This is a genomic window from Carnimonas bestiolae (assembly GCF_051251145.1).
Taxonomy (GTDB): Bacteria; Pseudomonadota; Gammaproteobacteria; order Pseudomonadales; family Halomonadaceae; genus Carnimonas; species Carnimonas bestiolae.
In genome coordinates, this window is sequence record NZ_JBPCZK010000011.1 from 1 (window position 1) to 57,671 (window position 57,671).

The 57,671-nt window shown below is 54.7% G+C and carries 58 protein-coding genes and 1 riboswitch; of the genes, 20 read left to right on the plus strand and 38 right to left on the minus strand.

Annotation, left to right across the window (positions count from 1 at the left end; translation table 11 throughout):
- Positions 1-258: 258 nt before the first annotated feature.
- From R84865_RS11660 to R84865_RS11680, 5 genes are all read left to right on the plus strand, one after another.
- A complete protein-coding gene (locus R84865_RS11660; protein WP_435631889.1) occupies positions 259-645 on the plus strand; it encodes a sirohydrochlorin chelatase in 387 nt (128 codons plus the stop codon).
- A 74-nt stretch (positions 646-719) separates the two neighbouring features.
- On the plus strand, positions 720-2,138 hold the full coding sequence (gene phrB, locus R84865_RS11665; protein ID WP_435639765.1) for a deoxyribodipyrimidine photo-lyase: 1,419 nt from the start codon (positions 720-722) through the stop codon (positions 2,136-2,138).
- A 298-nt stretch (positions 2,139-2,436) separates the two neighbouring features.
- Positions 2,437-2,952, plus strand: coding sequence for a 3-hydroxyacyl-[acyl-carrier-protein] dehydratase FabA (gene fabA, locus R84865_RS11670; RefSeq protein ID WP_025733414.1), 516 nt, complete (start codon positions 2,437-2,439; stop codon positions 2,950-2,952).
- A 14-nt stretch (positions 2,953-2,966) separates the two neighbouring features.
- Positions 2,967-4,184, plus strand: coding sequence for a beta-ketoacyl-ACP synthase I (gene fabB / locus R84865_RS11675; RefSeq protein WP_435637491.1), 1,218 nt, complete (start codon positions 2,967-2,969; stop codon positions 4,182-4,184).
- 148 nt (positions 4,185-4,332) lie between these two features.
- The gene (locus R84865_RS11680) at positions 4,333-4,857 is read left to right on the plus strand and encodes an HdeD family acid-resistance protein (protein ID WP_435637492.1); all 525 of its coding nucleotides are present in this window, start codon (positions 4,333-4,335) and stop codon (positions 4,855-4,857) included.
- A gap of 127 nt (positions 4,858-4,984) precedes the next feature.
- On the opposite strand, the gene R84865_RS11685 is transcribed toward R84865_RS11680, so the two are convergent.
- A complete protein-coding gene (locus tag R84865_RS11685) occupies positions 4,985-5,734 on the minus strand; it encodes a lysophospholipid acyltransferase family protein (RefSeq protein ID WP_435631893.1) in 750 nt (249 codons plus the stop codon).
- Positions 5,735-5,740: 6 nt separating this feature from the next.
- Positions 5,741-6,616, minus strand: a complete 876-nt coding sequence (locus R84865_RS11690; RefSeq protein ID WP_435631894.1) for a sugar nucleotide-binding protein — start codon at positions 6,614-6,616, stop codon at positions 5,741-5,743.
- Positions 6,617-7,001: 385 nt separating this feature from the next.
- On the opposite strand from R84865_RS11690, the gene R84865_RS11695 reads away from it, so the two are divergent.
- The 9 genes from R84865_RS11695 (at position 7,002) to R84865_RS11735 (ending at position 21,339) form a co-directional block, all read left to right on the plus strand.
- On the plus strand, positions 7,002-8,648 hold the full coding sequence (locus R84865_RS11695) for an acetolactate synthase large subunit (protein ID WP_435639766.1): 1,647 nt from the start codon (positions 7,002-7,004) through the stop codon (positions 8,646-8,648).
- A 198-nt stretch (positions 8,649-8,846) separates the two neighbouring features.
- On the plus strand, positions 8,847-9,452 hold the full coding sequence (locus R84865_RS11700; RefSeq protein ID WP_435631896.1) for a LemA family protein: 606 nt from the start codon (positions 8,847-8,849) through the stop codon (positions 9,450-9,452).
- Positions 9,449-10,324 carry a TPM domain-containing protein gene (locus R84865_RS11705; RefSeq protein ID WP_435639767.1) on the plus strand — a complete coding sequence of 292 codons (876 nt, stop codon included), beginning with the start codon at positions 9,449-9,451 and terminating at the stop codon, positions 10,322-10,324. The genes R84865_RS11700 and R84865_RS11705 overlap by 4 nt, the downstream gene beginning before the upstream one ends.
- A 2-nt stretch (positions 10,325-10,326) precedes the next feature.
- Positions 10,327-10,821, plus strand: coding sequence for a TPM domain-containing protein (locus tag R84865_RS11710; RefSeq protein ID WP_435639768.1), 495 nt, complete (start codon positions 10,327-10,329; stop codon positions 10,819-10,821).
- A gap of 281 nt (positions 10,822-11,102) precedes the next feature.
- Positions 11,103-13,175, plus strand: a complete 2,073-nt coding sequence (locus tag R84865_RS11715) for a TonB-dependent receptor family protein (protein WP_435637495.1) — start codon at positions 11,103-11,105, stop codon at positions 13,173-13,175.
- A gap of 491 nt (positions 13,176-13,666) precedes the next feature.
- Complete coding sequence (locus R84865_RS11720; RefSeq protein WP_435639769.1) at positions 13,667-15,988, plus strand: hypothetical protein; 2,322 nt, start codon at positions 13,667-13,669, stop codon at positions 15,986-15,988.
- 294 nt (positions 15,989-16,282) lie between these two features.
- Entirely contained in the window at positions 16,283-16,813 is a 531-nt protein-coding gene (locus R84865_RS11725) for a hypothetical protein (RefSeq protein WP_435639770.1), read from the plus strand.
- Positions 16,744-18,639 carry a hypothetical protein gene (locus tag R84865_RS11730; protein ID WP_435639771.1) on the plus strand — a complete coding sequence of 632 codons (1,896 nt, stop codon included), beginning with the start codon at positions 16,744-16,746 and terminating at the stop codon, positions 18,637-18,639. Before R84865_RS11725 ends, R84865_RS11730 begins: the two co-directional genes overlap by 70 nt.
- A 339-nt stretch (positions 18,640-18,978) precedes the next feature.
- Positions 18,979-21,339 (plus strand): hypothetical protein, encoded by a 2,361-nt coding sequence (locus R84865_RS11735; RefSeq protein ID WP_435637499.1) that lies wholly within the window; start codon positions 18,979-18,981, stop codon positions 21,337-21,339.
- A 251-nt stretch (positions 21,340-21,590) separates the two neighbouring features.
- Here the strand turns inward: R84865_RS11735 and ssb are convergent, their stop codons facing one another.
- The gene (gene ssb, locus R84865_RS11740; RefSeq protein WP_435631903.1) at positions 21,591-22,175 is read right to left on the minus strand and encodes a single-stranded DNA-binding protein; all 585 of its coding nucleotides are present in this window, start codon (positions 22,173-22,175) and stop codon (positions 21,591-21,593) included.
- A 339-nt stretch (positions 22,176-22,514) separates the two neighbouring features.
- On the opposite strand from ssb, the gene uvrA reads away from it, so the two are divergent.
- Positions 22,515-25,367 carry an excinuclease ABC subunit UvrA gene (gene uvrA / locus R84865_RS11745; protein ID WP_435637501.1) on the plus strand — a complete coding sequence of 951 codons (2,853 nt, stop codon included), beginning with the start codon at positions 22,515-22,517 and terminating at the stop codon, positions 25,365-25,367.
- Positions 25,368-25,476: 109 nt separating this feature from the next.
- Here uvrA and R84865_RS11750 read toward each other — a convergent pair whose 3' ends face one another.
- A complete protein-coding gene (locus R84865_RS11750; RefSeq protein WP_435639772.1) occupies positions 25,477-26,367 on the minus strand; it encodes a PhzF family phenazine biosynthesis protein in 891 nt (296 codons plus the stop codon).
- Between the two features lie 195 nt (positions 26,368-26,562).
- Positions 26,563-26,663, plus strand: a riboswitch (TPP riboswitch).
- A gap of 85 nt (positions 26,664-26,748) precedes the next feature.
- Here R84865_RS11750 and tenA point away from each other — a divergent pair.
- The 4 genes from tenA (at position 26,749) to R84865_RS11770 (ending at position 29,883) form a co-directional block, all read left to right on the plus strand.
- Positions 26,749-27,405 carry a thiaminase II gene (gene tenA / locus R84865_RS11755; protein WP_435639773.1) on the plus strand — a complete coding sequence of 219 codons (657 nt, stop codon included), beginning with the start codon at positions 26,749-26,751 and terminating at the stop codon, positions 27,403-27,405.
- The gene (locus R84865_RS11760; protein WP_435639774.1) at positions 27,402-28,130 is read left to right on the plus strand and encodes an ABC transporter ATP-binding protein; all 729 of its coding nucleotides are present in this window, start codon (positions 27,402-27,404) and stop codon (positions 28,128-28,130) included. Before tenA ends, R84865_RS11760 begins: the two co-directional genes overlap by 4 nt.
- The gene (locus R84865_RS11765) at positions 28,127-28,873 is read left to right on the plus strand and encodes an ABC transporter permease (RefSeq protein WP_435639775.1); all 747 of its coding nucleotides are present in this window, start codon (positions 28,127-28,129) and stop codon (positions 28,871-28,873) included. The genes R84865_RS11760 and R84865_RS11765 overlap by 4 nt, the downstream gene beginning before the upstream one ends.
- A 74-nt stretch (positions 28,874-28,947) precedes the next feature.
- Entirely contained in the window at positions 28,948-29,883 is a 936-nt protein-coding gene (locus R84865_RS11770) for an ABC transporter substrate-binding protein (RefSeq protein WP_435639776.1), read from the plus strand.
- A gap of 63 nt (positions 29,884-29,946) precedes the next feature.
- Here the strand turns inward: R84865_RS11770 and R84865_RS11775 are convergent, their stop codons facing one another.
- Complete coding sequence (locus tag R84865_RS11775; protein WP_435639777.1) at positions 29,947-31,125, minus strand: PQQ-dependent sugar dehydrogenase; 1,179 nt, start codon at positions 31,123-31,125, stop codon at positions 29,947-29,949.
- Positions 31,126-31,414: 289 nt separating this feature from the next.
- On the opposite strand from R84865_RS11775, the gene R84865_RS11780 reads away from it, so the two are divergent.
- A complete protein-coding gene (locus R84865_RS11780; RefSeq protein WP_435639778.1) occupies positions 31,415-34,540 on the plus strand; it encodes an autotransporter domain-containing protein in 3,126 nt (1,041 codons plus the stop codon).
- A gap of 373 nt (positions 34,541-34,913) precedes the next feature.
- Here the strand turns inward: R84865_RS11780 and rplQ are convergent, their stop codons facing one another.
- The 33 genes from rplQ to rpoC form a co-directional block, all read right to left on the minus strand.
- A complete protein-coding gene (rplQ, locus tag R84865_RS11785; protein WP_025733401.1) occupies positions 34,914-35,297 on the minus strand; it encodes a 50S ribosomal protein L17 in 384 nt (127 codons plus the stop codon).
- A 39-nt stretch (positions 35,298-35,336) separates the two neighbouring features.
- Positions 35,337-36,335, minus strand: coding sequence for a DNA-directed RNA polymerase subunit alpha (locus R84865_RS11790; RefSeq protein WP_435631911.1), 999 nt, complete (start codon positions 36,333-36,335; stop codon positions 35,337-35,339).
- Positions 36,336-36,402: 67 nt separating this feature from the next.
- Positions 36,403-37,023, minus strand: a complete 621-nt coding sequence (gene rpsD, locus R84865_RS11795; RefSeq protein WP_435631912.1) for a 30S ribosomal protein S4 — start codon at positions 37,021-37,023, stop codon at positions 36,403-36,405.
- Positions 37,024-37,035: 12 nt separating this feature from the next.
- Positions 37,036-37,422, minus strand: a complete 387-nt coding sequence (gene rpsK, locus R84865_RS11800; protein WP_011505752.1) for a 30S ribosomal protein S11 — start codon at positions 37,420-37,422, stop codon at positions 37,036-37,038.
- A 33-nt stretch (positions 37,423-37,455) separates the two neighbouring features.
- The gene (gene rpsM / locus R84865_RS11805; RefSeq protein WP_025733397.1) at positions 37,456-37,812 is read right to left on the minus strand and encodes a 30S ribosomal protein S13; all 357 of its coding nucleotides are present in this window, start codon (positions 37,810-37,812) and stop codon (positions 37,456-37,458) included.
- Between the two features lie 142 nt (positions 37,813-37,954).
- A complete protein-coding gene (rpmJ, locus tag R84865_RS11810; protein ID WP_077373351.1) occupies positions 37,955-38,068 on the minus strand; it encodes a 50S ribosomal protein L36 in 114 nt (37 codons plus the stop codon).
- Positions 38,069-38,099: 31 nt separating this feature from the next.
- Positions 38,100-39,437, minus strand: coding sequence for a preprotein translocase subunit SecY (gene secY, locus R84865_RS11815; RefSeq protein WP_435638149.1), 1,338 nt, complete (start codon positions 39,435-39,437; stop codon positions 38,100-38,102).
- Complete coding sequence (gene rplO, locus R84865_RS11820) at positions 39,438-39,872, minus strand: 50S ribosomal protein L15 (RefSeq protein ID WP_435631914.1); 435 nt, start codon at positions 39,870-39,872, stop codon at positions 39,438-39,440.
- A gap of 3 nt (positions 39,873-39,875) precedes the next feature.
- Positions 39,876-40,058, minus strand: a complete 183-nt coding sequence (gene rpmD / locus R84865_RS11825) for a 50S ribosomal protein L30 (RefSeq protein ID WP_025733394.1) — start codon at positions 40,056-40,058, stop codon at positions 39,876-39,878.
- A gap of 5 nt (positions 40,059-40,063) precedes the next feature.
- Positions 40,064-40,567: a 30S ribosomal protein S5 gene (gene rpsE, locus R84865_RS11830; protein WP_435631915.1), complete on the minus strand. Its 504-nt coding sequence runs from the start codon at positions 40,565-40,567 to the stop codon at positions 40,064-40,066.
- Positions 40,568-40,578: 11 nt separating this feature from the next.
- Positions 40,579-40,929 carry a 50S ribosomal protein L18 gene (gene rplR, locus R84865_RS11835; RefSeq protein ID WP_025733392.1) on the minus strand — a complete coding sequence of 117 codons (351 nt, stop codon included), beginning with the start codon at positions 40,927-40,929 and terminating at the stop codon, positions 40,579-40,581.
- Positions 40,930-40,938: 9 nt separating this feature from the next.
- Positions 40,939-41,469, minus strand: coding sequence for a 50S ribosomal protein L6 (gene rplF / locus R84865_RS11840; RefSeq protein WP_435639779.1), 531 nt, complete (start codon positions 41,467-41,469; stop codon positions 40,939-40,941).
- 9 nt (positions 41,470-41,478) lie between these two features.
- Positions 41,479-41,871 (minus strand): 30S ribosomal protein S8, encoded by a 393-nt coding sequence (gene rpsH, locus R84865_RS11845; RefSeq protein ID WP_025733390.1) that lies wholly within the window; start codon positions 41,869-41,871, stop codon positions 41,479-41,481.
- Positions 41,872-41,886: 15 nt separating this feature from the next.
- Positions 41,887-42,192 (minus strand): 30S ribosomal protein S14, encoded by a 306-nt coding sequence (gene rpsN / locus R84865_RS11850; RefSeq protein WP_435631917.1) that lies wholly within the window; start codon positions 42,190-42,192, stop codon positions 41,887-41,889.
- An 11-nt stretch (positions 42,193-42,203) separates the two neighbouring features.
- Complete coding sequence (rplE, locus tag R84865_RS11855) at positions 42,204-42,743, minus strand: 50S ribosomal protein L5 (RefSeq protein ID WP_435631918.1); 540 nt, start codon at positions 42,741-42,743, stop codon at positions 42,204-42,206.
- An 18-nt stretch (positions 42,744-42,761) separates the two neighbouring features.
- Positions 42,762-43,079, minus strand: a complete 318-nt coding sequence (rplX, locus tag R84865_RS11860) for a 50S ribosomal protein L24 (RefSeq protein ID WP_025733387.1) — start codon at positions 43,077-43,079, stop codon at positions 42,762-42,764.
- A 15-nt stretch (positions 43,080-43,094) separates the two neighbouring features.
- Entirely contained in the window at positions 43,095-43,466 is a 372-nt protein-coding gene (rplN, locus tag R84865_RS11865) for a 50S ribosomal protein L14 (protein WP_025733386.1), read from the minus strand.
- Positions 43,467-43,507: 41 nt separating this feature from the next.
- Positions 43,508-43,768, minus strand: a complete 261-nt coding sequence (rpsQ, locus tag R84865_RS11870) for a 30S ribosomal protein S17 (protein WP_435631919.1) — start codon at positions 43,766-43,768, stop codon at positions 43,508-43,510.
- 1 nt (position 43,769) lies between these two features.
- The gene (rpmC, locus tag R84865_RS11875; protein WP_025733384.1) at positions 43,770-43,961 is read right to left on the minus strand and encodes a 50S ribosomal protein L29; all 192 of its coding nucleotides are present in this window, start codon (positions 43,959-43,961) and stop codon (positions 43,770-43,772) included.
- Positions 43,961-44,374, minus strand: a complete 414-nt coding sequence (gene rplP, locus R84865_RS11880) for a 50S ribosomal protein L16 (RefSeq protein WP_025733383.1) — start codon at positions 44,372-44,374, stop codon at positions 43,961-43,963. The genes rpmC and rplP overlap by 1 nt, the downstream gene beginning before the upstream one ends.
- A 12-nt stretch (positions 44,375-44,386) precedes the next feature.
- Positions 44,387-45,091 carry a 30S ribosomal protein S3 gene (rpsC, locus tag R84865_RS11885; protein WP_025733382.1) on the minus strand — a complete coding sequence of 235 codons (705 nt, stop codon included), beginning with the start codon at positions 45,089-45,091 and terminating at the stop codon, positions 44,387-44,389.
- A 10-nt stretch (positions 45,092-45,101) separates the two neighbouring features.
- Entirely contained in the window at positions 45,102-45,437 is a 336-nt protein-coding gene (gene rplV, locus R84865_RS11890; protein WP_025733381.1) for a 50S ribosomal protein L22, read from the minus strand.
- 14 nt (positions 45,438-45,451) lie between these two features.
- Positions 45,452-45,727, minus strand: coding sequence for a 30S ribosomal protein S19 (gene rpsS / locus R84865_RS11895; RefSeq protein ID WP_009098993.1), 276 nt, complete (start codon positions 45,725-45,727; stop codon positions 45,452-45,454).
- A 22-nt stretch (positions 45,728-45,749) separates the two neighbouring features.
- Positions 45,750-46,577 (minus strand): 50S ribosomal protein L2, encoded by an 828-nt coding sequence (gene rplB / locus R84865_RS11900; protein ID WP_435631920.1) that lies wholly within the window; start codon positions 46,575-46,577, stop codon positions 45,750-45,752.
- Positions 46,578-46,593: 16 nt separating this feature from the next.
- The gene (gene rplW, locus R84865_RS11905; protein ID WP_435631921.1) at positions 46,594-46,890 is read right to left on the minus strand and encodes a 50S ribosomal protein L23; all 297 of its coding nucleotides are present in this window, start codon (positions 46,888-46,890) and stop codon (positions 46,594-46,596) included.
- The gene (rplD, locus tag R84865_RS11910) at positions 46,887-47,495 is read right to left on the minus strand and encodes a 50S ribosomal protein L4 (protein WP_435638150.1); all 609 of its coding nucleotides are present in this window, start codon (positions 47,493-47,495) and stop codon (positions 46,887-46,889) included. Before rplD ends, rplW begins: the two co-directional genes overlap by 4 nt.
- Positions 47,496-47,508: 13 nt before the next feature.
- Positions 47,509-48,147: a 50S ribosomal protein L3 gene (gene rplC, locus R84865_RS11915; protein WP_435631923.1), complete on the minus strand. Its 639-nt coding sequence runs from the start codon at positions 48,145-48,147 to the stop codon at positions 47,509-47,511.
- A 150-nt stretch (positions 48,148-48,297) separates the two neighbouring features.
- On the minus strand, positions 48,298-48,609 hold the full coding sequence (gene rpsJ / locus R84865_RS11920) for a 30S ribosomal protein S10 (protein WP_025733376.1): 312 nt from the start codon (positions 48,607-48,609) through the stop codon (positions 48,298-48,300).
- A gap of 217 nt (positions 48,610-48,826) precedes the next feature.
- A complete protein-coding gene (tuf, locus tag R84865_RS11925; RefSeq protein ID WP_025733375.1) occupies positions 48,827-50,020 on the minus strand; it encodes an elongation factor Tu in 1,194 nt (397 codons plus the stop codon).
- Positions 50,021-50,046: 26 nt separating this feature from the next.
- Positions 50,047-52,161 carry an elongation factor G gene (fusA, locus tag R84865_RS11930; RefSeq protein ID WP_435639780.1) on the minus strand — a complete coding sequence of 705 codons (2,115 nt, stop codon included), beginning with the start codon at positions 52,159-52,161 and terminating at the stop codon, positions 50,047-50,049.
- Between the two features lie 81 nt (positions 52,162-52,242).
- On the minus strand, positions 52,243-52,716 hold the full coding sequence (rpsG, locus tag R84865_RS11935) for a 30S ribosomal protein S7 (protein ID WP_025733373.1): 474 nt from the start codon (positions 52,714-52,716) through the stop codon (positions 52,243-52,245).
- 74 nt (positions 52,717-52,790) lie between these two features.
- Positions 52,791-53,165: a 30S ribosomal protein S12 gene (rpsL, locus tag R84865_RS11940; protein WP_435631925.1), complete on the minus strand. Its 375-nt coding sequence runs from the start codon at positions 53,163-53,165 to the stop codon at positions 52,791-52,793.
- Positions 53,166-53,395: 230 nt separating this feature from the next.
- Positions 53,396-57,604: a DNA-directed RNA polymerase subunit beta' gene (gene rpoC / locus R84865_RS11945; protein ID WP_435631926.1), complete on the minus strand. Its 4,209-nt coding sequence runs from the start codon at positions 57,602-57,604 to the stop codon at positions 53,396-53,398.
- Between the last annotated feature and the right edge of the window lie 67 nt (positions 57,605-57,671).

A 57,671-nucleotide genomic window follows, 5' to 3' on the forward strand; every position in this document is an offset into this window, starting at 1 on the left:
GTTGGCGGTTGGCGGTTGGCGGTTGGCGGTTGGCGGTTGGCGGTTGGCGGTTGGCGGTTGGCGGTTGGCGGTTGGCGGTTGGCGGTTGGCGGTTGGCGGTTGGCGGTTGGCATCTACGCCTGCCGTAAACGCCATATCGCGTCGCCAGTGTTACCGTGAGTCGCTAAGGTTTCCTGTCATGCGCGTTGAAAAGCGCCTGGCCCGTCATCACTATAGCGTTCAACATCCCGCGTTCACCGTTACCCTGCGAGACCTTTTATGCAGAACTATCTGATTATTCTTGCTCACGGCTCTACCGACCCCAAATGGCAAGCCCCCTTCGCCGCCATGGAAGCGCGCCTGCGCGAGCGTTTAGGCGATCACGTCAGGCTCGCCTATATGGAGCTTTGTTCACCACTGATCGAAGAAGTTGTTGAGGAGATCGCCGAGACAACTGCGGGCCAACAGCGCGTTGATATCCTGCCATTGTTCTTCGCTGAGGGCCGCCATTTGCGTCACGACGTGCCGCAGCAGATTGAGGCGCTCACTGCCCAGTTTCCCCAACTGTCGCTAGAGCTGCTACCCCCAGTGGGGCAGCACCCAGCGTTTACTGACGTTGTCGCCGAGATCGTCGCCGAGCGCGATAGCACTACCCGCACGCATTAGTCGACTACACTGCAACTTGATGCCAGCGGGCGCTACGGCGGCCGCTGGTGACATTCTTCGGTTAGGGAGCGCGCATGGGCGATCTTCACTTGGTGTGGCTGCGTAACGATTTGCGCATCGACGATAATCGGGCGCTGGCCGCAGCTGCCCAGCACGGTAAGGTAGCGGCGCTGCTGGCACCTTGCTACGCGCAGATGTCGAATCACGGTCATGGCGGCAACAAGCAGGATTTTTGGTATCGCTGTGCACAAGACGTTAAAGAGCAGCTGGAAGCACTGCACATTCCGGTGCTGGTGCTCGATGCCAAACACTTCGACGACGTACCTAAACAGTTGGTAGCCAAAGCGAAACAGATAGGCGCCACGCACCTTTACTTCAATGACGAATATGCCGTTAACGAACGCGCGCGCGATGTCAGGGTAGTGAAAGCTGCGCGGGATGCCGAGCTCAAGGTCGCCCGTTACACCGACATGATTCAGTTCTCACCGGGCGAGCTGCAAACCGGCAAAGGAGAGTACTACAGCGTCTTCACGCCTTTCTCGCGTGCCTGGCATCGTCAGCTCAGCGCAGAACAGCTCGAGCCCTCTCCAGCCCCCGAGCAACAAACCAAACCCCGCGGAATCAACAGCGATAGCTTGTCAGCTCCCACGCTGTCGCCAAACGACGCCGCGCAACACTGGCCCGCAGGCAGTGAAGCCGCACAATCGAGGCTGTCACGGTTTCTCAACCGTGCGGTCAAGCGCTACACCGAAGCGCGCGACTTCCCGGCGCTCGACGGTACCAGCACCTTATCGCCCTATCTCGCGGTCGGCGCCATCTCCAGCAGGCAATGTCTGAATGCTGCCTTGCATCACAACAGCGGCCACCTCAGCGATGGCGATGCAGGTACCACGGCCTGGGTGAATGAGCTGATCTGGCGTGAGTTCTATCAGCACATCATGGTCGGCTTCCCGCGCGTGTGTCGTCATCAGCCCTTCAAGGAAGAAGGCAAAGCCGTTAAATGGCGCAACGCAGCGAAGGATCTTGAGGCATGGAAGGAAGGACGCACCGGCTATCCCATCGTTGACGCAGCCATGAAGCAGCTGGTGACCAGCGGCTGGATGCACAACCGTCTGCGCATGGTCGTCAGCATGTTTCTGACCAAGCATTTGCTAATTGATTGGCGCGAAGGCGAAGCCTTTTTCCTTGAGCACCTGATCGATGGCGAATTTGGCGCCAACAATGGCGGTTGGCAATGGGGAGCTTCAACAGGCACTGACGCCTCGCCCTATTTCCGACTATTTAACCCCACCACTCAATCGCAGCGTTTTGACGAAAAAGGCGAATTTCTCGCGCAATGGCTCGATGGTTTCGAAACTCTCGACGCAAAATCGCGTCATAACCCTAGTAGCGAACAACGCCAGGCAATCGATTACCCTGCTCCCATCGTCGATCACCGTGCCGCCCGCGAGCGCGCCTTGGAGGCTTTTGCCAAGGCATTCAAACGCGATTAGTAGGCGTCTCACGTACCATCGACCGTCGGCAGAAGGTCGTTTTTATGCAGTCGGTGCCAGCTATGGCATAATGTTGCCGCTGGCACTGATGCCATTTGCTTCTCATCGATAACATCGAAAAGAAGTGAACAAGGCCGCCTGCCGCCGCTAACGGCGCAATTTCTCTGCGCAAAATTTAACTTTAGTGAAGCACCCCGGTGCCAAGCTGATTTCGCGCGTTCCCTTGAAATGAGGAAGTTAGGCGCAAGATAGAGAAATTACGTACACCTATTTACCCAGATCTTCGGAAAGTGTCTTTGTGACCAAGCAACATTCCTTCAGCTATGAAGAGCTGCTGAAATGCAGCCAAGGCGAACTCTTCGGCCCCGGCAATGCCCAGCTACCGGCCCCCAACATGTTGATGCTTGACCGCATCACGCATATCTCTGAAACCGGTGGTCATTACGGCAAGGGCGAAATTATCGCTGAGCTCGACATCAAGCCTGATCTTTGGTTCTTCCAATGCCACTTCCCCGGCGACCCGGTAATGCCCGGCTGTCTGGGGCTTGACGCCATGTGGCAACTGGTTGGTTTTCACCTGGCCTGGCTCGGCAGCCCCGGCCGCGGCCGTGCACTAGGCTGCGGAGAGGTCAAGTTCTCCGATCAGATCATGCCCAGCGCCGAAACCGTTACGTATCATATTCACCTCAAACGTGTGATCACACGCCGGCTGATTCTTGGCATCGCCGACGGTGAACTTCTCGTGGACGGGAAGCCCATTTACCAGGCAAACGACCTGCGTGTTGGTCTTTTCAGCTCCACTGAGAGTGCCTGATTGGGAGAGTTCTCATGCGACGCGTAGTAGTCACAGGTATTGGCATTGTTTCTTGTCTGGGTAACGACCAGCATCAAGTACTCGACGCCCTGCGCGAAGGGCGCTCGGGAATCCGCTATCGCGAGGAATACGCCGCACGAGGCATGCGTAGCCATGTTGCTGGCGCAGTGGACATCGACTTTGCAGAACACATCGATCGCAAGCAGATGCGATTCATGGGGGATGCAGCTGCCTATGCCTATATTTCAATGAAGCAAGCGATAGAAGATGCCGGTCTTACACCAGAACAAGTATCGAATCCAAGAACGGGATTGATCGCAGGCTCCGGTGGTGCTTCGTCCGCCAATCAGGTCGAAGCAGCCGATGTCCTGCGCGAGAAAGGACTGCGCCGTGTCGGTCCTTATCGAGTCACCAAAACGATGGGCAGCACCGTATCTGCCTGTCTGGCGACCCCCTTTGGCATCAAGGGCGTCAACTACTCGATCTCCAGCGCCTGCGCCACCTCCGCCCACTGCATTGGCTCCGCCATGGAGCAGATTCAGTTTGGCAAGCAAGACGTTGTCTTCGCTGGCGGCGGTGAAGAAGAGCACTGGACGCTCTCGTGTCTGTTCGACGCCATGGGCGCGCTTTCTACCGAGTACAACGACAGCCCCGAAAAAGCCTCTCGGCCCTACGATACCAAGCGTGATGGCTTCGTTATCGCTGGCGGCGGCGGCATGGTGGTGCTCGAAGAGTATGAACACGCCAAGGCGCGCGGTGCCAAAATCTACGCCGAACTGGTGGGATACGGTGCCAACTCCGACGGTTACGACATGGTGGCTCCGTCAGGCGAAGGCGCTATCCGCTGCATGAAGCAAGCGCTCTCCACGGTGCAAGGTGATGTCGACTACATCAACACGCACGGCACCTCGACACCTATCGGCGACGTTCGCGAGCTGGGCGCACTGCGCGACGTATTCAGAGACAACATGCCCTGGATATCGTCCACCAAATCGCTGACTGGTCACTCGCTGGGCGCTACTGGCGTTCAGGAAGCGATCTACTCGCTGCTTATGCTGAACAATAACTTTGTCTGCGCATCCGCCAATATTGATGAGCTCGATCCAGAAGCAGAAGGTTGCAACATCGTTCGAGAACGCATCGACAATGCAAATCTGAATTGCGTTATGTCGAACGGATTCGGCTTTGGCGGCACCAATGCGTGTTTGGTATTCGAAAGAGTTACCGACTAATCGCACCGCACGCTGATCAACCACTGAGCCCAAAAGCACTGCCGCTTTTGGGCTCAGTTGCGTTAAGGGCATTCGCCACCTCGAATCCTTCACCATCAACTAAACTGAAAACACTCCTTCTCAATCCACCCTACCCAATGGAGCTTCTATGACCTCTCCCCTCATTTCCCCTTCGTCCTGGAAATGGAGCCTCGGTATTGGCATCGTCATGCTGATTATTGGCTTTATCGCAATGGGCAATCTTATTGTTGCGACGGCGGCGTCTATCTATCTGGTAGGCGTTGTGATGCTGATTGGTGGCGTGCTGCAGCTGATCCACGGGTTCCGTCAGCACCAGCGTAAGGCGTTCTGGATTATTTCCGGGCTGCTGTATGCGGTGGCAGGCATATTCGCCATCAGCAACCCCTTTGCGTTTTCCTCCGTGCTAACACTGTGGCTCGGCATCGTGCTGATCTTCGTCGGAATTTCACGCCTGCTCTCTATTCCGTCATCTGCTCCCGGCCGCGGCTGGATTATTTTCTCAGCGATTATTACCCTGCTCCTGGGCGTCGTGCTGGTCGTGGGCTGGCCTGCCAATAGCCTATGGGTGATCGGCATGTTCCTGGCGTTCGACCTGGTCTTCCAGGGCTGGAGCTATGTGCTGCTCGGCCTAGCGCTAAAAAGCCGCAATTAATTAATCGCGAGCACGAAAAAGCGCCATGGGAACTGAATCCTATGGCGCTTTTTTCGTTCAGGCATGACGTGCGAGGGAAGCTCAGCCCGGGCGGCGACTGGTCACTGTCTCAGCGTGCCTTGCCCAATCATGCATCGCCGTCAGCATTCTGCGCTGGTCGTGGCACGTCGGAAATCTGTGCCAGCCTGCCTTCGATCCACTGTTCTACTTCAGCATGCACGTCATTGGCTTTACGGCCGGCCGTTGCGATCGGTTGGCCAATCGCAATGCGAATGGTGCCCGGCTTCTTCACCCAGCTACCGCTTAGCCAGCACTCTCCCGAATTGTGAGCGATGGGCACAATCTCTGCGCCAGCGCGCTGCGCCAGCATCACACCGCTTTTGGAAAACGACTTGCGCTGCCCCGGCGGCACCCGCGTGCCCTCGGGGAACAGCAGCACCGAAAAGCCGTTCTTGAGCCGTTCGGCACCTTCCGTCATCAGCGACTTCAGCGCTTTGGAAGGCTGCGAGCGATCTAGCGGAATTGGCCTGATCAGGCGCAATGACCAACCGAACACCGGAATATTCAGCAGCTCCTTTTTCAGCACCGTGCACATGGGCGGCTTAAGCAACTGCAAATAGAGCGTTTCCCACTCACTCTGGTGGTTCGACAGCATCACGCAGGCACCGTCGGGCAGCGCTTGGCGATCGCCGTGCACCTCGATCCGAATACCGCAACTTACGCGCAACCACAGCATGATCGCGTGATTATAGACGTTCAATAAATCGAAGCGCTTCTTGACCGGCAGCACGCAGCATACCGGCACAATCAGTACGGCCATCAGGATGATCAACACCACGTAGCCGATGTAAAACACGATACTGCGAAGTTTATTCATGAATTTTTATCTCGATTGCTCAAGGCGCAGATCAAGCCAGCGCTCGATCATGCGTTCTGCTTCTAGCCGCCACGGCTTCTGATGGACGCCGAAGGTGCCCAGCATGTGGCGGCAGTTTAACACTCGTCTCACCAACCCTTGAGGATGAGCAATCGCCGTAACCTCGCCTATTGCATCTACCGCTTCTTCACGCTGTTCGAGCAATTGGATGAGTTGAGTGCGCAGGGTGCTGACAAAAATATAGTCGGACACCGGCTCAATGCCCGAAAGATGATAGGGCCCCCAGGCATCTGCACCATTGTCGAGCTGCAGCAGCATGCCACACAAACCACGCGCCAGTGCATCTACGGGCGTTGGGCCCACAAACAGGTTTTCTTCCCCCGACACCGCTATGCCGGTCATCAGCGCCTCGAGGATACCGGGCAATCGGGCATCCCGCCCCTTCAGTCCGAACAAGGGCCCTACCCTGATGATCAAATGCTGCGCCAGCTCCGCCCGAATGCGATCGCCTATCGCGACCAGCCGCCGGCGTGAAGGCGACTCGGGAGAAGGAATCAGCGACTCCTCGATAGCGCCTTTGTCGTAGCCGAATTCGTAGATTTCATCGCTCACGCACCACACCAACGCCGTATTGGCCTCTCGGCACGGCGCTAACAGCGCTTCGAGCTGCTCGGCATGCGCCTCTACCGCGTGGCTGTCGCTGCCATCCAGGTGCGCCAACGGCGGCACAATCACCGCATCGAAGGCGCTCAGTTCAGCCTCAGTCAACGTGAGCGAAGCATCGCCATCAAACATCGTCAGATCGATGTCCAAGCGTTCTTCAGCTTCGGCTGCCAGTGCCAACGCCAAACAGTGGGCGGGGTCCAATACTAAAATGTTCACACTTAAGCCAATGGCCTCCGTACCAATTCATTGAGCAACGCTCATCCTGCGCTTGAGGCAAAGCCCCTTCCTGCCGAGATAGCTGCATCCACACCCCATCAGACCAACCCGCGCGTGCTGTGCCTCGTTTAACGACGCTACTCGACCAGCGGATGCTTCCAACACTCGGCCGCAGCACTTTGTGCAGATTCGTGCACCGATGATCATGCTATTTGCTGTTTACAGCCGTGCACAAGGCAACCAGCTCCTTTACCATGGAAATTAACGCAAGACAAAGTGCATGGCATTGTCGCGCACTTCAGTTTTGCCGACACCATGACAATAAGGCATCACAGCGCGCAGCGATTATTGCTACGCGGCAAAAAAGCCACCACGAGAGAGCGTTATGACCAAAGCATCCGACCTATTGGTAGCAGCACTTGAAAACGAGGGCGTTGAGCGAATTTTCGGCATACCAGGCGAAGAAAACCTGGATATCGTGGAGTCACTGCGCCATTCATCCATTACCCTGACGGTCACCCGCCACGAGCAAGCCGCAGCATTTATGGCGGCTACCTACGGCCGTCTGACCGGCAAACCCGGCGTGTGTCTTACCACGCTCGGCCCGGGTGCGCTCAACCTCTCGACTGGCGCGGCCTACGCCCACCTGGGTGCCATGCCGATGATTATGCTCACTGGGCAAAAAGGCATTCTCTCTGAACGTCAGGGCCGATTTCAAATCGTCGATGTGGTTGCCACCATGCGCCCCATCACCAAGATGTCGCGCCAGATTGTCTCGGGACAAACGATTCCCACGCTGATTCGCGATGCCTTCCGCGTTGCCACTGAAGAGCGCCCGGGACCTGTGCATCTTGAGCTACCGGAGGACATCGCGCGCGAAGAGGTCGACAATATTACGCTGATTCCGCCCCATAACACCGAGCCGCCCATTACCTCTGATACCGCACTCGATGCCGCCACCGAGCTGCTGAAAAATGCCAAACGGCCATTGGTCATGTTGGGAGCAGCGGCTTCTCGCCCGCGTCTGGCAGGCAAGCTGCACGAATTCTTCGTACGCACCCAGATCCCCTTCATCACCACTCAGATGGGCAAGGGCGCGGTCAGTAACGTCAGCGATCTTTATATGGGCACCGCCGCACTCAGCGAGCGCGATTACGTGCACGAAGCTGTCGAAGCAGCTGACCTGATTATCTCAGTCGGTCACGACACTATCGAAAAACCACCGTTCATCATGGGCGAGGACGGTCCGCAGGTCGTTCATATTGGCTACGAGCCGGCCCACGTCGAATCCGTTTACTTCCCGCAAACCGAAGTGATTGGCGATATCGGCAACGCCCTATCGCGGCTGGCCGACCGCATTGGTGACACGCTGCCCAATGCTGGCGCGCTGCTGTCGATGCGAGAAAACATTCTGACCCATATTCAGGAGCACGCCAGCGAAGATCGTTGGACGCCGCAGCGCGTGGTGGCCGATATTCGTGAAGTAATGCCGCGCGATGGCATCGTGACGCTCGATAACGGCATGTACAAAATCTGGTTTGCGCGTAACTACCGTACCGATGTCGCCAACTCGCTATTGCTCGATAACGCGCTGGCGACCATGGGCGCGGGCCTGCCGTCGGGGATTGCGGCGGCGCTCGAGCATCCTGATCGCCGCGTGCTCACCGTTAGCGGCGATGGCGGCTTCATGATGAACAGTCAGGAACTCGAAACCGCCGTTAGGCTGAAGCTGAATCTGGTCAATCTGATTATTGATGACAACGCCTACGGCATGATCCGCTGGAAGCAGGCGGTGGATAAATTCGCTGACTTCGGCATGACCTTTAACAACCCGGATTTCGTTAGCTACGCGCAATCGTTCGGTGCCAAAGGGCATTTCGTCGAGCGCATCGAAGAGTTCAAGCAGACGCTCGAACAGGCCTTCAGCGAAGGCGGCGTTCACGTCGTTGCTATCCCCATCGACTACGCGGACAACATTACCGTATTGATTGATGAGTTGAACGGCGCCGCACGCACTACTGCCGCTGACTAACAGCGCTCTGCGACAGCGACCAACAGCCAAGCGCCCTAACGGGCGCTTGGCTGTTTTTGTTTGCGTTCAGCAACGCCTTCCTTGTACAGCGAACCGTGCGCTGAAAATCTCACGCCTTTTATATAACTGAGGCTATACTGGCGACACGTGCATCCGCACACCCAGAGCATTGCATAACTATTCAAAAGGATTCGAAAGGTGCGCAATTTCCTCGTTATTCTTCTCGCTACACTCACCGTCGCGCTTTCAGGCTGCGGCTACAACGATATGCAGACCTCCGATGAGCAGGTGAAAGCCAGCTGGTCTGAAGTATTGAGCCAATATCAGCGCCGCGCCGACCTGATTCCCAACCTGGTATCAACGGTCAAAGGCTACGCGCAGCACGAACAGGACACCCTGACTCAGGTAACCGAAGCGCGCGCCCGAGCCACCAGCATCAACGCAACACCAGAGCTGGTCGACAATCCTGAAGCATTCAAGAAGTTCGAATCTGCCCAGAGCGGCCTAACCCAAGCGCTTTCAAAGCTGATGGTAGTATCCGAGCGTTATCCTGACCTCAAGGCCAACCAGAACTTCCGCGACCTTCAGGCGCAGCTCGAAGGTACCGAGAATCGCATTACCGTCGCGCGTCACCGCTATATCGATTCGATCCAGAAGTACAACGTGCTGATTCGTCAATTCCCTGGCGTGATTACCGCCAAACTGTTCGGCTACAAGGTCAAGCCAAACTTCAACGTCGAGAATGAAGACGAAATCAGTCACGCTCCCAATGTCGACTTCGGCAATAGCGCCGACGCCAAATGATTCGTCCTGCGAACGCCCTGCCGCGCTGGAGTCTTCTCCTCGCGGCGTTAGGCTGGCTAGTCGCCCTGCTGGTACTGCCGCTATCGGCACAGGCCGATGCCGAGGTGCCGGCCTTCAGCAATTGGGTGGTCGATCAAACCAATACGCTGAACGACCACGAGCGCGACGCCCTGATACAAAAACTCGATGCGTTCAATAAGCACAAAGGGAGCCAGGTCGCGGTCCTGATTGTGCCCACCACTCAGCCAGAAACCATCGAGCAGTATTCGATTCGAGCCGTCGAGCAATGGAAGTTAGGGCGCAAAAACGTCGATGATGGCGTGCTGCTGCTGGTGGCCAAACAGGACCATCACCTGCGCATCGAAGTAGGCTATGGACTGGAAGGTGCCCTGCCCGATGCCACGGCTAATCGCATTATCGATGAATACATCAGCCCCGCCTTCCGCTCGGGCAACTTTGCTGAAGGCATCTCACAAGGGGTCGATCGCATTACTCGCGTTATCGACGGCGAGCCGCTACCCGCCTACCAACCTGACAAGTCCGACGAGCAATCAACTCCGCCCATCGAAGCACTGCTGATTATTGCCTGCGTGGTAGGCAGCATTCTGCGCGTGATGGTCGGTCGAATTATCGCATCGGCCATCTCGGGGGTAGGCATTGGCGCTATCGTGCTGTTTACCGGCGGTAGCCTGATGATGGCAGTTGGATTGGGCGCACTGGGCTTTATTACCGTCATTATCATCAGTACCGTTGGCTTCTTCGGCGGTGGCGGTGGCTTTGGCGGCGGTTTCGGGGGCGGTCGAGGAGGCGGTGGCTTCAGCGGCGGCGGCGGTGGCAGTTTTGGGGGCGGTGGCGCCTCGGGGAGTTGGTAACGATGGCAGTCAAACGCTTCATCAGGCATTTATTGGCACTCCGCAGCGCGACCAGAAGCCACTTCCCCAAAAGCACACTGGACGCTATTGAAGACGCTATTCGAACGGTGGAAGCCTCGCATCATGGCGAAATTCGCTTTGTTGTCGAAACCGCGCTCGATGGCAACGACCTGTGGCGCCAGTGCACGCCTCGAGAACGCGCTATCGAAGTATTCAGCCAGCAGCGCGTGTGGAATACCGAGCTCAATAACGGCATTTTGCTGTATGTGCTGATGGCCGACCACGCGGTGGAAATCGTTTGCGACCGCGGTATAGCCGCCCGCGAAGAGGCCGCGATATGGCAGCGCATTTGCCACGATATCGAAGCCGCTTTCTCCCGTGGCGAATTCCGCGTGGGCGCCATCGAAGGCATTAAAGCGCTCGGCAAGGTGTTGGAGCAGCATTACCCCGGTGTTAGCTACGCCAACGACTTGCCTAACCGTCCGTCCATTAATTAACCGTGCGCTCGAGCACGTTGCGCCGCTACTTCTCAGCAAGTGGCGGCGTTTTTTATGCCTTAAGTGCTGTATCGCCAGGAGGACACGGTCAGCGAACAACGGTACTGTTTGCGACCACGCCAGTTCCTTCACTCGTCAAAAGTGGTCTGTACCTGAAAATTCAGCGCGACAGCCCACCGAGCATTGCAAAATAAAGTGACTCACCGACAATGCAGATCATACGGCGGCTATGCTGACCGCCACTTATATAAAAGGCGAATAACAGCGCCAAAGGGAACATCATGAACACTGAGCAGAGGCTAGTCTTCCTCTCGTTAACCCTGCTGGCCGCCAGTAACAGCGTTAGCGCCCAAACGGCCAGTGAGCCAGCAGCCCCCACTCAACAGCTCGACACCCTCGAGGTGAAGGCGAGCCGCATTCCACGCCAGCTATTAACCACCCCAGCCGCTACCAGCGTGGTCGAAGCCGCCGACATTAAGCGCGCAGGGCCCGGCAACCAACTGCAAGAGTCGCTGCGCCGTGTGCCAGGGCTCTATCTCAACAATGGCGAAAACTTTGCTCAAGGGCAGAAAATCTCCACGCGCGGCTTTGGCTCCCGCAGTGCCTTTGGTATTCGCGGCATCGCGATTAACGTCGATGGCATTCCCTACACCATGCCGGACGGCCAATCGCAGATCGACGCGATAGATCTCGATGACGCACAGCGAATCGAAGTGGTGCGCGGCCCATCATCGGTGCTTTATGGCAATGCGGCGGGCGGTGTCATCAATGTCGATACTGCCGATGGTCTGGAATCCGATGCCGGCGGTCGTATCAGCGTCACCACCGGCAGTCATGGCCTCTCGAAGCAGCATCTCAGCCACTCAGGCAGCGAAGGCAACTGGTATCACAACGTGGGCTTCACCGCGCTTAAGCAGGACGGCTACCGCGACCACTCGAAGGTGCGGCGCTATCTTTTCAACGGTAAGCTGGGCTATCACTTCGATGATCATCGCAGCCTGACGGGCATCGCTAATATTCTGGAATCACCGCGCGCCAGCGACCCGGGCGGACTGACACGGGAAGAAGTGAAGCACAACCGCCGTCAGGCCAACCCCAAGGCAGGCCCGGTTGATGCTCGCTCGAAAACGTCGCAGCAAATTTTTGGCCTGCACTACCAGGATCTTGATCTCGGTGACGGTACGCTGGATGCGACAGCGTGGTACGGCAGGCGTAACTATTGGCAGGTACTGCCAATGCCCACCGTACCGGCAGGCAAAAAGGGCAACATTCCCCAGTTTGTGCGCCATGAATTCGGTGCCCGCACCAGCTATGCCAATACCCTTACGCTGGCTACCCTGCCCCTTCACTATGTCGTGGGTGCCGATATATCGCGTCAAGAGGACAACCGGCACCGTTATTCAGTCCTGCCTAAGCGCCTTAGCTGGCAGCGCGCCGGCGCTTCTGACCAGCAGCAAAACGGCACCAGTGCCGGGCTTTTTGCTCAGGGCGACTTGAAGCTCAATGAACAGTGGACGCTGTCAGGCGGACTGCGCTACGACAACGTGCATCTCACCATCAATGACCGCCAGCAGCACCAGAAGTACGGCCACCACTATGACCAATGGAGCTATTCCAGCGGGCTTACCTGGCAATATCTACCGCGTCATGCGGCCTACGCCACGGTGGGTACTGCATTCCAAACGCCCACCTTCACCGAATTTACCAATCCTGATAACAGCGCAGGTTTCGCTCCCGGTATCAAACCGCAACGCGCGACCAACTATGAGCTGGGGCTCCGGGGCAGCTTCGACAGCGGCCCGTCGTATCAGCTTGCGCTATACACCATCCGCTCGAAAGATGAGCTGGTCGCCTATAGCGTTGATAACCAAAGCTTTTACAGCAACTCGGGTAACACCAAGCGCGAGGGGCTGGAAGCCGCTATCAGCACGCCGCTCGGCGCAGGCTTCAGCGCAGATTCCAACTTCACCTATATGCGCGCGCGCTTCCGAAACGATACCAGCGAAGGCATCGAACGCGGCAATCGCTTTCCGGGGCTACCCGAGCGCATATGGTCGACGCGCCTTAACTGGAGCAACGACGATCTTTACCTCACGTTGGAAAACCAGTACCTGAGCGGTATGTATGCCGACAATGCCAACGATGTATCGATCGGTTCCAGCTGGGTATACAACCTGAGGGGGCGCTATGAATGGGCGCTGGGCGGTCACCAATCGATCGGCATATTTGCCGGCCTGGATAACCTGTTTAACGAGCATTACTATTCGAACATCCGTATTAATGATGCCAATAGCCGCTTTTATGAGCCCGCCGCCACGCGCACCTTCTATGCAGGAGCAGATATGCGTTTTTAGCTTATATCCAATGCTATAAAAAGGCAGGCTATCACGCTGTGGAAAACGCTCTGTAATGAACGCAACAAATCGTTATCTTGCCTAAATGACCACCGTACTGTGCGGTGGTCATTTGTGAATACCGTCAGCAGCGCCACGCTACTGCTGCGCTCCTCTTATCTTCACGACTCTCGTCGAAAAAGTATCATTGACTGATGGGCCCCTAGGTCGTGATGACTACCGCATGAATGATGGATATCAACGCATGCGCCCTTTTATTAATCAATATTTAATTCATGTGCACATAAGAATATGAACACTTATTCTTGTTCCCAAAAGTGTGCAAATAAAAATAAAATATTAGTTATTATTCATTTTTCATCCCGCCTACCGATATATCCTCGCGTCACTACTCGCCCGCCATACACGTGTAATATCACGCATATACAGGTGTGCCTTATATCTTCATTAATAGTGACACCGCAACTACCAGCCCTCAAAAGGATATTGGCATGACTATTAATGTAAAAGCATCCCCACGCCACCAAGCCACCCCCTCACAACAAACCATTCAAGCGCTGAACGACATTCGTGAACGGCATAGCGTCGTTTCAGTAGGCTATTCGGACGTATTCTCGTTGGTCGTCGATAGTCACCAACCAGAAGAAGAAGGCAATACGCTAGCGCAATCTGCACTTAAGCAGGTGGGAGAAAGCTATCAGGCCGATAGCTCCAAACGTTGGCAACATGGATTGTCCTCATCGGCCGTTGACGACGTTCCTAACTGGCGTTACGACGCCAACAATGGCTCCGATGAATTGCGTGCTCGCTTCGCCAAAGCATACAACGTTGTTCATGTATGCAGTCTCGGCATATGGGGTAATGCAGAATATAGCGATCATACTAGCATGACAGGCCAAGGTGGTGGCGGCGATGCTTTCCCGATTTTTCCCGCCGATATGCTTTATATCGCCAATGGCCCTGCATCCCAAAATGAAACGCCTGAATTAGGCTTCCAATATGCCCTCAGAGACCTGAAGACGACGCTTCGAGACGAAACAATACTTACCGACTATTTAAACGCTGCTAACTATACGCTATTTTCTAAAGGCGTGATTGTAGATGGAAAATCAGTAGATGGAGAATATTACATTTATCGTGTGCGCGAAAATCTAATGTCAAGCGAATATCAGCGATATATGCGTGATATTAGAGAGAACGCATCGGAAGAGATCAATCGTGCAGCGGACTATTTCTTTAATCAAGAAAACGCAACCCTCTCTTTCTTAACCCAGGAAAGTGCCACCAGCGTCGAAATAAACCGTAGGGTTTCCTTACTGTTGTCCACCTTCTCCGATGTCTATTATGGAGAAGATATGTATAGCGTTCGCCCCTACTTTGACACTTATATATTTCCCCATATCTTGAGAAGGGTCGGCGCATCCGTTGAAGACCGTAACGCGAAGGAGGCATTGAATACACTTGTTACCGTAATGTCGGCAAACAGCTCCAATGCCGCTGAAAGGAACAATCAAATTGAAAATTTGCTCGTTTATTATGCCTCTGATGTATGCATTGGGAAGGCCAACGATGTGATATTTTCATCCGCCGTTATTCAACAAGGAATCGATGTTGCCCTGGACGTGGGGCTCTTGGGAATGAACGTGGTCGAAGTTAAAGAGAAAATCCAACCTGCCGTCGACACGCTGAATCAAACGGGCATATTAGGTGCACTAGGCTTCTTGGCTCACCTGTGCCGAGCCGCTTCAGACACTCTCTCGCTAAGCGACTCTATTGCGAACCATGAGGTTACAGAAGAGCAGATACTAATTCTGCTATCTCGATATTTAGGCGTTTATGCAGGCTTGGGCAACTTTCTGAATTTCATTAACTTCATTCAGATACCCGCTCAACAAGCTTTCTTAAACGCTGCTCGCATGCTGAAGTTTGACAAAATAAGCCCGGCTATTTGGGGCGCAGGAGGAATTGTAACTGCTGGACTACCCACGGCCAACTCTGCTGCAGTGACTTCACTGGAAAAAATGGCGGAGGATGTTGCGAGGAATTTCTCAACACTACCGTTCGATCAGGAAACCGATTTTATCAACACATTCTTCAACCACGAGATAGAGAGTGTCGCGATTTCAGGGTCGAGAAGCACCAGTCAAAATATTGCGTATGAGTCGGTTCAGCAGACCGCCCATGAAATTGAGCAACTGTCCGAAAATACAATATCCCTCGAATCAGCGCTATCAGCGACAAAAGCGTTTGGGATCAGCCTCTCTCTGGCAGGATTTTTGGCAGATGCACTGGTGCTCGCCGCCAGCGTGGTGGCGTTAGCTAAAAACCCCTCTCCATCTACTGAGCAGATTCTCGGTGTATCCGCCGACGCTCTCACGATGGGGGCTTCAGCTATCGGAGTAGGGATCGCTTGTGGGTTCCTCGAATCAGCGGCTTTTCCACCCTTAGCCCTTGCGCTCACGGTAGGTTCTGTCTTGTTAAGCTTGAGCAGCGTGATCGTCAATTATGTAGAGGCGCGGCAAGTGCAGCTAAACATCCGACAGAATATGACCAATGTCTTCCAAAAAATGGAGGCGGACGGCTATCTGCACGAATGGGGTGAAAAAATCCAGTTCCTCGCAATTTATTACGACACTACGCGAGATAAAACATCTAGCGACTACGCTCCCACCCGCTGGTCACCTCCCGATGTTGCCATCTTTGAAGATGAGGCCGCTGCCTGGAACGCTTTCAAGAATGGCACAGGTGATACCCGCAGCCGCTTCTTTAACGCCGCACACCTGCTGGTGCACGCGAAGTTGACCAGCCACTAAGGATCGAATAACCACAAATCTTACTGCCGCCAAGCGCCTTTTTCTGGAATAAGAGCCTTGGCGGCTCTTTTTATCCTCACTCTCCCTTCGTTACCGCTACAAATCCCTCAAAACAGGTCTTTAGTCGGACATAGCGAAAAGTACCAACAAATTCGCCCGGACGCGCCGATATGGTTCCCGCCACAGCAAATCATCATAAACGTGGGTGCCCTTCAAAGGCCTGCACGGCTCACTAATGCTGCTTGGTAACTCCTATCTGGCTAACTACATCGCAACGTTACTAAAGGTGCCTCCATGACCGAATCAACTACTGTATATTCAGAAACCAATCCTCCTGCAGCTCCCACGGCAGCAGCGACAGACAGTCTCAATGTAATTCGGGAGCGCTTTGGCATTTTTCCCACTGCATTTTCAGATGTCTTTTCTACGTTCGTTGATGACAACTCTTCACCCGACGCAGGCGACACCCTTGGACAGCGCGCGCTGAAAATTGTAGGTCGTAGCTTCCGTTCGAACACGAAGGCGCCCTGGAGCAAACAGCTCACCCAAGAGCGAATCAGTGCCATTCCAATTTGGCGAACCATTACAGACGATGGCTCGACGGCAGCGCGTACCAAATTCGCCAATGCTTACAGTCTCGTCGATGCCTGTACTTACGGTATGTGGGCAATGCGGAATACTCCACCGATAGCCCCCGAGGAAAAACTGGCGGAGGAAAAAACAAGTTTCCCATTTATCCCGCGGACGTGCGCTATATGGCCAACGGACCTGTCACCAACGGCGACAAGCCTGGCAGCGGCTACGATCAAGCCATGGGTGACATGAAGACTGCTCTTCACGACAAGTCAACCTACGACGATTATTTGAATGCAGCGGCGTTTACGCTCTTCAATACTGGCCTTGACGTAAATGGTAAACGAGTAGACGGCAGTTTCTACTACGACGCCGTATATAAATCGCTAATATCTGACGATTACCAGCGCTACCTGAGATATGTCAAAGAAAATTCAACCAACGACGTCAAGCGAGCGGCCACCTATTTCTATAATTTGGAACTAAATACAGTCATTTTCTTTAGCGGAAAAAAAGCAACTGAAATCACCATCGAACGTCACTCGGCGGAACTAATATCAGCGATCAAAGATACGTTCAATGGTAATTCTCATTACTCACCGGAACTCTACTTCGATACAACCGTTGCGCCTTACGTTCTCACTCGCATGAAAGTTGCCATTGCGTCCAGCTCCAACGGTCTCGTCAAATCGAGTGCATCCGCGCTACAGCTACTTATTAGCATGATGACAACAGACAAAACTCAGGTCGCAGGCATTAAACAGAATCGAGAGATTCAAAACCTGATGATCATTTTGTCTGGCGGTGCCTATCTCGATAATGCTGCCAACATAACGCTGCAACCCGACGTGATCGACGAGGCCGTAGAGAATGCTATTTCTGGCAGCCGTTTGACATTCAGCGACTTCTCCGCCAGAACCAACTTTACCGAGGCGTTGCAAAAACTCAACGCGTCGGGGTTACTTGGCACAATTGGGCTTCTCTTCAACATCACACGTTCAGTTTACGACACGCTCAACCTAAAACCGTCCTTGGAAAACGGGAGAATAGCACCGAACAAAATACTCAGCTTAATTAGCCGTTATATGAGCGTGTTCGGCGGGCTGGGAAATGCCCTGCAGTTCGTACGTTTCCTGAGTAGTCCGGCAAAAAAAGCGTTTCTGGTGGCGACGCGAGCGTTACGCTTCGATCGCGTCAGCGCTGCTATTTGGGGGTCTACCGGCACGCTGGAAACCGAAATAAGTTTGGCCTCTATTCCTGCCACGGTTGCGTTGGATAACGCCTCCACACTGATCTCCAACAACTTCGCGGAGTTACCCTTTGCTGAAGAGACCGGAATGGTCGAGCGCATGTTTGAAGAGCACGTGTCGGTCCCAGCGCGCGCTCTTCCATCGACTGGCGCCCATAGCGTTGACTTCATTGTCGACGAATCGATCAGCGAAATTGCCAGTCAAGTGGAGACGATTACCTCAGAAGCAATCTCTAGCGCCTCTGCCATGAGCGCTGTTAAGGCATTTGGCGCTAGTACCGCATTAGTAGGCTTTGTTGGCGAAGTGCTTGGTTTAGCCGCCTCCGTGGTTGATATATCGCTAAGCGCGAAACCAAGCGCTCGAGATTTTATCAACTTGTCTGCGGGCATTCTGGGAGTGACTGGCTCCGCGATAGGCCTAGGCATTGCGTATGGCTTCCTGGAATCGGCGGCCTTCCCACCGCTGTCGATCGCTCTCGCAATCGCGTCCATCATCCTTGGATTAGGCGCTGCTATCGATGAATTGGTGGAAGAGAATCACAAGAAGCACGAGGTTCGGCGCAAGATGACCGAAGCCTTTCAATCATTTGAAGCGAACGGCTACCTACATGAGTGGGGCGAGAAAATTGAGTTCCTCTCCATCTACTTCGACAAGTCACGAGATCTCACCGACCCTGCGCATAAATTGAAACGCTGGTCGGCACCAGAGATATCGATCTTTGAAGATGAATCAGCAGCGTGGAGGGTTTTTCAGAAAGAGACGGGCTCTACCGCGAGACGTTTCTATACGGCAGCAGACAAGTTTGTTCACGCACAGCTAAATCTTTAATGATGAACACGCATGGCTGAGAGGGAATTCGATCCTCCGTCATGCACCGCCAACCTCCCGAAAACCATCTAACAGATGATTTTCGGGGGATTTCAAGCGTTCCGCACCGCTACTTTTCCTCTCCTGGCGCTTGGTGATGCAGCGCCCCCCGAATAGACAAAAAGTATTAACAACTGACCCGCTAGTGCCGATATGCCTATTAGCTTCAGCGGCCAATTTCAGCGGCAATGGTGATCTTTTCTGTGCCAGGCCAATGGCATCGCTAAGTGTTGCTGCCCTCGAATCTCGACGTCAGCAAGTAACTTTTAATCATTTATCCGTTGCCAAGGAAAACTTCTCATGTCCACTTCTTCCAATGTTTATTCTGCAATGACTCATCCTGCAGTGCCCTCGCAACACGCAATTGACACGCTCAACGAAGTTCGTCGACGTTATGGCATATTCACCACGCACTACTCAGATATTTTCGCCTGCACCGTCGATGATGGCCCCTCCGAAGGCCCAAGTGTTTCGCTCGGCCAACGCGCTCTCAACATCATTGGACACAGCTACAAGTCCAATAACAAGCTGCGCTGGGGAAGCCAGTTAAAAGAAGAACAAATCTACGCCATTCCTAATTGGCGCTATATCAACGACAGCGGCTCAGTAGCATCACGCACCAAATTTGCCAAGGCTTATGAGTTGGTTGAAGCCTGCTCTTATGGCCTATGGGGCAACGCCGTATACAGCACCAGCGGTATCTTTAAAGGGACAAAGGGCGGCGAAGATAACTTCCCCATCTATCCAGCCGACGTACGCTACATGGCAAACGGTCCTGCCGCTGCCGGCGACCATCCAAGCGCGGGCTATGAGCATGCATTAGGCGAGATCAGAAGCGCCTTCAAGGATACATCAACCTACTTCGATTATCTGAACGCTGCCGCCTTCACACTCGTCAATAAAGGCGTGATTGTCGATGGCAAAAAAGTGTCCGGTAATACGTTCTATAAGGAAGTCTACAAGTCGTTCACCTACGACAACTATCAACGCTACCTAAAAGAAGTAAAAGATCGGCAGCCTAATGAGATCAAGCGCGCAGCGGAATACTTTTACAATGTCGAACTTATGACACTGGTATTTCTTAGCAGAAAAACTGCTTCGGCCATTACCATCGAACGCCATTCAGCGCAGCTATCTACGCTGATCAAATACGCTTTCCTGGGTGATGCCAGATACGACCCTGAAGCTTACTTCGATACCTCTGTTGCTCCCTATGAGCTGGAGCGCATGAAAATTGCAGTAGCAGCGAGCACTAACAGCTTGGTCAAGTCGTCCGCTTCGGCGCTGCAGGTCATCATCAATGCGATGGCAACCGATAAAAGCGATATCGCCGGCATTCAGCGCAGCAATGAAATCCAAAACTTGATGATTGTACTGTCGGGGGGCGCATACCTCGGCTCTTCCGCAGAAGTCGTGCTAACGCCTGGGGTTATTGATGAAGCGTTGGAAAACTCTATTGGAGGCAGCCGATTAACGTTCACTGACGTTACCGCCAAGAACAAATTTGCCGATGCGCTAAAAACCCTGAACACCTCTGGATTGCTGGGAACTATCGGCTTTTTGTTCAACGTAACACGCGCGGTCTACGACACCCTTAACCTCAAGCCGAAAATGGAGAGCGGAAAAATTCCCCCCAATAAAGTGCTGTCGTTAATCAGTCGTTACATGGGTGTCTATGGCGGTTTGGGCAACTGCTTGCAGTTCATTCAATACTTGAACGGTCCCGCCAAAAAAGCGTTCCTGCTAGCAACCCGAGCACTGCGGCTTGACCAGGTTAGTGAATCCATCTGGGGATCTGCCGGCACCATTGCCACTGAAATTAGCATGGCGCCCATTCCTGCATTGGAAGCAATGGATGAAGCCGCTGTCCAGATTTCGCGAAATTTCGCGGAGTTGCCGTTCGCCGAAGAGACCAACTTCATCAATAGTTTCTTTGAGCAAGAGATAATGGCTCCTGCACGTGCGATGCAGTCAACCGGAGAGCACAGCGTTGAGTTCATCGTAGAGGAGTCGGTCACTGAAATCTCCAGTCAAATCGAGACGATGACCTCAGGAACTATTAGCACCTCTGCTGCCATGAGCGCGGTGAAGGCGTTCGGCGCCAGCGCCGCATTGGTCGGTTTTGCTGGCGAAATACTTGGGTTTGTCTCTACCATCATAGATATTTCCACTAAACCAAAGATAAAGACCCGAGATTTTCTCGGCTTGTCTGCAAGCATTCTCAGCATTTCCGGTTCGACTATTGGTATGGGCGTAGCGTACGGATTCCTGGAATCAGCCGCTTTTCCGCCTATCGCCATCGGGTTGGGTATCGCCTCTATCATCATTGGATTGAGCACCGCCATCGACGAGTTGGTCGAGGTGAAACAAAAAGCGCATAAAACTCGCAAAGACATGACCAAACTCTTCCAATCGTTCGAGGCCAACGGCTACCTTCACCAGTGGGGCGACAAGATTCAATTCCTCGCGATTTACTTCGACAGCACTCGTGATCCCAGGGATCACACATTCCAGGTCAAGCGGTGGTCACCGCCCGAAGTCTCAATCTTCGTGGATGAAGCCGCAGCATGGCGAGCGTTTCGAAAAGCATCCGGTACAACACAGCAGCGCTTCCAATTGGCCTCCAGCAAACTTGTCCATGCGAAACTCACCTATCGCTAATTGCCACAGGCTCAAGATAGGATAATCACAGTCTAATAGGGTGAAGGCCCGCTCCATCGACATGGAGCGGGCCTTTTTTCATGAGCGTCGGTGCGCTGCCGATGCAAGTGAACGACCGGAAATATTCGAACCCCACCGGCGTTTCGTACGCGGGATCAGCAACTCTGCCGTAAAAGATAACCAACAAAAACCCCACCGATAAAGGTGGGGTCTACATGGCGCAAGCAGCACGTTAAGCGCTCTGCTACCGCTTAGAATGGAATTTCGTCGTCGAAATCATCGAAGCTGGACGGATTAGGCGCGCCTGAACTTTGGTTATTCTGCTGCGATCCACCAAAGTTGCCGTTTTGCTGAGGCGCTGAATTGGCCGGTGCGCCCTGGTTGCTACGGTTGGGCTGACCACCGCCATAGTTGTTGCCCTGGTTACCAGCATAGTTATTGCCGCCACTCTGCTGTTGATAACCGCCCTGTTGCCCCCCACTGTTACCTCCATCGCCGCCACGAGAGTCGAGCATCTGCATATCGTTGGCGACAATTTCGGTCGAGTAGCGGTTTTGGCCGTCCTGCCCCTGCCACTGGCGGGTCTGCAGGCGACCTTCGATGTACAGGCGTGAGCCTTTTTTCACGTACTGCTGGGCAATTTCGGCAAGCTTGTTGAACAGCACAATGGAGTGCCACTCGGTGCGCTCCTGGCGCTGACCGGTCTGGCGATCGCTCCACGAGTCGGTAGTCGCAAGACGCAGGTTGCAGACAGGGTTGCCCGAAGGCATAAAGCGCACTTCTGGATCCTGGCCAATGTTGCCAATCAGGATCACTTTGTTCACACCGCGGGCCATATCCGCTCTCCTTCGATTATTCGGTATCTCAAGGTGAAGCCACGCTCCCAGTCACCTGGAGGCACACTGGATTCGCAAACTTATCGGCACATTCTAGCCAACTTTGAGGGGTGAATCACTCTTCTATCTCGACCGCGTTAACGCAGCGCGCGTCGTACGCTGTGACGGCCACTCGTTCCGCCGAGTTAGACGGCAACATGCAGTTTCCCTAAAGTTAACGGTGCTTTTATTTTGCGTGGCACAGCACTGGCTCAGGCGAACGCCAATAACTTCATATCAGGGGCGGACGACCCGCAACGAATGACCTATAGTAGGTCGCTTACTCCCCAAGAGGTCACTATGGATCAAATTCAGGTACGCGGTGCACGCACTCACAATCTGAAAAATGTGGATATCGAGCTGCCTCGCGACAAGCTGATCGTGATTACCGGACTGTCAGGCTCCGGCAAGTCATCACTGGCCTTCGATACCCTCTATGCCGAAGGGCAGCGTCGCTATGTGGAATCGCTGTCTACCTATGCGCGCCAATTCCTGTCGATGATGGAAAAACCCGATGTCGACCACATCGAGGGGCTCTCACCCGCTATCTCCATCGAGCAGAAATCAACCTCACATAATCCTCGCTCGACCGTCGGTACCATTACCGAAATCTACGACTACCTGCGCTTGCTCTACGCACGTGCGGGTACACCGCGCTGCCCCGAGCACGGCCTCGACCTGGAAGCGCAAACCGTTTCCCAGATGGTCGACCAAACGCTAGAGCTCCCTGAGGGCTCGCGGCTGATGCTGCTGGCACCCATTATCAAAGGGCGTAAAGGCGAACATTTACAGCTGCTGCAAGAGCTGCGCACCACTGGCTACGTGCGTGCGCAGGTCGATGGCGTGGTCTATGAACTGGACGAGGTGCCTGCTCTCGAGAAGAACAAGAAGCACGATATCAGCGTCGTGGTCGATCGCGTAAAAGTGCGCGAAGGGCTCGAACAACGCTTGGCTGAATCCTTCGAGACAGCGCTTAACCTCTCCGATGGAGCGGCTGTGCTGCACTTTATGGACGGCGAGCGTGAACCGATGATCTTCTCATCGCGTTTCGCCTGCCCCATGTGCGGCTACTCATTGTCAGAGCTCGAACCACGGCTGTTCTCGTTCAACAACCCGGCGGGTGCCTGCCCTAGCTGCGATGGCTTGGGCGTGCATCACTTCTTCGATCCTGACAAGCTGATCCGCCAGCACGAACTCTCGCTGGCAGAAGGCGTAATCAAAGGCTGGGATCGCCGCAGCATCTACTATTTCGGACTGCTCGAAGCGGTAGCCAAACATTACGACTTCTCGCTCGAAACCCCATGGAAGGACCTTCCAGCCTCGGCACGCGATATCGTACTGCACGGCAGCGGTGGCGAAGAGGTCGAATTCAGCTACGTTAATGATCGCGGCAAGCAGGTGAAACGCCACCATAGCTTCGAGGGCGTAATGCCCAATATCGATCGGCGCTATCACGACACTGATTCCAACCATGTGCGCGAAGAACTCGCCAAATACATGGCGATTCGCCCATGTACGTCGTGCGGCGGCTCGCGTCTGCGTTTGGAAGCGCGCAATGTCTTTGTTGATAACCGCGTATTGCCCGAGATTACGCGCATGCCTGTTGGCGAAGCTCAGCGGCTGTTCAGCACCATGCAACTGCCAGGGCGCAAAGGTGAGATCGCGGTCAAGATCCTTTACGAAATCAGCACCCGCCTCGAGTTTCTGGTCAACGTTGGGCTCGATTATCTGACGCTTGAGCGCAGCGCCGATACCCTATCGGGCGGCGAAGCACAGCGCATCCGACTCGCCAGCCAAATCGGTGCTGGTCTCGTCGGCGTTATGTACATACTCGATGAGCCATCCATCGGTCTGCACCAGCGCGACAACGATCGTCTGCTGGCAACGCTAGAGCGACTGCGCGATCTCGGTAACACCGTGATTGTGGTCGAGCACGACGAAGACGCTATTCGCGCCGCCGACTATGTGCTTGATATCGGCCCGGGCGCAGGCGTTCACGGCGGCCAGGTGGTCGCTAAAGGCACGCCCGACGAGGTAGAACGCACCGAAGGTTCGCTGACCGGCCAATACCTGAGCGGCGAGCGGCGCATCGAGGTACCGCACCAGCGCTTCCCGATCAACGAGAAGAAGATGATTCAGCTCAAGGGAGCCAGCGGCAACAATTTGCAGCAGGTAGATCTTGATCTGCCGCTGGGCCGTTTCGTCTGCATTACCGGCGTCTCGGGTTCGGGTAAATCAACGCTGATTAACTCAACGCTGATGCCGATCGCCGCCCGTGATCTAAACCGTGCCACTACCCTCACCCCGGCACCGTATAGCGCAATCAAGGGGCTCGATCATCTCGACAAGATGATCGACATTGATCAAAGCCCGATCGGACGCACGCCGCGCTCCAACCCAGCCACCTACACCGGTATTTTCACCGCTATTCGTGAGCTGTTTGCCGGCACGCAGGAGGCGCGCGCGCGCGGCTACAAGCCAGGTCGTTTCAGCTTCAACGTTAAAGGGGGGCGCTGCGAAGCCTGCCAGGGCGACGGCTTGATCAAGGTCGAAATGCACTTCCTGCCCGACATCTATGTGCCTTGCGATGTCTGCCACGGTCAGCGTTACAACCGTGAAACCCTCGAGGTGCTGTACAAGGGCAAGAACATTCACGAAGTGCTCGAAATGACCGTCGAGGATGCGCTGGAGTTCTTCGCTCCGGTGCCCGCCATCGCTCGGCGCTTGCAAACCTTGATCGACGTTGGCCTAACGTACGTCAAGCTGGGCCAGAGCGCGACTACCCTCTCGGGCGGGGAGGCACAGCGCATCAAGCTTGCCCGCGAGTTGGCCAAACGCGATACCGGCAAAACGCTCTATATTCTCGATGAGCCCACCACTGGTCTGCACTTCGAGGATATTCGCCAACTGCTGACGGTACTGCACCGACTGCGCGATCAGGGCAATTCCATCGTGGTGATCGAGCACAACCTCGACGTCATCAAAACCGCTGACTGGCTGATTGATCTTGGCCCGGAAGGCGGCTCGGGGGGCGGCCAGATTATCGCCACCGGCACCCCGGAAGAGGTCGCGGAGAACGACATATCGCACACCGGCCGCTTCCTCAAGCCGATGCTCGAAGCCGCACAAAAGCGGCGTGAAGCCAACGCATAGCCGCTCACGTACGCGCATGCACAACGGCCATCGGGTAACCCCCGATGGCCGTTTTTTTGTTCGTTGCCAAGCTTGGCTAGCCGTCACTCAGCCCTACTGAAGCGCTTGATTAGCGCTCTTCTACACCTTCAGGGCTCAGTTCTCTCACGCTACCGGATACCCACACCCCCGATCCCTTGTCGGGTGACATTCTGACCATCAGCCGGCACGGAATGCCCATATCATAGCCCTGCAAGATGTCGATCGTGCCGTGATGTGGCCACCCCGCATCGCGCAGATAGCCTGCCAGTGCGGCAGCGGCGGCCCCCGTTGCGGGGTCTTCATAAACGCCACCTGCGGCAAACATGTTGCGGGCGTGAAACAGCTGTGAAGACTCAGCGTATATCAAGGCAATAGTGGTAAGCCCATGCGCCTCCATTAACCGCCGTCCGGCAGAAAAATTGTAACGAGCTGCGGCAAGCAAACTGCGGTTTGCCAACGGCAGCACCAAATGACAGGCGCCACCTTCAGCCAAGGCTGGGGCCAACCGCTCATCCAATTCTTCACGCAACCAGCCAAATAGCTTAAGCGCTTCCGTCAGCAATTGCCGCGAAGGGGCCGAACTGCGGGTTGGCGGCGAACGCAGTTCGGCTTCCCATCGAGCCCCCGCTTGTTTCCCTTTCACGCTGATATTGCCAATGTTCAACAGCAGTTCGTGTTCGCCTTCTGCGAAGGTTTTCGCTAGTGCTGCGCCCAAGGCAATCGTGGCATGACCGCAAAACGGCACCTCGATTTCTGGTGCGAAGTAACGAACACGCCACTGCCTTGAGTCTTGCTGACAAGCAAACACCGTTTCGGAATACCCTAACTGCTTGGCAACCGCCTGCATCTCCGATGGTTCAGGTAATGCATCGCACAGCACTACTCCGGCGGGATTCCCCCCTTTGTCGGCGACAGAAAAAGCAGCTAAATGCTGAAGCGAAGCATTGCTCAGACCTGTATCTCGGGTAATTGAGGACACGAGTAGACTCCTGCGTGTATCACCGGCCATATTCGCGGTACATGTCGTCGACGTTAACACCGTTTATTCATTTGGCAGAAGACAACACTGGCATCGTTGCCGCTCTCGATGAACGCGTGCATGCACTAAAGCAGTCTCGTTACACACGTTTATCCATGCGGCTGATGACAGCACCCCGCAACATCACGTATAACTGGGGGTACCAGGGGGTGTCCTGATGGACTGAGATGGCGATAGCCAAACCCTTCGAACCTGATCTGGGTTATTCCAGCGAAGGGATGGGCATCTTCTTGCACAATGCTCTTTCGCCTTCCTGGAGTCCACTTTTCACCAGGAGGCTGTGTCATTCTTCCTTCGTTTGATCAAGGCATCTACGGCCGCTTGCGCGAGCATACGGGCAGCAACTGGCACGCCTACGTTACCCACGCCTTTGTCCAGCAGTTGGCGAAAGGCACCCTGCCGATTACTGCCTTCAAGCACTATCTGGTGCAGGACTATCTCTTTCTGACGCATTTTGCTCGTGCTTACGCCCTGCTTGTTAGCAAGCTGCGTTCAGTCCGCCATATGCGTTTCGCCACCGCCGCCCTTAATGCCACCCTCGATGAGCTTCCTCTGCACATTCATTACTGCGCGCAGTGGGGAATCGACGAAAAACAGCTGCAAACAGCGACCGAGGCTTTCGAGACCATCGCTTATACGCGCTATGTTCTGGATATAGGCCATGCTGGCGATTCGCTCGACTTGTTGAGCGCTTTGCTGCCCTGCGTGGCGGGCTATGCCGAGATTGGGCTAACGCTACTGCAGCGTCCCGATGTTCAGCTTGAGCGACATCCTTACGCAGCGTGGATTCATAACTACGGTGACGCCGCCTATCTCGATGGAGTCAAAAGCGCGCTCGCGTTGATGGATGAGCTATGGCGAGAACGCGGCACTGAGTCACGTTTCGAGGAAGTCAGCGCCATTTTCACTACCGCGACTCAGCTTGAGACCCGCTTCTGGCAGATGGGGCTGAATGCCGCTAGCGAGGCGTCGGTATGACGTCACCGGCGATACAGGTGAGCAACCTGGGATTGCGTTTCGGCGATCACGTGGTGTTCGACAAGGTCAGCTTTACCTTACCGGCCAGCGAATGGGTGTCGCTGCTGGGCGCCAGCGGCGTGGGCAAAACCAGCCTGATTCGTATTTTGGCGGGGCTGATGCCCCCGACGTCCGGCACCATTACTACCAGCGATGGTCAGCCCGTTGCGGGGCGTCTGGCGTGGATGGGCCAGCGTGACCTGCTCTACCCGTGGCTGACCATCCGCAACAACATTGCCCTGAGCGCCAAGCTGACCGGCCGCCGCGTCGATCGTCAGCGCGTCGACGCCTTGCTGTCGCAGGTAGGGCTTGAAGCCTACGGCGATCAGCGCCCGGCGGCGTTGTCCGGGGGAATGCGACAGCGCGCCGCGTTGGCTCGCACGCTCTACGATGACAAACCCATCGTAATGATGGACGAACCGTTCTCGGCGCTGGATACCATTACGCGCACCCGCATTCAGGCGCTGGCTGCCGAGCTGTTGCGTGATCGCACCGTGCTGCTGGTGACTCATGATCCCATGGAAGCCTGCCGACTCAGCCACCGGCTGTTGGTACTCGCATCAGCCTCCAGCGGCATCGATGATAGCCACGTGCTGGAAGGAGTGCCGCCGCGCGCGCCTAACGACCATTATCTGCTTCACAGCCAAGCTCAGCTGCTGCAACAGCTGGTAAGGGCAGGCGCATGAATTACCAAGCAGCGCTACGTGGCGTCGTCGTCTTCATTGCGCTACTGCTGATGTGGTGGCTGATTACGCTAACGGGCATCCCTGATTTTCTGCTGCCCTCTCCGCGCGCGACTGCGCAGGCACTATGGACGCAGCGTGATTATCTGGCGTCGAACATGCTCACTACCGCCAGCGAAATTGTCTGCGGTCTGGTGCTAGGGGTGGCGCTAGGTATGGCAATGGCGCTGTTAATGATCAGCTCGCCTCGTTTACAGCGCTGGCTAATGCCGTTGGTGCTGACCAGCCAGGCAATTCCCGTATTCGCCATCGCACCATTACTGGTGCTGTGGCTGGGATTCGGTATGAGCGCCAAGGTAATGATGGCAGTACTGATTATTTTCTTTCCAGTCACCTCGGCCTTCTTCGATGGGCTGCGCCGTACCAATCGCGACTACCTTGATCTGGCGCGCACCATGGGGGCATCACGCAGCGCACAGCTATGGCACGTGCGCTTGATGGCGGCACTTCCGGCCCTTGGCTCGGGGCTACGCATGGCAGCGGCCGTGGCCCCCATTGGAGCGATTATCGGCGAATGGGTAGGCTCTTCTGCGGGGCTTGGTTACGTGATGCTCAATGCCAATGCGCGAATGCAGGCGGATGTGTGCTTCGCCGCCCTCTTTATTCTGGTGCTAATGACCATACTGCTGTGGGTCGTTACCGATTTGCTGCTGCGCTACGTGATCAACTGGTCGGAGGAAAACTGACCAAGTGCCTGAAAGCCAAACGTATCGTCGAATCACTAACACCACTATTCCAATCTCTCTATCAGGGGTATCTCATGCTAAAACGCACTATTGCCGCCTTGGCGCTGCTTACCGCGACGACCGCTCATGCTTTCGCAGCGGACAAGCTCACGCTGGTACTGGATTGGTATGTAAATCCCGATCACGCGCCCATTATGGTGGCGGAGCAGACTGGCGCGTTCAAAAGAGCAGGACTCGATGTCAATATCGTGCCGCCCTCTTCCCCTGATCTGCCGCCGCGCATGGTCGCAGCCCATCGCGCCGACCTGGCGGTTACCTATCAGCCGCACGTGCACTTCTTTGCCGATCAGGGCTTGCCGTTAATGCGCGTGGGAACGCTGGTAAATTCACCGCTCAATACGGTGCTAACGCTCGACAAAAGCATCAAATCTCCCGCTGACCTGAAAGGCAAGAAGGTAGGCTATTCGATCAGCGGAATTGAGCAGGCCGATCTCGCCACCATGGCAGAGTATTCCCATATCGATCTCAGCAGTGTCGATATGATTAATGTGAACTTCCAGTTGGTTAGCGCCCTTCTCTCGCATCGCGTAGACGCGGTAATCGGAGGCTATCGCAATGTCGAAGCGCTGGAATTACAGCAGCATGGCCAAGAGCCAGTGGTGATGAACGTTGAAGACTACGGCGTGCCCAGCTATGACGAATTGGTGCTGGTCGCCAACCGCGATAAGGTTAACGACCCGAAAATCAAACGTTTCCTCAAAGCGCTGAAGGAAGGCGTGACCTATCTACAAGCGCATCCCGAAAAAAGCTGGCAAGCCTTTGCCAAGGCACATCCAGAGCTTGATACCAAACTCAACCACGCGTCATGGCTGAAAACGGTGCCTCTGTTCGCCTCAGACCCGGCAGCACTTGATCGCAAGCGTTATGACACCTTTGAGCATTTCCTCTACGACCATCAATTGATCAAGCGCATTAAGCCAGTTGATGACTACGCAACACAGGTAGAGTAAGGCACAACCAGCACCACCGGATGGTCAACGTGGCGGCGCTGAGCGATCAGCGTCGCCTTTCTTTTATTGGAGCGCGGCACGCTTGGGAGTAATCCGCATTACCTTGCCCGGATTCGCATCCTCCAATATCCACAGCGCGCCATCCGGGGCTTGAGCAATAGCACGTAGCCGCATCCCCAGATTCCACTGCTCTACGCTGCGGATGCGGTTATCTTTGGTGAGATCTACCCGCCACAGATTCTTGCCACTCAGCCCCGTGATCAACGCGCTTCCCTTCCATTCAGGATAGCGATCACCGCTGTAAAACAGCAGCGAGGAAGGCGACATCGCCGGCGTCCAATAAAGCCTGGGGGCTTCGATATCGGGCCGCGTGCGGTGAGTTGGCAGCGGCGTGCCGTCGTCCGCATTGCCTTCCGACACCGCTCCCCACCCATAATTGGCACCTGCTTTTATCAAATTGAGTTCATCACCGCCCTGCGGCCCCATCTCCACCTGCCACAGCGATCCAGTGGGAGAGAATGCCATGCCGTAAAAGTTGCGATGCCCAAGGCTCCATGTTTGCGCCCGAACCCCTTCCTCTTGTGCATAAGGATTGCTATGCGGCGTGGAACCATCCAGGTGGAGTCTTAGCAGCTTACCTGCCGGCTGATCTGGATCCTGCGCGGCCTCAGCGCGGGCACGATCACCAACGGCGAAGAATAAATGACGGTGATCGGGCGAGAAGGTGATGCCGCCCCCAGGCTGGATGGCGTCGCTGCTGAAGGACTGCTGCCAAATGACCTTGGCGTTGGAGAGCGTGAGCGCGCGCTCGAGATCAAGAGTGAAGCGCGTCAAGGTTAACCGGCTAGTTCCCTCTTTGGCAGGCGCCATGTATGAGAGGTAAAGATGGTGCGATTTGGCGAAATCGGGCGCCAAAGCGATAGCCAACAGACCGTTATGTTTTTTGACCACTACCTCAGGCACACCAGCAACGTCGCGGGGTTGGCCGTCATGATCCAATAACACGAGTTTGCCTGTTTTCTCGGTAACGAGTGCGCGACCATCGTTCAGGAAAGCGATGCCCCACGGCTTATCCAGAGAAACCACTGTTTCCAGCGAGTATGGGAAAGCGCCATTGGGCTCAATAGTGCCTGCATTGAGAAGCTGCGCTTGTTGCTCATCCGCCCGAGCAGTAGGGGCCAACAATAGCATCAGAGAAGTGAGCAAAGCACTTAGCATCATAAGCACGACGCGTGTCGACATCGCGAGAATCCTTGGTAGAGATAGAAGAAAGTGAGCGGTCGTGTAGCGACTGCCGCGAGCATCGCCTTTTAACTTCAGACACATCCGCGCTTGAAAGCCAAAGACTACGCCTCCTTCCTCTCTTCTAACTGAAACCAATCATATTGGCGTTAGCGCCTAACATCACGCTAAAGCGCCCATGTGTCGCAATCTTCTTACTTCTGTGTGAAGTGGAGTAATAGAGCAGCTGGACTATAGTTTTCCTCGATTACTGCGAAGTTATTCAACTTTTCACAGGAAAATAACGATCATGAAGCTGGTCTGGTCTCTCTCGTGCGGGATGCTGTTAGGTAGTCTTCCTGCCGCCCAAGCAATCGCTATTCCACCCACGTTTATTGGATCGCTCACCCACGTATTGGGAAATTCCAAAGAGTGGTTCGATTACGCGAGCACGCACGTTGTCGCGCCTTACCCAGAACCCGGTAGCAAGGCATCAGAGTGGGATCGACAGGCGACCATCGACAACTACCAAGCAGAAGGAACTCCCGAGCGGGAATGGGCCGAGCAATACTCGGAAACGAGCGTGAAAACGTACAAGACCATCTTCAGCAAGGCGGTGTTTGGAGATCGCGCAGACGACGTCAATATTCTGGCGTATTCGGGCTTCCGCCAACCGCTCGAACTAGCATTGGCCTCGACGGTATTTTACGACCCCTCTGAAAAGAGGTTTTTGAAACGTTTCAAAGAGATGGTCACCGAGTACAAAAACTACTACAACCGCCCCCGCCCCAGCGATGCGTTCAAGGATCTGACCTCCTTCGAGTGGCGCGACGATTACCCAGAGCGCGGTGGCCATTCTTATATCAGCGGGCACACCACCGCGGGCTTTGGCGTTGCGACACCCTTTGCGCTGCTATTCCCGGAGCGCGGTGGCGAAATTTATGCTCAGGCACAGAAGATCGCACTCTCTCGCTTGGTACGTGCTTCGCACTTCGGCAGCGATACGATTGCTGCCCGCGCTAACGTCTATTTCTACCAGTCTGAGCTGCTTGAAGATGACAACACGCGTCGCTTCATTATTGATAGCGCCAAACGCACTCGTGCCGAGCTGGGACTTAAATTAGGCGGTAATCTGCGCGACATCCTCGAGGCGCAAGAAAGCCCGGATGACGATAAGTTTCGCGAGCAGGGTTATAGCATCGGCTATTACGATCAGGCTGATGAGGGCGCTACGCCAGGCACCGATGCCGGCAATCTGCCCACGCTATCAGCCAATCTATTAACGACACGCTTTCCTTATCTTGAGACCCAGCAGCGTCTGCAAGTCCTGGGAAGTACCGCCTATCCCACTGATTCCTTGGCTGGCTTTATGGTCAATGAAGGTGATCCCGACAGCTATTGGGGCGTCATTAACTTACCGTCCGCTTTCCGCGGACCGACCTCGCTGGATAAAGACTTCCGTGTTAATCAGCGCGTCACCGACGATGACGTTGCAGGCTTTGGCGATAGGGACACTTGGAGCAACAACATTGCGGGCGCCGGCAAGCTCATCAAGTCCGGCAACGGTCAGTTGGAACTGAGCGGAAACAACCATTTCGGCGGTATTGAGCTCGATGAGGGCACGTTACTGTTATCAGGCGATAACGATTTGCAGCATGACTCGGTGGTCCATAGCGGCGAATTGAGCGTCGATGGCAGCTTGACGAAAACACTGACAGTAGAAGAAGAAGGAACGCTATCAGGGCGCGGCACGCTCAACGACGTGTACGTCAAAGGCGGTACGGTTTCCCCTGGCGACAACACTCCAAACACTGCCATCGGCACGCTTACCACCAACGGGAATATCACCTTCGACAAGGATTCACGCTATATCGTCGATATCGATAGAGACGGAAATAGCGACCGTATTAAGGTAGCAGGAAAGGCCCAATTGAACGGCGGTCAGGTAGACGTTAGATTGGCAAATTCAGGACCTGTCTGGCGAGATATCAGCGATTTGTACGATCAGCACTACACCATTCTCTCGGCTGACGACGGCATCGAAGGACGCTTCGATGATGCCTCAGTGCCCAAGCTGCAGCGCCCTTTCCTTCAAGCAGAGCTTGGCTACACCGCTCACGACGTCGATTTGGGCATTAACCGCAACCGTCGCCTGTTCTCCGATGCAGCTGCGAATAGCAACCAACGTGGCGTGGCACGCGCAGTCGCGCAGCGCGACACCCGAAACGAAGAACCGAGCGAAGCCGCGTCTAACGCTAGGCGTGCGCCAGTCGAGCCCCGCTCGATAAAGCTCGCCTCTCGATCACTACCGTCGGCTGCTGCGTCGTTGGCAGTCGCTTCCTCCAGCAGCAGCACTGTGCCTGATGCCGCTAACACCACGGCCGCTCCTCAGTTGCAGCAAAAACAAGCCATTCAGCCGCAAAGCGAGCGCGATGACACCACCCCTCAAGATCCGCTCTACCGCGCCGTAGCACTGTCTGAAAGCGACGCACAGGCACGGGATGCGTTCAATCAGTTGGATGGACAGCTGCACGCCGACGTGATTGCCGCGACCTTGGATACCGATCAGCAGGTCGTTGAGGGAATCTCCAACCACCTCACCTTCAGTCCACAGGGCAGTGGCCCTTGGATACGAATGCTCGGCAGCCACACCCACATGAATGCGCATGGCGCGCTGGAGGGGTATCGCAGCGATAACAAGGGCATCCAATTGGGCGGTGAATTGGCCAACGACACTCAGCGCGCCGGCGTCGCATTCACCTACCTCGACGGTAGAGTGCGCAGCAATGGGCTAGGCCGCGCGCGTAGCGATAACTACTATCTGACCGCCTACGCCAGCCAACAATTTGGAGACGCCGAAATACTAGGGGGCGCGGGGTATGGTTGGCACAATATCGATACTCACCGCCATGTGCGGCTGGCCGACCTCAACGACAATTCCGACGCCAGCACCGATTCGCACAGTTGGCAGGGATTCGCCGAAGCGCGCTACCGCTTCGGAGATAAGGACACCGGCGTTACGCCCTACGTGCGCGCTTCCTATACACATCTAAACGCTGATTCGTTTACCGAAGACGGTGGCCCTCAAGCGCTCAGAAGCAACGAAACGACGGAAACGGACCTACGGTCAGCGTTGGGCGTGCGTGTTAACCACCAGCAGCCTTTGAGGGACGGGCTAACGTTGAATCTCAAGGGATCTGCGGGTTGGCTACATCAGTGGCACGATCGTGACCGAGAACGCCGTTTCGAATTTTCAGACGCTAGCGATAGCTTTGTCACCAACAGCGCTAACGCCTACAGCAACGCAGCAAGTGTAGGCGCCGGAGCCGCCCTCCGATGGCAAAATGGCATCGAAGTATCCCTCGACTACGCAGGGCTCTTTGCAAAAGGCAGGGATGATCACGGAGGCAATCTGGGCGTAGCGTGGTACTTCTAAGAGCTAAGTAAGCTCGAACTGGAAACGTGAACACCCCGCGAGCGAGGCTTGCGGGGTGTTTTTTGGACTGGGCCGCGACGGATAAAGAGCGACGTTAAGTGAGTAGCAGCAGTTGAAACAGTTCCCGTTCTGCCCTTGAGGTTAGTGAGCGGCGGTGGCGTGGAGTGAGTGGCGTGGCGGCGTGGCGGCGTGGCGGCGTGGCTGGCGTGGCTGGCGTGGCTGGCGTGGCTGGCGTGGCTGGCGTGGCTGGCGTGGTCAGGTTAAGTGCCGACCCCAATAAAAAAAGCCGAGACGGTCAGGTCTGACCGAATCGGCTTTTATTTCTTCGTGCTGCCACTAGCGAGGATGCTTATGTGGCAACGAAGCTTGGCTCTTACTCGTCGCCTGCTTCTTCAACCTGCGGACGATCAACTAGCTCAACGTAGGCCATGGGAGCGTTGTCTCCGGCACGGAAACCACACTTCAGGATGCGCACGTAACCGCCGGGGCGAGTTGCGTAACGCGGACCTAGTTCGCTGAACAGTTTACCTACTGCTGCATCAGAACGAGTGCGGCTGAACGCCAGACGGCGATTAGCAACGCTATCGTTCTTAGCCAGGGTAATGAGCGGCTCGACGTGACGACGAAGCTCTTTAGCCTTGGGCAGAGTAGTTTTGATCAATTCGTGCTCGACAAGCGACACGCTCATGTTTTTGAACATGGCCTGGCGATGCGACGAGTTGCGGTTGAGTTGGCGACCACTCTTACGATGACGCATGGTTGTGATTCCTTACCAATCTAGACTCGAGTCACTCGTTCAGGCGGAAGCCTTGTCGTCTTTCAAGCTAGCCGGTGGCCAGTTTTCAAGACGCATGCCGAGAGAAAGACCACGACCTTCGAGAACATCCTTGATTTCGTTCAAGGACTTCTTACCCAGGTTCGGGGTTTTCAGAAGTTCTACTTCGGTGCGCTGAATAAGATCACCAATGTAGTAAATATTCTCGGCCTTGAGGCAGTTAGCGCTGCGTACGGTCAACTCGAGATCGTCTACGGGGCGAAGCAGAATAGGATCGATCTGATCTTCTTCTTCCTCGACTTCCTGTTCCTTATCGGCTTCCAGATCAACGAAGGCAGCCAGCTGTTCCTGAAGGATAGTCGCACTGCGGCGAATAGCCTCTTCAGGATCCAGGGTACCATCGGTTTCCAGGTCGATGACCAGTTTGTCGAGGTCGGTACGCTGCTCTACGCGCGCAGACTCGACGGCATACGAAACACGACGAACCGGGCTGTAAGTTGCATCGAGCTGAAGACGACCGATAGCACGGCTTTCGTCTTCGCCCTGAAGCCTGGTATCCGCCGGCTCATAACCACGACCACGCTGGACGCGAAGCTTCATGCTGAGCTCGCTACCATCGTTAAGATGGGCGATAACATGATCCGGATTAATGATCTCGACGTCATGACTGAGGGTAATGTCACCAGCAGTCACAACACCTGGGCCTTTCTTGTCCAGTGTCAGCTCGGCATCGTCGCCACTGTGAAGCTTCACAGCAACATCTTTCAAATTCAGGAGGATTTCAATTACATCTTCCTGGATGCCTTCAATGGCACTGTACTCGTGCTCGACTCCTTTGATCTCAACCTCTGTGACGGCACAGCCGGGCATAGAGGAGAGAAGGATGCGACGCAGAGCATTCCCCAGGGTATGACCGAAGCCGCGCTCGAACGGCTCGAGCACGATCTTCGCATTATTCGCGTTGATCTCTTCGACCTTGATATCGCGAGGACGGAGAAACTCTGTCACTGAACGCTGCATATGAACACCTTTAAGCTGCCGAACGGGGGTACTCTAAGTCTCGTTGCGAGATAAACCAATCGAAGGATTACTTAGAGTACAGCTCGACGATCAGGTTTTCGTTGATGTCGGCAGACAGGTCTCCACGCTCGGGGACAGACTTGAATGTGCCTTCCATCTTCTTGGAGTCAACATCAATCCAAGCGACGTCACCGCGATTACCCGCGATTTCGAGCGCAGACTGAATGCGGCTCTGGTTTTTTGCTTTCTCGCGAACGGAGATCACATCGCCAGCGACCACTTTGTAAGACGCAACGTTAACGGTACGACCGTTAACCTGAATCGCCTTGTGGCTGACTAGCTGACGCGCTTCGGCGCGGGTTGAGCCGAAGCCCATGCGATAAACGACGTTATCAAGGCGAGTTTCGAGCAGTTGAAGAAGAACTTCACCTGTTGCGCCTTTCTGGGTCGCTGCTTTCTTGTAGTAGTTGCGGAACTGCTTCTCAAGCACACCGTACATACGACGTACTTTCTGCTTTTCACGCAACTGGGTGCCGTAGTCGGAGAGACGCTGACGGCGCTGACCATGCTGACCCGGTGCGCTTTCGGTTTTGGCCTTTTTCTCGTAAGCGGTTACGCCGCTTTTGAGAAAGAGGTCTGTACCTTCACGACGGGACAGTTTGCATTTAGGTCCGGTATAACGTGCCATGAATCTGTCTCCTTATACGCGGCGTTTCTTCGGCGGACGGCAGCCGTTGTGAGGAACGGGCGTCGCGTCGGTGATGCTTTGCACGCGGAAGCCTGCGGCATTGAGTGCTCGCACAGCAGATTCACGGCCGGGACCGGGGCCCTTGACCAGCACATCTACGTTCTTCACTCCATACTCGGCTGCAGCGGTTGCTGCACGTTCACTTGCTACTTGAGCAGCGAACGGGGTGCTCTTACGAGAACCACGAAAACCCGAACCGCCGGCAGTTGCCCATGAAAGAGCATTACCCTGGCGATCTGTGATCGTTACGATCGTGTTGTTAAAAGAGGCATGAATGTGGGCGACTGCGTCCACTACCTGCTTTTTAACCTTTTTACGGTTACTGCGCGGGTTAGCCATGTTTGGAAGTATCCTGGTTTAACGCGTCACGCGTTATTTGCGAATCGGTTTACGCGGGCCCTTACGGGTACGCGCGTTGGTCTTGGTACGTTGACCACGCAACGGAAGACCACGGCGATGGCGCAGACCACGATAGGTGCCCAAATCCATGAGACGCTTGATATTAAGCGTAATCTCACGACGTAGGTCACCTTCTACGACGTATTTGCCAACTTCGGCACGCAAAACGTCTAGCTGCTCTGGAGAAAGTTCTCCAATTTTTGTGCTGGCTTCGATACCAGCAGCAGCGCAAATCGCTTTGGCGCGAGTGTTGCCAACGCCGTAAATGTAGGTCAGCGAGATCGCCGCATGCTTGTTGTCCGGGATATTGACGCCTGCAATACGGGCCATCAGCTTACTCCGAATATTTGAGCGGCATTGCTCGGTTAATTACATCTACAAAAGGCGCAGTATTATATCCCCTGCTGCCTAAAGGAAGCAAGGGATATAGGTGCGCCACTCTTTCGTCAACAGCTTACCTGGATGATAAAAATCAACCCTGGCGCTGTTTGTGACGGGGCTCAGTGCAAATTACACGCACTGCACCACGACGACGAATGATCTTGCAGTTACGACAGATCTTTTTAACGGATGCTCGAACTTTCATCGTTCACTCCACTAAGTTACATGCAACGGTATCAACGAAGGATGCCGCCGCTGCCATACCCTTTCAGGTTGGCCTTTTTCATCACTGATTCGTACTGATTGGACATCAGGTGAGATTGCACCTGGGACATGAAGTCCATCACAACCACTACCGCGATCAGAATAGAGGTACCGCCAAAGTAGAACGGAACCTTCCAGGCGACCATTAAAAACTGTGGCATCAGGGAAACGAACGTGATGTAAGCAGCACCAAACAGCGTTAGCCGCGTCATCACCTTGTCTACGTAGCGCGCAGTTTGCTCGCCTGGGCGGATACCCGGCAGGAAAGCACCTGACTTCTTCAGATTATCGGCAACGTCTTTAGGATTAAAAACGAGCGCGGTATAAAAGAAGCAGAAGAATACTACTGCTGCTGCGAAAAGCAAGATATAAAGCGGTTGCCCTGGCGCTAGCGCCTGAGACACTGTAGAGAGCCACCCTAAACCTTCGCCCTGACTAAACCACTGACCAATGGAGGCGGGGAAAAGCAGAATACTGGACGCGAAGATCGGCGGAATAACACCCGCCATGTTGACCTTCAGCGGCAGATAGCTGCTCTGACCAGCATACATTTTGTTGCCAACCTGACGGCGCGGATAGTTCACCTTGATGCGACGCTGACCGCGCTCAACAAATACCACGAAGGCGATGGTGACAATACCAAGCACACCAAGCGCCAGCAGAGGCAGTACGTTCCAAGCACCATCGTTACGCGCGAGCTCGAAAGCTTGCCCGATAGCGTTTGGCATGCCGGCAACAATACCGGAGAAGATAATCAGCGAGATACCGTTGCCGATTCCTTTCTCGGTGATTTGTTCGCCCAGCCACATCAGGAAGATCGCACCTGCTACGAAGGTAACGATTGTTGTGCAATAGAAGATAATACCTGGATCTATCGCCGCTCCGCTTCCAACCAGACCAACTGCCATACCGAACGATTGAATCAACGCCAATACGACTGTGCCGTAGCGTGTGTATTGGGTGATTTTGCGACGACCCGCCTCGCCCTCTTTCTTGAGCTGCTCAAGCTGAGGTGAGACCACGGTCAATAACTGCATGATAATCGACGCAGAGATGTACGGCATGATTCCGAGCGCAAATACGCTCATACGCTCCAAGGCGCCACCCGAGAACATGTTGAACATGCTAAGGATGGTGCCCTGGTTCTCTCTGAAGAGCGCAGCTAGCTGGTCGGGGTTAATACCGGGAACGGGGATGTGAGAACCGATGCGGTACACCACAATCGCAATGAATACAAAGCGCAGACGAGCCCAAAGCTCGCTGAGCCCGCCAGTGTTACTGCTACCCGATACCTTTCCCGACTTGCTCATTTAGTCCTCTACCTTGCCGCCGGCTTTTTCAATCGCTTCGCGAGCACCTTTGGTGACCTTAAGGCCACGAACGGTAACCGCACGATCAATCTCGCCCGAAAGTACCACTTTGGCAAAACGGGTAGAGTTCTTGAGAACGTTAGCCTGTTTTAGTGACGCCAGGTCAACGGTTTCGCCTTCAACTTTAGCCAGTTCACCAAGGCGAACTTCTTCAGATACCAGAGATTTGGCAGAAGTGAAGCCGAACTTCGGCAGACGACGCTGCAAAGGCATCTGTCCGCCTTCGAATCCAGGCTTAACGCTACCGCCTGAACGAGACTTAAGACCCTTGTGGCCGCGACCACCGGTTTTACCGAGTCCGGAGCCAATGCCGCGGCCTACGCGCTTCTCGGCCTGTTTGGCACCAGGTGCCGGACGCAGAGTATTGAGTTTCATGGATTACTCCCCTTCGACTCGTACAAGGTAGTTAACCTTGTTGATCATGCCGCGTACGGCAGGAGTGTCTTCCAGCTCAACAGTATGGTTGATACGGCGAAGACCCAAGCCACGCACGGTGGCCTGATGTTTTTTACCGGTACCGATCACACTGCGAATCTGAGTAACTTTAAGTTTGCCAGACATGATACTTACCCCGTGATTTCGGCAACGGAGAGTCCACGTTTTGCAGCAACATCTTCAGGCGAACGCATGGATGCGAGCCCGTTGATAGTTGCACGCACAACGTTGACCGGATTAGTAGAACCGTAACACTTGGCCAGTACGTCATGCACGCCAGCAAGTTCGAGTACGGAGCGCATAGCACCGCCGGCGATAATACCGGTACCCTCGGAAGCAGGCTGCATGAAGACCTTGGAAGCGCCGTGGTTGGCACGAACTGCGTACTGCAGTGTGTTACCACGAAGTTCAACCTTGATCATGTTGCGGTGTGCTTGGTCCATGGCTTTTTGGATAGCGACAGGCACTTCACGTGCCTTGCCGCGACCGAAGCCAACACGACCATTGCCATCACCAACGACAGTCAAAGCGGTGAAGCCGAAGATACGACCACCCTTGACCACCTTGGCGACACGGTTGATCTGAACCAGCTTTTCCTGGAGATCACCGCTGCCTTTCTGTTCGTTATTCGCCATCGTCAAACCTTTTAGAATTGCAGGCCGGCTTCACGCGCGGCGTCAGCCAGAGCCTTGACTCGACCGTGGAACTTAAAGCCCGAACGATCGAAGGCCACTTTAGTGATACCAGCGCCTTTGGCACGCTCAGCAATCAGGGCACCCACCTTGGCAGCTGCTTCAGAATTACCGGTAGCTGCTTCACTCAATGTCTTATCGAGGGTGGAGGCGCTAGCGAGCACTTCGCTGCCATCCGCAGAGATAATCTGCGCATAGATATGGCGTGGAGTGCGGTTGACGCATAGGCGCAAAGCGCCCAGCTCGCGGATTTTGGCGCGCGCGCGGCGGGCACGACGGAGACGAGATTCTTTCTTCGCGTTCATAACCCTGCCTTATTTCTTCTTAGCTTCTTTACGGCGAACCTGTTCGTCACCGTAGCGAACACCTTTGCCCTTGTAGGGTTCCGGCGGACGGAAGGCACGAATTTCTGCCGCTACCTGACCGAGCTGCTGCTTGTTCGCGCTTTTCAGCACGATAGTAGTGTTCTTCGGCGTTTCAGCCTTAACACCTTCAGGCAACGAGTACTCGATTGGGTGGGAGAAGCCCAGCGTAAGATTGATGGTCTGGCCACTGGCCTGGGCACGATAGCCGACGCCATTGATTTCCAGAGTGCGAGTGAAACCTTCAGATACACCCAGCACCATGTTATTGACCAGTGCACGTGTTGTTCCCACCATCGCCCAGCTTTTAGCCTGAGCGCTAGGGGCGAAGGTCAGTTGACCTTCTTCCTGGCTGATAACAACGTCAGAGTGAATGGGAGTAGCGAGTTCACCTTGGGCGCCTTTAACAGACACCTGGTCTTCGCCGATTTTCACTTCAACGCCACTTGGCAGCTTGATTGGGTTCTTGCCAATTCTAGACATTTCTCACTCCTAGAATACGGTGCAGATAACTTCGCCGCCAACGCCAGCTTGACGCGCGGCGCGATCGGTCATCACACCTTTAGAGGTGGAAATGATGGCAACACCAAGACCGTCTGCAACCTTGGGCAAATCATTCTTGCCCTTATAGATGCGCAGCGATGGTTTGGAAACACGCTGCAGGTGTTCGATGACCGGCTTGCCTTCGAAGTACTTAAGGGTAACGCTCAGCTGAGGCTGCGCGTCTTCGCTAACGCTATAGTCAGCGACGTAGCCCTCTTCTTTAAGAACGCGCGCGATTTCTACCTTCACTTTGGAAGAAGGAATGTCGACAGTAGCTTTTGTCGCTTGCTGCGCGTTACGGATACGAGTAAGCATATCCGCCAGAGTGTCTTGCATGCTCATTGAATAGCTCCTCGCTTACCAGCTGGACTTGGTCAAGCCGGGAACGTTACCGTTCATGGCGGCTTCACGCAGCTTGTTACGACCAAGGCCGAACTTGTTGTAGTAGCCATGCGGGCGACCAGTTACGCGGCAGCGATTACGCTGACGAACGGAACTTGAGTCGCGCGGCAGACTCTGGAGCTTGAGCTGCGCTTCAAACTTTTCTTCGTCTGAAGCATTAACGCTCTGGATGATTGCTTTGAGCTCCGCACGACGAGCGGCGTACTTTTCGACCAGCTTCGTGCGTTTGAGCTCACGCTCAACCATGCTTTTCTTAGCCATTATTCCAGCCTTTATTTACGGAACGGGAAGTTCAGGGCGCTCAGGAGCGCGCGACCTTCCTCGTCGCTGTTGGCGGTAGTGGTAACCGTGATGTCGAGACCACGGATCCGGTCGATCTTATCATATTCGATCTCCGGAAAAATGATCTGTTCACGTACGCCCATGGAATAGTTGCCACGACCGTCGAAAGATTTCGGGTTCAGACCGCGGAAGTCACGTACGCGAGGAATCGCGATGTTGACCAGACGATCAAGGAAATCCCACATACGATCGCTACGCAGCGTTACTTTAACGCCGATAGGCCATCCTTCACGCACCTTGAAGCCTGCAACGGATTTGCGTGCTTTGGTGATGATGGGTTTCTGACCTGAAAGCTTTTCCATGTCAGCAGCTGCATGTTCGATCAGCTTTTTATCGCTGGTCGCTTCACCAACACCCATGTTCAGGGTGATTTTGGTGATTTTTGGCACCTGCATCACGTTGCTGTAACCGAACTGCTCAGAGAGCTTGGTTACCACCTCGTCTTTATACTGCTGTTTCAAATTCGCCATTATCTCACCCGACTCGAGTTAGGCGTCGATCTGCTTCTGAGTCGACTTGAAGATACGGACCTTAGTACCGTCATCTTGCAACTGAAAGCCGACGCGATCTGCCTTGCCGGTTTCCGAGTTGAAGATCGCAACGTTGGACTCATGAATCGGAGCCTCACGTTCAACGATACCCCCCTGCTGGCCGAGCATCGGGTTGGGCTTGGTGTGTCGCTTAATCATGTTCACACCCGCGATGACGAACTTGCCGTCCTTCAGTACACGTTTAACGGTACCGCGTTTGCCCTTATCCTTGCCGGCGATGACGATTACCTCGTCGTCACGTTTGATCTTGCGCATTTTCCGCTCCGCTCCTTACAGCACTTCAGGGGCCAGGGAAATGATCTTCATGAACTTCTCTGAACGAAGTTCACGAGTGACCGGCCCGAAAATACGGGTACCGACGGGCTGTTCGTTGGTGTTGTTCAACAAAACTGCCGCATTTCCATCGAAACGGATCAGCGAGCCGTCGGGGCGACGAACGCCACTGGCGGTACGCACGACCACTGCCTTGAGCACTTGGCCCTTTTTAACACGGCCACGAGGAATTGCTTCCTTGACCGTCACTTTGATGATGTCGCCGATGCGAGCATAACGACGGTGCGAACCGCCGAGCACCTTGATGCACTGCACCCGGCGCGCTCCGCTGTTGTCAGCGACATCCAGCATTGTTTGCGTCTGAATCATCGGTATTCTCCGAAGCTAAACTGACTGCTAAGCGCCAGGCGTTAGCCCTTGGCCTGCTCGATAACTTCAACCAATGACCAGGATTTGTTCTTGGAGATCGGTTTGCCTTCACGAATGGAGACACGATCACCAGTCTTGGCTTGGTTGGTTTCGTCGTGGGCATGCAGCTTGGTGGAGCGCTTTACATACTTGCCGTAGATCGGGTGACGCTCAGAGCGCTCGATCATCACGACGATGGATTTGTCCATCTTGTCGCTCACCACCTTACCGGTGAGCGTGCGTGCTTGGGATTCCTGTGACATCTTATTCACCTGCCTTCTGCTTGATCACAGTCTTAACGCGAGCGATCTCGCGGCGTGTCTGCTTGAGCAGATGAGTCTGGTTAAGCTGCCCAGTCGTCTTCTGCATACGCAGGTTGAATTGCTCACGAAGAAGCTCGAAAAGCTGTTCGTGGAGCGCTTCAGTCGACTTTTCACGCAGTTCTTGAGCTTTCATCACATCACCGTCCGTTTAACGAAGGTTGTCGCAATGGGCATCTTCTGAGCGGCTAGAGAGAAAGCTTCACGCGCCAACTCCTCGGATACGCCTTCGATCTCGTAAAGGACACGACCCGGCTGAATCTGGGCAACCCAGTACTCAACGGAACCTTTACCTTTACCCATACGAACCTCGAGAGGTTTTTCAGAGATCGGCTTGTCAGGGAAGACGCGGATCCAGATTTTACCGCCACGTTTTACGTGACGAGTGATCGCGCGACGACCTGCTTCGATCTGGCGGGCAGTGAGGCGACCGCGACCAATGGCCTTAAGGCCAAAGTCGCCGAAGCTTACGCTTGAGCCGCGCTCTGCCAAGCCGCGGTTGCGGCCCTTTTGCTGTTTGCGAAATTTAGTACGCTTTGGCTGTAACATCGACTATTCCCCTTACTTGGAGCCTTTCTTCTTGGGAGCAGCCGGCTGGCTCTGAGACTGCTTGGCTTTCGCCCGCACTTCCTCGATGCCGCCCAGAATTTCTCCCTTGAAGATCCACACTTTGACGCCGATAACGCCATAGGTGGTGTGCGCTTCGTAGGTGGCGTAGTCGATGTCGGCACGCAGGGTGTGAAGCGGCACACGGCCTTCACGATACCACTCTGTACGTGCGATCTCGGCACCGCCAAGACGTCCTGAAAGCTGGATTTTGATGCCTTTGGCACCAAGGCGCATTGCATTCTGTACCGCGCGCTTCATAGCACGACGGAACATCACGCGACGCTCCAGCTGACCGGCTACGTTTTGCGCAACCAGGCGAGCATCCAGTTCGGGTTTACGAACTTCTTCAATGTTGACGTGAACAGGCACGCTCATCATTGCAGTAAGGTCGCGGCGCAGACGATCTACGTCTTCACCTTTTTTACCAATCACGATGCCCGGACGGGCAGTGTGAATGGTGATACGTGCATTGTTGGCAGGACGCTCGATGACGACACGGCTAACAGATGCGTTTTTCAAACGATCCTCGATGAAACTACGAACAGCGAGGTCGTTATTCAGTTTGTCGGCATATGCGCCGCGCTCTGCGTACCAGACCGAGGAATGGTCTTTGACGACACCGAGGCGAATACCAACTGGATTTACTTTCTGACCCATCGGTCGACTCCTACTTCTCGGCTACCTTGACGGTGATATGGCAGGTGCGCTTCAGAATGCGATCCGCACGGCCCTTGGCACGCGGCTGGATACGTTTGAGCGTCATGCCCTCATCGACATAGATGGTCGAGACACGAAGTTCATCGATGTCCATGCCGTTGTTTTCTTCCGCGTTAGCGATCGCCGATTGCAGTACTTTGCGGACGATAATTGCGCCCTTTTTCGGCGAGAAGCTCAGGATGTCCAGCGCTTCGGCTACCGGTTTACCGCGTACCTGATCGGCGACCAGACGAGCCTTCTGAGCGGACAGGCGAGCGCCGCGCAATTTAGCAGCTACTTCTTCCATTTTTCAGTCCTCTCTTACCGCTTGGCTTTCTTGTCAGCCGCATGACCGCGGTAGGTGCGGGTGGCAGCAAATTCGCCTAGCTTGTGGCCTACCATCTCTTCAGAGACGTGGACCGGTACATGCTGGCGACCGTTATGGACGGCGATGGTGAGTCCTACCATGTTTGGCAGGATCATCGAACGACGCGACCAGGTTTTGATCGGTTTGCGGTCGTTCTTTTCCACAGCCGCCTCAACCTTCTTCAAAAGATGAAGGTCAATAAAAGGACCTTTCTTAAGTGAACGTGGCACAGCCGTTACCCCTTAAATTCTGTTACTTAGCCTTGCGGCGACGAACGATGAGTTTGTCGGTGCGCTTATTCTTACGAGTTTTGTAACCCTTGGTTGGCATACCCCAAGGCGATACCGGATGACGACCGCCGCTAGAGCGACCTTCACCACCACCATGCGGGTGATCAACAGGGTTCATCGCAGCACCACGGACGGTAGGACGAACGCCTCTCCAGCGCTTCGCACCAGCTTTACCAAGCTGACGCAGGCTGTGTTCGGAGTTGCCTACTTCACCGAGAGTGGCACGACACTCGGAAAGCACACGACGCATTTCGCCGGAACGCAGACGAATGGTTGCGTAGTTACCCTCGCGGGCAACGAGCTGAGCACTTGCACCCGCACTACGTACGAGCTGGGCGCCTTTACCAGGCTTGAGCTCGATAGCGTGGATAGTAGAACCGACCGGAATGTTACGAAGCGGCAGTGCGTTACCGGCACGAATCGCGGCATTAACGCCAGACTCGAGACGATCGCCCACTTTTACATTCTTCGGTGCAATGATGTAGCGACGCTCACCATCCACGTATTTCAGCAGTGCAATGTTGGCACTACGGTTAGGATCGTATTCCAGGCGCTCAACGATTGCTGGAATGCCGTCCTTGGTACGTTTGAAATCAATCAAACGATAATGCTGACGCTGCCCACCACCAACGTGACGAGTGGTAATGCGGCCGTTGTTGTTACGACCACCGGAGCGTTTTTGTACTTCTACCAGCGAGTCAACCGGACGACCTTTGTACAGGTCAGGGTTGACGACCTTCACCAGATGGCGACGGCCGGCGGAAGTAGGTTTAGTCTTGACTACTGCCATGATCCGTTCTCCTGCCTCACTCGTTACCAGTGAAGTCTTCGAGGGTCTCGCCAGCGGCCAGAGTCACATAGGCTTTGCGATAGCCGCTGCGGAAACCTTCACCGCGGGCGGTACGCTTGACCTTGCCTTTAACATTCAGCACCTGGACACCAGCTACTTTCTTGTCAAAGAGCGCCTCTACCGCTTTCTTGATCTCGAGCTTGGTTGCGTCTGACGCGACTTTGAACACGTACTGATTGTTTTCAGCAGCGATCGCAGCCTTCTCAGTCATGTGCGGACCAAGCAGCACTTTGAATACGCGTTCCTGGTTCATCCCAGCTTCTCCTCAAACTTACGCAGAGCAGGAACGGTCACCAGCACCTTGTCGAAGGCGACGAGGCTGACCGGATCAACTCCGGCAACGTCAACAACTGCAACGTTAGGAATGTTGCGAGCAGCGAGATAAAGGTTTTCGTCTACTTCTTCAGAGACGATAAGCACCTTCTCCAGACCCAGCTCTTTCAGCTTGGCTGCCAGCTGCTTGGTTTTCGGCGAATCAACACCGAAATCGCTAACAGCTACCAGACGCTCCTGACGGAGCAGCTCGGAAAGGATGGAACGCATCGCGGCGCGATACATTTTGCGGTTAACCTTCTGAGCGTGGTCCTGAGGACGCGCCGCGAAGGTTACGCCGCCGCTGCGCCACAGCGGAGAACGGATGGTACCGGCACGAGCACGACCGGAACCTTTCTGACGCCACGGTTTTTTACCACCACCGCTAACGTCTGAACGGTTTTTCTGCGCACGAGAACCCTGACGCGCACCTGCCAGATAGGCAGTGACGACCTGGTGAACGAGCGACTCGTTGAAATCCTTGCCGAAAGTCGCGTCGGAAAGTTCGACGGCTTCAGCATTGGCACCCACTAGATTCAAATTCATTGGTACTTACCCCTCAGCGAGCTTTGACAGCGCTGCGCACGATCACTTGGCTGCCGGTTGCACCGGGAACAGCACCTTTGACCAACAGCAGGTTGCGTTCAGCATCAACGCGTACCACTTCAAGGCTCTGGACGGTAGTACGGGCATTACCCATCTGACCGGCCATTTTTTTGCCTTTGAATACGCGGCCCGGAGTCTGGCACATACCAATTGAGCCAGGAGCACGATGCGAGAGGGAGTTACCGTGGGTAGCATCCTGGGTACTGAAGTTCCAGCGCTTAACACCGCCCTGGAAGCCCTTACCCTTGGAAGTGCCAGTCACGTCAATCTTCTGACCAGCTTCAAAGAGGGATACAGTGAACTCGCCGCCAACCTGAGGATCTTCATCACCTTCTGCAAGGCGGAATTCCACGAGGCCACGACCAGCTTCAACACCAGCCTTGGCGAACTGACCTGCAGCTGCTTTGGACAAGTGTTTGGCCTTACGCGCACCAGAGGTCACCTGAACGGCACGATAGCCGTCAGATTCCAGCGTTTTTACGCTGGTGATACGGTTTGGCTCAACTTCAATGACGGTTACGGGCACGGATGCACCATCTTCGGTGAAGACGCGGGTCATACCGCTCTTCTTACCGACTAAACCGATCGCCATGTTCAGTCTCCTTTAGTGTACGGGGCTATCACCCGCTATGGCTGCCCTTTCCAGAGCATTCCACTAGCACATTGTGTGGCGTCTCGCGACGCGGCGGTCTACTGATTTACGTTTCCGTCAACGTAGCCCGCGAGTGACTAGTGAGGGTTATCAATCAACCTTGATTTGGACGTCAACGCCCGCAGCAAGATCTAGTTTCATCAGCGCATCAACTGTTTTTTCAGTTGGCTCGACGATGTCGAGAACACGCTTATGGGTGCGAATTTCGTACTGATCACGCGCGTCCTTGTTGACGTGCGGAGAAATCAGAACGGTATAACGCTCCCGGTTTGTCGGCAGCGGAATCGGACCGCGCACTTGCGCGCCGGTACGCTTGGCTGTATCGACAATTTCCTGCGCAGACTGATCGATCAGACGATGATCGAAAGCCTTAAGCCGAATGCGAATTTTCTGGTTCTGCATTTACCTTGACTCCAATGGGCTAACCCGCCCAACCAAGTGTTGCGGGACGCCTGTGACCGGACGGCGCGAGCCATCCACTCACGCTTGAAAGGATGCGCATTATAGAGCCCCCTGTTTGGGGAGTCAAATACGCATCTACCGTGCCGAAAACAAAGACATTAAAAAGGGGCCTAAAAGGCCCCTTCTGTACCGCTGAAATAATCAGCGGCTGAATGTCTTACTCGACGATTTTGGCTACAACACCAGCACCAACGGTACGACCACCTTCGCGGATAGCGAAGCGCAGGCCGTCTTCCATGGCAACAGGTGCGATCAGGGTAACAACCATTTTAACGTTGTCGCCCGGCATAACCATTTCTACGCCTTCAGGCAGTTCACAAGTACCAGTTACGTCAGTGGTACGGAAGTAGAACTGAGGACGATAGCCTTTGAAGAAAGGAGTGTGACGACCACCTTCTTCTTTAGACAGGATGTAAACCTCAGTTTCAAACTTGGTGTGAGGAGTGATAGAGCCCGGCTTAGCCAGAACCTGACCACGCTCTACGTCATCACGTTTGGTACCACGAAGCAGTGCACCAACGTTCTCGCCCGCACGACCTTCGTCGAGCAGTTTACGGAACATTTCAACACCGGTAACGGTGGTTTTAACGGTGTCGCGCAGACCAACGATTTCAACTTCTTCGCCAGTTTTAACGATACCGCGTTCAACACGACCGGTAACAACAGTACCACGACCAGAGATCGAGAATACGTCTTCGATAGGCATCAGGAACGGCTGATCGATAGCACGCTCCGGCTCAGGGATGTAGTCATCCAGAGCTTTGATCAGATTGGTAACGGCGGTAGTACCCATGCCGTTGTCATCCTTGCCTTCGAGCGCCATCAGTGCAGAACCGATGATGATCGGAGTGTCGTCACCAGGGAACTCATATTCGTTCAGAAGTTCACGAACTTCCATTTCAACGAGTTCGAGGAGTTCTTCATCATCAACCATGTCCGCTTTGTTCAGGAACACAACGATGTAAGGAACGCCAACCTGACGAGACAGCAGGATGTGCTCGCGAGTCTGGGGCATGGGGCCGTCAGCTGCAGAAACCACGAGGATAGCGCCGTCCATCTGCGCAGCACCAGTGATCATGTTTTTGACGTAGTCAGCGTGCCCGGGGCAGTCAACGTGCGCGTAGTGACGCTCATTGGACTGGTATTCCACGTGTGCAGACGCGATGGTGATACCACGTTCACGCTCTTCAGGAGCGTTGTCGATAGTATCGAACTGGCGCCAGTCGCCACCGAATTGTTCGGCAGAAACGCGAGTCAGCGCCGCAGTCAGAGTAGTTTTACCGTGGTCAACGTGACCGATAGTACCAACGTTGACGTGCGGTTTTGAACGATCGAATTTTTCCTTAGCCACTGCTATAACCTCGTTTGAGCTATGGGTTATTTCTGATTGATGACGGCTTCGACGACGCTGGACGGCGCCTCATCATACTTCGCAAACTCCATGGAGTAGCTTGCGCGGCCCTGGGTCTGCGAGCGCAGGTCGGTCGCGTAACCGAACATCTCACCCAGCGGCACCATTGCACGAATGATTTTTCCAGAAGAAGAATCATCCATGCCCTGCACCAGGCCACGGCGGCGGTTCAAATCGCCCATCACGTCGCCCATGAAGTCTTCCGGCGTTACCACTTCGACACGCATGATCGGCTCGAGCAGTACTGCTCCGGCCTTACGCGCACCTTCTTTGATCGCCATTGAGGATGCGATCTTAAAGGCATTCTCGTTAGAGTCAACATCATGGTAGGACCCATCATACAGGGTGACCTTGACGTCGATCATCGGATAGCCAGCGATAACACCATTCTGTAGCTGTTCGTAAGCGCCTTTCTCAACGGCCGGCACGTATTCCTTGGGAACCACGCCACCCACGATTTCAGAAGCGAACTTAAAGCTCATTTCTTCGTCGTCGCCTTTATCTTCGGCGGTCAACGGCTCGATACGCAGGTAAACGTGACCAAACTGACCACGACCACCCGACTGACGAACGAACTTGCCTTCTTGCTCAACACTGGAGCGGATGGTCTCACGGTAAGCCACCTGTGGTTTACCGATGTTCGCTTCAACCTTGAACTCACGTTTCATACGATCAACGATGATGTCCAGGTGAAGCTCACCCATGCCAGAGATGATGGTTTGACCAGTCTCTTCGTCGGTCTGAACACGGAAAGAGGGATCTTCCTGCGCGAGTTTACCAAGCGCGATACCCATTTTTTCCTGGTCAGCCTTGGACTTGGGCTCAACCGCCACCGCGATCACGGGCTCCGGGAACTCCATGCGTTCAAGAACGATCTTGCTGTTCTGATCGCAGAGAGTATCACCAGTAGTAACGTCTTTAAGACCGATACATGCCGCGATATCACCAGCGAGAACTTCTTTGATTTCTTCACGCGAGTTGGAGTGCATCTGAACGATACGGCCAACGCGCTCGCGTTTCTGCTTCACAGAGTTGAATACGGTATCACCGGAATTCAACACGCCAGAGTATACGCGGATAAAGGTCAGCGTGCCGACGAAAGGATCGGTCGCGATTTTGAATGCGAGCGCAGCGAAGGGCGCGCTGTCATCAGCTTCACGAGTTTCGATCTCACCGTTTTCTTCGAGCTCACCTTCGATCGCCTTAACTTCGGTCGGCGCCGGAAGGTAATCGATAACGGCATCAAGTACGGCCTGGACACCTTTGTTCTTGAACGCAGAACCACAGGTAACCAGCACGATTTCGTTATCCAGAGTACGACGACGCAGACCAGCCTTGATCTCTTCGACTGAGAGCTCACCTTCTTCGAGGTATTTCTCCATCAGTTCTTCAGAGGCTTCGGCAGCCGCTTCGAGCATCTCTTCGCGATATTTCTCGGCAGTTTCCTGCAGCTCTGCCGGGATATCAACGAGATCGTAGGTAAGACCCTTGTCGTCTTCGTTCCAGAGAATTGCCTTCATCTGGATCAGGTCTACCACGCCTTTGAAATCGTCTTCCGCGCCCCAGTTAATCTGGATCGGAACAACGTTTGCGTTAAGGCGATCTTTCAGCTGATCAAGCACCATGAAGAAGTCAGCGCCCGCGCGGTCCATCTTGTTGACGAACACCATACGGGGAACTTCGTACTTGTTAGCCTGACGCCAAACGGTTTCGGTCTGCGGCTGTACGCCGGAGGATCCGCAAAGTACCACTACCGCACCATCAAGCACACGCAAGGAGCGTTCAACTTCAACAGTGAAGTCAACGTGCCCAGGGGTGTCGATGATGTTGATGCGGTGCTCATCAAACTGCTGGTTCATACCCTTCCAGAAGGTAGTAACAGCTGCAGAAGTGATGGTAATACCACGCTCCTGCTCCTGTTCCATCCAGTCAGTTGTGGCCGCACCGTCGTGTACCTCACCGATCTTGTGAGAGAGGCCAGTGTAGAAAAGCACACGCTCGGTAGTCGTGGTTTTGCCCGCATCAACGTGCGCGACAATCCCAATGTTGCGATAACGCTTGAGGGGTGTCTTGCGTGCCACGATATTCGTTCCTATTGGTTGGAAACTAGGCCGTTCATGAAGCGAGCTACTGCGAGATAGCAGACAGCAGCCCAGACTCCATTAGAAGCGGTAGTGAGAGAATGCTTTGTTGGCTTCTGCCATGCGATGCACGTCTTCACGCTTCTTGACCGCCGCACCTTTACCTTCTGAGGCGTCGAGAATTTCGCCAGCAAGACGCTGTTCCATGGTTTTTTCGCCACGCGAACGCGCAGCATCTACCAGCCAGCGCATCGCCAGAGCCTGGCGACGAGAAGGACGTACTTCTACTGGTACCTGGTAGGTAGCACCACCAACACGACGAGATTTAACCTCAACCATCGGCTGGATTGTTTCCAGCGCTTTGTCGAATACATCAAGCGGCTCGGCATTATTGGAGCGAGAGGCAACACGGTCGAGCGCACCGTAAACGATACGTTCAGCCACGGATTTCTTGCCGCTGATCATCAGATGGTTCATGAACTTGGCCAGGTGCTCACTTCCAAACTTAGGATCTGGAAGAATCTCGCGCTTGGCGGCAATGCGACGTCTAGGCATGATAAGCCCTCTAGTTAAGGGTCCTTCAGGTAAACCTGGTCATGCTGACCAGCCTTACTCTTATCAGACAAAAATTAGGATTTAGGACGCTTGGTTCCGTATTTGGAACGGCCCTGCTTACGGTTCTGAACACCAGAAGTATCCAGCGCACCGCGTACTGTGTGATAACGCACACCCGGCAAGTCCTTTACACGACCGCCGCGGATCAACACGACAGAGTGCTCTTGCAGGTTGTGACCTTCACCACCGATGTACGAAGTTACTTCGTAGCCGTTGGTCAGACGCACACGGCAAACTTTACGCAGCGCTGAGTTAGGCTTTTTAGGGGTGGTGGTGTAGACGCGGGTACAAACGCCGCGCTTCTGGGGACATGCCTGCAACGCCGGCACGTCGCTTTTCTCGACGGGGCGCTTGCGCGGCTTGCGCACCAGCTGATTTACAGTTGCCATTAATCTCACTCCAAATGAGTATGCCATTACAGCAGTAAACCAGATTGGTTTGACTGCTTTACTACAATATTTGCTGTTCCAGCTAAGTCACAGCAATTAGCGGGAGTACAGATACACTACTCCCGCTAATAAAGGATGCGAATTTTAGGGCGTAGTTACCCCTAACGTCAAGCCCGGGCAGGGAGTTTATCCCCTGCCCGGGCTTGAACTACTCACCGCAAGCAGACGAATTAATCGTCTTCTGCATCCAGGGCGGTAAGCTGCTCGCCCAACTGCTGCTCAATATCGTCAGCAGTAAGCTGGTTATCGAGCTGGTTGCCGGACAAGCGGCGACGGCGTTCGTTGTGGTAGGCCAGACCTGTACCCGCAGGAATCAGGCGCCCTACTACAACGTTTTCTTTCAGGCCGCGCAAGTAGTCGCTCTTGCCGGTAACCGATGCCTCGGTTAGCACGCGAGTGGTTTCCTGGAAGGAAGCCGCAGAGATGAACGACTCGGTCGCCAGCGAAGCTTTGGTGATACCCAGCAGAACACGCTCGTATTTGGCCGGGAACTTGTTGGCCGCGATGAGCCTTTCGTTCTCTGCCAGCACCGTAACGAGTTCGACCTGGTCACCCGGAATCAGCTGACTATCGCCTGCGTCCAGGATTTCCACCTTGCGCAGCATCTGACGAACGATAACTTCGATGTGCTTATCGTTAATCGGTACACCCTGCAGGCGGTATACGTCCTGAATTTCAGTAGTAACGTATTTGGCCAACTCCGCAACGCCAAGCAAGCGCAAGATATCGTGCGGATTGCTCGGGCCGTCAGAGATCACCTCACCCTTCTCGACGTTTTCACCTTCGAACACACTAATCTGACGCCATTTCGGAATCAGGGTCTCGAACGGATCACCGTCGTCGGGAGTGATGGTCAAACGGCGCTTGCCTTTGGTCTCTTTACCGAACGAAACGGTACCGGAGATTTCAGCAAGGATGGACGGCTCTTTCGGCTTACGCGCCTCGAAGAGATCGGCCACACGCGGCAGACCACCGGTGATGTCCTTGTTACCAGACGCTTCTACCGGAATACGCGCAACGACACCACCAATCTCGAGATGCTCGCCGCTGTCCACTGACACGATCGCATTACCTGGCAGGAGGTACTGCACTGGCGTGTTAGAGCCCGGCAGAGTGACGTGCTCACCTTTCTCATCGACCAGCATTACCATCGGACGCTTGTCGCGACCGGAGCTGGGGCGGTTACCCGCTTCGATGATCTCGATAGAGCTAAGGCCGGTCATCTCATCGACCGTGCGGTGCATGGTGACGCCTTCTTCCATTTCGGAGAACTGAACGCTACCTGCCACCTCGGCAATGATTGGATGAGTGTGCGGATCCCAGCGAGCGACGCTCTGGCCGGCTTCAACGGCATCACCGTCGCGCACGCTCAGCTCTGCACCATACGGCAGTTTGTAGTGCTCACGCTCACGACCGCTTTCGTCGGTCACGATCAGCGCACTGGAGCGCGATACAACAATCAGCTTGCCGTCTGCGCGATCAACCGACTTCATGTTCTGCAGACGGATGATACCGCCGTGCTTCACTTGCACGGAGTCAACCGCAGAAGAACGCGATGCTGCACCACCGATGTGGAACGTACGCATGGTCAGCTGCGTGCCAGGCTCACCGATCGACTGCGCCGCGATAACGCCAACGGATTCGCCGACGTTAACGCGATGCCCGCGAGCCAGATCGCGACCGTAGCACATGGAACAAACGCCATGCTTGCTTTCACAGCTGATGGTACTGCGCACAACGATTTCGTCGACGCCCATGCTATCGAAGCGAGCACAGATAGCCTCGTCGAGCAGCGTATTACGCGGGATGACTACGTCACCGTTGGTGTTGATAACGTCCTTGGCAGTCACACGCCCAAGCACACGCTCGGCCAGAGATACCAGTACGTCACCACCTTCGATGACCGGATTCATCGTCAGGCCTTCTTCGGTACCGCAATCGTTCTCGGTAACGACAACGTCCTGAGCAACGTCAACCAGACGGCGTGTCAGATAACCGGAGTTCGCTGTTTTCAGTGCGGTATCCGCAAGACCTTTACGAGCGCCGTGGGTAGAAATGAAGTACTGCAGTACGTTCAAGCCTTCACGGAAGTTAGCAACGATAGGCGTTTCGATGATCGAGCCGTCCGGCTTGGCCATCAGACCTCGCATACCTGCCAACTGACGAATCTGGGTGGCGCTACCACGCGCACCAGAGTCGGCCATGATGAAGACCGAGTTGAACGACTCCTGCTCAACTTCGTTACCTTCACGGTCAACAACGGTTTCCTTGGAAATACCCGCCATCATCGCTTTGGTGACCTTGTCGTTGGCCTTGGACCAAATATCGATAACTTTGTTGTATTTCTCGCCGGCAGTTACGAGACCAGAAGAGAACTGATCTTCGATCTCTTTAACTTCCTGTTCCGCAGCATCAACGATGGCAGCTTTCGATTCCGGAATAACGAAGTCGTTGACCCCGATCGAAGAACCGGACCAGGTAGCCATGCGATAACCGGTGTACATCAGCTGGTCGGCAAGGATAACGGTTTCCTTGAGACCAACCGTACGATAAGCAGTGTTGATCAGCTGAGAGATCGCTTTCTTCTTCATTGGCTTATCGACGTTTTCAAACGCCATGCCTTTGGGAAGAACCGCGAACAGCATCGCACGACCTACAGTGGTGTCGCGAAGCGTAGTCTGAGCAGTAAACTCGCCGCTCTCTTCGTCGCGCAGCCACTCGGTAATACGGATTTTCACCCGAGCGTGAATTGCCACGTTCTGAGTCTGGAACGCGCGCTCAGCTTCAGCCAGGTTGGAGAAGGCCATGCCTTCGCCCTTGGCGTTAATCTTCTCGCGGGTCATGTAATAAAGACCCAGCACAACGTCCTGAGAAGGCACGATGATCGGATCACCGCTCGCCGGTGACAGCACGTTGTTAGTCGACATCATCAACGCGCGCGCTTCAAGCTGGGCTTCCAGCGTCAGCGGCACGTGTACCGCCATCTGGTCACCGTCGAAGTCAGCGTTGTACGCCGCACACACCAGCGGGTGCAGACGAATTGCCTTACCTTCAATCAAGAGCGGTTCGAACGCCTGGATACCGAGACGGTGAAGCGTAGGCGCACGGTTGAGCATTACCGGATGTTCACGGATAACGTCCGCCAGGATGTCCCATACTTCGGGCACTTCGCGCTCAACCATTTTCTTGGCCGCTTTAATGGTCGATGCCTGACCATTTTGCTGCAGCTTCGAATAGATGAACGGCTTGAACAGCTCAAGCGCCATCTTCTTCGGCAGACCACACTGGTGAAGACGCAGGTAAGGACCAACGGTGATTACCGAACGACCAGAGTAGTCGACGCGCTTACCGAGCAGGTTCTGACGGAAGCGACCCTGTTTACCCTTGATCATGTCGGCCAAGGATTTAAGAGGACGCTTGTTGGAGCCTGTGATCGCACGGCCGCGACGACCGTTGTCGAGCAGTGCATCGACAGATTCCTGCAGCATACGCTTCTCGTTACGCACGATAATGTCGGGCGCGTTGAGGTCAAGCAGACGCTTCAGGCGGTTGTTACGGTTGATAACTCGACGATAGAGATCGTTGAGATCGGAAGTCGCGAAGCGGCCGCCGTCCAGCGGTACCAGCGGACGCAGGTCCGGCGGCAGTACTGGCAGCACTTCCATGATCATCCACTCTGGGCTGTTGCCAGACTTGTGGAAGGATTCAAGCAGCTTCAGACGCTTCGATAGCTTCTTGACCTTGGTTTCGGAGTTGGTCTGCGGAATTTCTTCGCGCAGCTGTTCAATCTCTTCGCCAAGCTCGATTTCTGCCAACAGAGCCTTGATCGCTTCAGCGCCCATACGAGCGTCGAAGTCATCGCCGAACTCTTCCAGCGCTTCGAAATACTGTTCGTCGTTCAACAGCTGACCTTTCTCAAGCGTAGTCATGCCAGGCTCGATCACTACGAACGACTCGAAATAGAGCACGCGCTCGATGTCACGCAGGGTCATATCGAGCAGCAGGCCAATACGGCTAGGCAGCGACTTGAGGAACCAGATATGCGCGACTGGCGCAGCCAGTTCGATATGCCCCATACGTTCACGGCGTACAGAGGCTTTTGTTACTTCGACACCACATTTTTCACAGATGATGCCGCGGTGCTTCATGCGTTTGTATTTGCCGCACAAGCACTCGTAATCCTTCACCGGGCCAAAGATCTTGGCACAGAACAAACCATCACGCTCCGGCTTGAATGTCCGGTAGTTGATGGTCTCAGGCTTTTTAACCTCTCCATAGGACCAGGAACGGATCATGTCCGGTGAGGCAAGAGAGATTTTGATCGAATCAAACTCTTCAGACTGCCCCTGTGATTTGAGTACTTTCACCAAATCTTTCATTAGGTCGGCTCCACCGCGGAGTTTTCATGGGCAGGCCAAGGCAGCATCACTGCCCGTGGCCTGCGGA

Excerpts from the sequence above, each read along its gene's own strand:
- R84865_RS11725 (WP_435639770.1), top strand. The coding sequence starts at position 16,283 with ATGACCGAATCAACTACTGTATATTCAGAAACCAATCCTCCTGCAGCT.
- rplO (WP_435631914.1), bottom strand. The coding sequence starts at position 39,872 with ATGAAACTCAATACTCTGCGTCCGGCACCTGGTGCCAAACAGGCCGAG.
- R84865_RS11660 (WP_435631889.1), top strand. The coding sequence starts at position 259 with ATGCAGAACTATCTGATTATTCTTGCTCACGGCTCTACCGACCCCAAA.
- uvrA (WP_435637501.1), top strand. The coding sequence starts at position 22,515 with ATGGATCAAATTCAGGTACGCGGTGCACGCACTCACAATCTGAAAAAT.
- rpoC (WP_435631926.1), bottom strand. The coding sequence starts at position 57,604 with ATGAAAGATTTGGTGAAAGTACTCAAATCACAGGGGCAGTCTGAAGAG.
- rplX (WP_025733387.1), bottom strand. The coding sequence starts at position 43,079 with ATGCGCAAGATCAAACGTGACGACGAGGTAATCGTCATCGCCGGCAAG.
- R84865_RS11680 (WP_435637492.1), top strand. The coding sequence starts at position 4,333 with ATGACCTCTCCCCTCATTTCCCCTTCGTCCTGGAAATGGAGCCTCGGT.
- rpsD (WP_435631912.1), bottom strand. The coding sequence starts at position 37,023 with ATGGCACGTTATACCGGACCTAAATGCAAACTGTCCCGTCGTGAAGGT.
- R84865_RS11770 (WP_435639776.1), top strand. The coding sequence starts at position 28,948 with ATGCTAAAACGCACTATTGCCGCCTTGGCGCTGCTTACCGCGACGACC.
- R84865_RS11730 (WP_435639771.1), top strand. The coding sequence starts at position 16,744 with ATGGCCAACGGACCTGTCACCAACGGCGACAAGCCTGGCAGCGGCTAC.
- rpsM (WP_025733397.1), bottom strand. The coding sequence starts at position 37,812 with ATGGCCCGTATTGCAGGCGTCAATATCCCGGACAACAAGCATGCGGCG.
- rpsK (WP_011505752.1), bottom strand. The coding sequence starts at position 37,422 with ATGGCTAACCCGCGCAGTAACCGTAAAAAGGTTAAAAAGCAGGTAGTG.
- rplC (WP_435631923.1), bottom strand. The coding sequence starts at position 48,147 with ATGGCGATCGGTTTAGTCGGTAAGAAGAGCGGTATGACCCGCGTCTTC.
- rplE (WP_435631918.1), bottom strand. The coding sequence starts at position 42,743 with ATGGCGAATTTGAAACAGCAGTATAAAGACGAGGTGGTAACCAAGCTC.
- rpsQ (WP_435631919.1), bottom strand. The coding sequence starts at position 43,768 with ATGTCACAGGAATCCCAAGCACGCACGCTCACCGGTAAGGTGGTGAGC.
- rplV (WP_025733381.1), bottom strand. The coding sequence starts at position 45,437 with ATGGAAGAAGTAGCTGCTAAATTGCGCGGCGCTCGCCTGTCCGCTCAG.
- rplB (WP_435631920.1), bottom strand. The coding sequence starts at position 46,577 with ATGGCAGTAGTCAAGACTAAACCTACTTCCGCCGGCCGTCGCCATCTG.
- rpsJ (WP_025733376.1), bottom strand. The coding sequence starts at position 48,609 with ATGCAGAACCAGAAAATTCGCATTCGGCTTAAGGCTTTCGATCATCGT.
- rplR (WP_025733392.1), bottom strand. The coding sequence starts at position 40,929 with ATGAACGCGAAGAAAGAATCTCGTCTCCGTCGTGCCCGCCGCGCGCGC.
- ssb (WP_435631903.1), bottom strand. The coding sequence starts at position 22,175 with ATGGCCCGCGGTGTGAACAAAGTGATCCTGATTGGCAACATTGGCCAG.
- R84865_RS11685 (WP_435631893.1), bottom strand. The coding sequence starts at position 5,734 with ATGAATAAACTTCGCAGTATCGTGTTTTACATCGGCTACGTGGTGTTG.
- R84865_RS11735 (WP_435637499.1), top strand. The coding sequence starts at position 18,979 with ATGTCCACTTCTTCCAATGTTTATTCTGCAATGACTCATCCTGCAGTG.
- R84865_RS11790 (WP_435631911.1), bottom strand. The coding sequence starts at position 36,335 with ATGCAGCGTTCAGTGACAGAGTTTCTCCGTCCTCGCGATATCAAGGTC.
- fabB (WP_435637491.1), top strand. The coding sequence starts at position 2,967 with ATGCGACGCGTAGTAGTCACAGGTATTGGCATTGTTTCTTGTCTGGGT.
- rplN (WP_025733386.1), bottom strand. The coding sequence starts at position 43,466 with ATGATTCAGACGCAAACAATGCTGGATGTCGCTGACAACAGCGGAGCG.
- phrB (WP_435639765.1), top strand. The coding sequence starts at position 720 with ATGGGCGATCTTCACTTGGTGTGGCTGCGTAACGATTTGCGCATCGAC.
- rpsG (WP_025733373.1), bottom strand. The coding sequence starts at position 52,716 with ATGCCTAGACGTCGCATTGCCGCCAAGCGCGAGATTCTTCCAGATCCT.
- rplW (WP_435631921.1), bottom strand. The coding sequence starts at position 46,890 with ATGAACCAGGAACGCGTATTCAAAGTGCTGCTTGGTCCGCACATGACT.
- rpmD (WP_025733394.1), bottom strand. The coding sequence starts at position 40,058 with ATGTCTGGCAAACTTAAAGTTACTCAGATTCGCAGTGTGATCGGTACC.
- R84865_RS11780 (WP_435639778.1), top strand. The coding sequence starts at position 31,415 with ATGAAGCTGGTCTGGTCTCTCTCGTGCGGGATGCTGTTAGGTAGTCTT.
- rpsN (WP_435631917.1), bottom strand. The coding sequence starts at position 42,192 with ATGGCTAAGAAAAGCATGGTTGAGCGTGAGCTCAAACGCACGAAGCTG.
- R84865_RS11710 (WP_435639768.1), top strand. The coding sequence starts at position 10,327 with ATGGCAGTCAAACGCTTCATCAGGCATTTATTGGCACTCCGCAGCGCG.
- rpsH (WP_025733390.1), bottom strand. The coding sequence starts at position 41,871 with ATGAGCATGCAAGACACTCTGGCGGATATGCTTACTCGTATCCGTAAC.
- rplP (WP_025733383.1), bottom strand. The coding sequence starts at position 44,374 with ATGTTACAGCCAAAGCGTACTAAATTTCGCAAACAGCAAAAGGGCCGC.
- rplD (WP_435638150.1), bottom strand. The coding sequence starts at position 47,495 with ATGAATTTGAATCTAGTGGGTGCCAATGCTGAAGCCGTCGAACTTTCC.
- rplQ (WP_025733401.1), bottom strand. The coding sequence starts at position 35,297 with ATGCGTCATCGTAAGAGTGGTCGCCAACTCAACCGCAACTCGTCGCAT.
- R84865_RS11760 (WP_435639774.1), top strand. The coding sequence starts at position 27,402 with ATGACGTCACCGGCGATACAGGTGAGCAACCTGGGATTGCGTTTCGGC.
- rpmJ (WP_077373351.1), bottom strand. The coding sequence starts at position 38,068 with ATGAAAGTTCGAGCATCCGTTAAAAAGATCTGTCGTAACTGCAAGATC.
- rplF (WP_435639779.1), bottom strand. The coding sequence starts at position 41,469 with ATGTCTAGAATTGGCAAGAACCCAATCAAGCTGCCAAGTGGCGTTGAA.
- rpsC (WP_025733382.1), bottom strand. The coding sequence starts at position 45,091 with ATGGGTCAGAAAGTAAATCCAGTTGGTATTCGCCTCGGTGTCGTCAAA.
- secY (WP_435638149.1), bottom strand. The coding sequence starts at position 39,437 with ATGAGCAAGTCGGGAAAGGTATCGGGTAGCAGTAACACTGGCGGGCTC.
- R84865_RS11695 (WP_435639766.1), top strand. The coding sequence starts at position 7,002 with ATGACCAAAGCATCCGACCTATTGGTAGCAGCACTTGAAAACGAGGGC.
- rpmC (WP_025733384.1), bottom strand. The coding sequence starts at position 43,961 with ATGAAAGCTCAAGAACTGCGTGAAAAGTCGACTGAAGCGCTCCACGAA.
- R84865_RS11775 (WP_435639777.1), bottom strand. The coding sequence starts at position 31,125 with ATGTCGACACGCGTCGTGCTTATGATGCTAAGTGCTTTGCTCACTTCT.
- R84865_RS11705 (WP_435639767.1), top strand. The coding sequence starts at position 9,449 with ATGATTCGTCCTGCGAACGCCCTGCCGCGCTGGAGTCTTCTCCTCGCG.
- rpsE (WP_435631915.1), bottom strand. The coding sequence starts at position 40,567 with ATGGCGAATAACGAACAGAAAGGCAGCGGTGATCTCCAGGAAAAGCTG.
- R84865_RS11720 (WP_435639769.1), top strand. The coding sequence starts at position 13,667 with ATGACTATTAATGTAAAAGCATCCCCACGCCACCAAGCCACCCCCTCA.
- rpsL (WP_435631925.1), bottom strand. The coding sequence starts at position 53,165 with ATGGCAACTGTAAATCAGCTGGTGCGCAAGCCGCGCAAGCGCCCCGTC.
- R84865_RS11715 (WP_435637495.1), top strand. The coding sequence starts at position 11,103 with ATGAACACTGAGCAGAGGCTAGTCTTCCTCTCGTTAACCCTGCTGGCC.
- R84865_RS11765 (WP_435639775.1), top strand. The coding sequence starts at position 28,127 with ATGAATTACCAAGCAGCGCTACGTGGCGTCGTCGTCTTCATTGCGCTA.